This is a genomic window from Mesorhizobium sp. M0140 (genome assembly GCF_040322475.1).
Lineage (GTDB): Bacteria > Pseudomonadota > Alphaproteobacteria > Rhizobiales > Rhizobiaceae > Mesorhizobium.
Window position 1 is genome coordinate 1 of sequence record NZ_JAMYTM010000044.1, and the last position, 43,253, is coordinate 43,253.

Here is a 43,253-nt window from a genome sequence, read left to right on the forward strand (position 1 = left end):
GTTTGGCGCTTGTTTTGTGTTTTGTCCTCTAGCCCCCTTGGCGGGTCTGGGTTGCCGGGCGCGCGCGGCGCCCTTTGGGGGGGGGGGTGGGTTGGGTGGCGCCCCCCCCCCCCGCCCCGGCGGCCGCAGGTCTCTCAGTCAGGGAGGTAAACCTAATTCATCGGCCCCTTCTCTCCGGGTTTGCCGGGCAGTTCTTGCGGGAACAATTCGTATTTCGCCTGCTTGTCGGCCGCGACAAAGACCCGTTCGCGGATGATCGAATCCTCGGCCCAGTTGAACATGAAGATCGGCGTGCCCTGTGGGATGTTCGAGAAACGCTTGTTGACGATCAGCGCGCCGGGATACTCCGTCAGGCCGACATTGTAGACGTGCTCCGTCGAGATCTTCTGGAATTGTTTCATCAGGCTGGCGCGCTGGTCATTGTCCTGGGTGGAGACGAACTTGTTGACGATGTCGACGAGGTCCTTTTCGAACGGCATCACATCGACCTCGCCATTCTCCGGCGCACGATGGTCCCAGCTGGTGCGCGGGCCGATCGGGGCAAGCTGCACGGTGTTCTGCACCACCGACGTCAGTTCCTGTTCGTTGCGCCGGACCAGCCAATCGAAGCGGCCGGAATATTGCGAAGCGTCGCGCTGGGTGCCGTTGAGCCCGTTGAGGACGACCCGCAGCCCAAGCTTTTCCATCTGGGCGACGACGCCTTCGGCAAGGCTCTTGTCGGTCGTGTAGTCGTTGTTGACCAGCATCACGATCTCGACGTTCTTTCCGCCGGCGGTGCCGGAAGGGAAATTCACGAAGCCGTCGCCGTCCGTATCCTTGAGGCCGGCCTTGGCGAGTTCCGCCTTGGCGCCCTCGAGGTCGAAGGGGTAGTAGACCGTCGAAGCGCGGTCGTAGAAGCTGGTTCCTGACGACAGGCCGCCGGGATAGATGGCGGTGAACGGTCCCTTGACCAGCGAGTCGCCGAGCGCCTTGCGGTCGAGCGCCATGGTGACGGCCTTGCGGAAATCCTCGTTGCGGTTCAACTCGCGGATCGCCTGGCCGCGTTCGTCCGGATTGCCCCAGCCATTGGCAGAAAAATTAAAGCGCAGATTGTAGCCGATGAGCCGCGGGCCGAAAGCAAGACGGGCCGGCGCGTTCGCCTCTGCCGCACGCTTCAGCGAGGCGACGAAGTTTTCCGGCTGCTCCAAATTGGAAAAATCGGCCGCGCCGGCCACCGCCTGGACATCGCGGTCGGCCCAGGTCGACAGCTTGTAGTGCAGTTCGTTGAGATAGGGCAGTTGATTGCCCTTTTCGTCGACCTTCCAGTAATAGGGATTGCGGCGCATGACGATGATGTCGTCCGGCCGGTATTCGACCGGCACCCAGCCACCCATCACCGGCATGTTCATGAATTCCGGCGGGAAGGCATTTTTGAACTGATCATAGGTATTCTTCGAGTATTTCGGATGCTGCGGCTTCAGGATGTGCGCGGGGCCCGGACAGAAGGTGCCGTAGGCCATGGCGTACAGGTACTGCTTCGGGAAGGCATCCTTGAAGGTCCATTCGACGGTGTAGTCGTCGATCTTCTTCAGCGTCGTGCCGACGCCGAAGGTTTCCGGCGTCGCACCGTTCAGCGGCGAGACGTTAGGATCGACCACCTCGTCGTCCCAGTAGAACATGACGTCGTCGGCATTGAAGGGCACGCCGTCCGACCACTTCGCTCCTTCGATGAGGTGCATGGTCAGCCTGTGGCCATCGCTCGACCAATCCCAGTTCCTGGCCAGGTTCGGCAGCGGCTCGGTGTCCTTGGCCTCGACCTGGAACAGCGGGGCGGTGCGCGTCAGGCATTCGGAGAGGCCGATGTCGATGCCGCCCCAGCCTTGCGTCTGACCGGCGCCGTAGTTCCAGCCTTCCGGCCGCCCGCCGATGACGTGGCGCATCGTATCGCCATAGACGCCGATGCCGTCCTGCATGTTGCCCGTCTTGTAGACCAGCGGATCTTTCGGCAGCCTGTCTTTCACCGGCGGCAGCTTGCCGGTCTTGACGTATTTCTCGGTGACCCAGTCGGGCTCGTGATATTCGGGAAGCGCCTTGAACTCCAGGATCGAGTCTCGCGCGACATAGTTGATCTTGCCCTCGGCGGGAAACGGTGTCGGCGCCGGCGGAACCGTCGGCTCGGAAGCGTAAGCACTGAGTGCCGAGACCGAGACGCTCAGCGTCAGTCCGGCAGCAAGGCCGATATTGCGTAAATTCCTCACGGTCTCTCTCCCTCTTGTTTGTCCGGAGCGTTTGCACCCGCTCCGCCTCTCCTCGAATTCAAACGGCTTCGTGGCAATGAATCCGCCTCCCATGGATCCACCATCACCGCATGAATTTTCAGCCGGCCCGCCTCAGCCGGCTTGCTTCAGCGCGGCTTTTTCGGCGCGCAATTCCTCGATCGAGCGAACGCTGCGCCGTGCGGCGCCCGCCCACTCGCGGGTCTTCACCTGAGATGTCGACAGCCGCTCCCTGGCGGCCGGAACCGCATGGGCATATTGCGGCAGCCAGGCTGCCTGGGCGACGACCATTTCGTCGACCATCTGCCAGACCTCCTCCGGCGTCGAAACCGCGCCGACCAATGGGTCATGCAGCACGGCGAGCTTCAGAAGATCGATGTCGCCTGATATCGCGGCATGCACCGACATGCGCTGGACGTTGATCGAAGCGATGCAGGTGGCGGCGCAGGCTTCCGGCAACGTGATGCCGGCGGCCATGTTGATGCCAAAACGGTCGACGAAGCCCGGCGACTCGATGATGGCGTCCTGCGGCAGGTTGGTAATCACGCCATTGTTCTTGACGTTGAAGTGGCCGCGATAGACCCGGTTGGTCTCCAGCGCCTCCAATATGTGGCTGGCATGCTCGTTGGAGCGCTTCTCCCGGTCGATCGGCTTGGACGCCGCTTCGAGGAACTGCGGATATTCCGTCTCGAACCAGTTGCGGGTTTCGGTGGAGTAACGGAGATAGCCGCCAGTCTCGCCATGGATCCAGTCGGACATATCGATCCAGCGCGTGATCTCGTCGGGACGTTTGCGGTACCAGGGCAGATATTCGGAAAGATGGCCGTTGCTTTCGGTCGAATAGACGCCGAAGCGCTTCAGGACATCGATGCGCAGTTTCTCCTGCCTGGAATAGACGGGATGCGCCTCGAAGGCAGCCACCAGTTCGTCCTTGCCGATGGAGCGGCCGTTCAGGCGCAGGCCGATGAACCAGGTCTGGTGGTTGATGCCGGAACAGACATAGTCGAGCTCCTGCGTGGACTTGGCGCCAAGCACCTCGGCGATCTGCTCGGCGCCGTGCTGGACGCCGTGGCAGAGCCCAACAGTGTCGACCTTGCCGTATTCGATCGCCGCCCAGGTGTTCATCGCCATCGGGTTGGCGTAGTTCAGGAACTTGACGTTCGTCTCGGCGACCTCGCGCATGTCCTTGCAGAAATCCAGGATCACCGGGATGTTGCGCTGGCCATAGAGAATGCCGCCGGCACAGATCGTGTCGCCGACGCATTGGTCGATGCCATATTTCAGGGGAATGCGGATATCGTCGGCATAGGCTTCGAGACCGCCGACCCGCACGCAGCTGATGACGTAGCGAGCGCCTTCGAAAGCCTGGCGGCGGTCGGTCGTCGCCGTCACCCTGGTCGGCAATCGGTTCGCCTCGACGATCTTGTCGAGGATCGCCTTGATCATCTGAAGGTTGTGCTCGCTGACATCGGTCAGCGCGAATTCGATGTCCTCGAATTCGGGCACGCACAGGATGTCGGTGAACAATTTCTTGGTGAAGCCGACGCTGCCCGCGCCGATGATAGCGATTTTGAAACTCATCAGCCGCACCTCATTCCACTTCGAATTGCAGGCAAGGAATGACAATGGAAAGCTGTAGCCACATGCCGACATGTATGCAGGACAAGCCGGAATCGGGCTCGCCAACCTCCCCGTCCGCTCCTCGACTGCGGATCTCTCTCGCTTTTCGACGGGGATTATGCGCTTATTCGCGAGCGCGACCAGAGAAGGATTATGCTTTCGGGGGTAATTTTGTGCTGCAGGATTTGATACAAAACGGACAGTCCATGCGCACGATCTCGCTGCCGCGCGGCCGCCAGCGCCTGCATGCCATGCCGACGAGCACGGGCTATGAAGTGCGCGAGGACGAGATCTACGACTGGGATGGGCGAAAGCGCGGCCAGACGCCGTTCACCGTGCTCCAGCACACGATCAGCGGGACTGGCCGGCTGCGCTACGAGAACCGCAATTACCGCCTGCAGAAGAACGACACATTGCTGGTGCTGGTGCCGCACAACCACCGCTACTGGCTGGCTGAGGACGAGCGCTGGGAGTATTTCTGGATTTCGATGAACGGCGAGGAGGCGTTGCGCATTCACAAGTCGATCCTCAGCGTCTCGGGTCCTGTATTTCGGCTGCAGCCGGCGACGATCGATCATCTTGCCGATTGCAGCCTGCGCCTGATCAAAGGCGCCGCTTCGCCGGGCGCTGCTTCGGCGATAGCCTACGAGGCTGCGATGGCGCTCTATGACGATGTCTTCGGCTCCCATGCCTTTGCCGAAAAACAGAGCGTTATGCAGCCGGTCATCGATCACATCAACGCAAATCTCGACAAGCCGCTGCCGGTGGCGGATCTGGTGCAGATCAGCGGCCTCAGCCGGGCCCATTTCTCACGCTGTTTTGCTGAAAGCGAAGGCTTGCCGCCTGCCGAGTTCGTGCTGCAGCAGCGTCTGCAACGCGCGGCGAAGCTGCTGACCAAGGCGGATTTTCTGCCGGTGAAGGAGGTCGCTATCCTGTGCGGCTTCGAGGACGCGAACTATTTTTCAAAGGTCTTCCGCCGCTGCTACGGCATCACGCCGAGCCAATTCCGCACCACAGGCATGTACGCCAATTTGCGGACTCCGGCCAGGCGTGGCGTCAGGGCGCCTGATGACGAGACCTGACGCCGCGACCGTTAAGCCGGCAGCCAGCTAGGCAGCGCGCAGACTGCCGCCATCCAGCCATTCGAGATCGGCTTGCGAAAGCGTGATGTCGAGAGCGCGCAGGCTGTCGTCCAACTCATCCAGCGTGCGTGGCCCGATCAGCGGGATGGATGGGAAGGGCTGAGCGAGCACATAGGCCAGCGCAATTTGGATCGGGCTCTTGCCCAGTCTCGCGGCAAGTTCGATCGCCCGGTCGCGGCGGCCGAAATTCCGCTCGGAGTACCAGACCCGCACCAGTTCCTCATTGTCTTGCTTGTCCCGACCTGCGCGATCGGTGAAGAAGCCGCGCCCCTGACTCGACCAGGCGAAATTCGGCATCTGCCTGGATGTCAGCCAGGCCTTCCATGCATCCGTGGAGGACGTCACGCAGCCTGCCCAGATCGGCTCCAGCATTTCAGCCAGCGAGAAATTGTTGGACAGCGCGCCGGGCTTTTGCTTGCCGGTGCGTTCGGCATAGGCGATCGCCTCATCCATGCGTTCCATCGTCCAGTTCGAGCCGCCGAACGGGCCGCGGATGCGGCCGGCCTTGACCTCACGATCCATCGCATCGACGAATTCGCCGACCGGCACATCCGGATTGTCGCGGTGCATGAAGTAGACATCGACATGGTCGGTCTGCAGGCGTTCGAGCGACTGGTCGAGCTGCTTGCCGATCACATCGGGATAGCACAGCGGCGAGTGCGCGCCCTTGGCGATGACCACCGATTGCGCGCGTACGCCACGGTTTTTCAACCACTCGCCAAGCAGCTTCTCGGTATAGCCGCCGCCATAGACATAGCCGGTATCGAAAAGATTGCCGCCGGCCTCGAAAAAGGCATCGAGCAGGATCGAGCCTGAGGAAAACGTGCGGAAATCCTCAAAGCCGAGCGCCACCACCGACGCCGGCTTCGACAGGCCGGGAATAGTGCGCTTGGCGATCGCCGTGCCGCCGGACCGCAAAGGCCGGCCGGAGATGGTATTGATGCGTTGCTGGGCCTTCTCGATCCCGTATTCGAGGCCGGCGGCCGCCCGCCATTTGTCCAGTACACGCAAGGTGCCGAGGCTTTCCGCCCATGCCATGCCGGGCCAGGCGAATTCTTGACCGCCGGCGCGGATGGCCTCACCGGCTGCGTCGACCTCGAAGGAATAGACATGACGCTTCTCGTTGACGCTGATGGTCTCGCGCGTGCCATCGGATGCGATGACGTCGATCCGGCCGAGACCAACGTCGCGGTTGCCGCCGGCGAACCAGAAGTCCGGCACCTCGATGCGGCCTTTGGTGCCGAGGATGCGCAGAACATTGTCCTGGTTAAGCGAGATGCTGCAGGAGACTTCGGCGACAATGCCACCCGGGAAATGCAGCAGCGCCGAGGCCCATTCGTCGACGCCGGACTGGCCAAGATGGGCAGTACCGACCACCTTGTCAGGCTCGGCGAAGGGTTTTCCGGCCGCGGCGCCGGCAATCAACCGCACCATCGAGACGGGATAGCCGCCGACGTCAAGAATGCCGCCGCCGGCAAGATCGTTGGCGTAGAGCCGGTGCTCCGGCATGAAGCGCGGCATCGCGAAGCCAAAGCTCGACTTGATCATCCTAATCTCGCCGATGACGCCCGATCTGATCAGTTCCACCAGCTTCAGCGTCTGCGGATGCAGCCGGTACATGAAGGCCTCGCCGAGGAATGTGCCGGCCTTGCGCGCGGCATGCATCATGGCGTCGGCCTCGAAGGCGGTCAGCGCAAGCGGTTTTTCGCACAGCACATGCTTTCCGGCCTCGGCGGCCTTGATCGCCCATTGCGCATGACCTGGATGCGGTATCGAGATGTAGATGGCGTCGACTTCGGGATCGGCAAGCAGTGCGTCGTAGCCGTCGAGGATACGGGCACCGGGAAAACTCTCGGCGAGCCCCGGCTTGGCGGGATTGCGTGCGCCGATGGCGACCAGCTTTCCGGTGCGCGAGGCGGCCACGCCGCCGGCGAAGGACTGGGCGATGCTGCCCGGGCCGAGAATGCCCCAGCGAATGGGCGTGGTTGCGTTCATTGTCATTCTCTCCTTGAAGGCTGGAAAGGACGGCCGGTCAGCGCAGCCGCAGTCCTTTTTCGTCGAACAGGTAGGATTTGCGGATGGAAACGGTGATCTCTGATGTGTCGGGGACCTTTGTCGCGTCGCGCTGGATCACCACGTCGTCACCATTGGCCGTTCTTGCGTAGAGGAAACTTGTGCCGCCCAGGTGCTCGACCACGTCGATGGCAACCACAAGGTCGGCGTCGCCCTCTCCGGCATTGCCGAAATGTTCGGGCCGCACGCCGACAATGACCTTGCTGCCGATTTTTGGGCTGCCCATTTCGGGTGCAGCGCCGGTCAGCGGTTGCGTGATGCGGGTCTTCTCCTGACCCGCCAGATCGACCACGACGCCACCCGCATCGTGCCCGACAACCCGGCCCTTGATGAAGTTCATCTTCGGCGACCCGACAAAGCCCGCAACGAACTGATTGTCGGGGTTGTCATAGAGATCGAGCGGCCGGCCGATCTGCTCGATATGGCCGGCGCGCATCACGACGATCCTGTCGGCGAGCGTCATCGCCTCGGTCTGGTCGTGCGTGACATAGATCATTGTCGTGCCGAGTTCCTTGTGCAGCCGGGAGATCTCGACGCGCATCTGGACGCGCAATTCGGCGTCGAGGTTGGAGAGCGGCTCGTCGAACAGGAACACCTGCGGTTCGCGCACGATGGCGCGGCCGATGGCGACGCGCTGGCGCTGTCCGCCGGAGAGTTTTTTCGGGCGCCTGTCCATCAATTCGCTGATGCGCAGGATCTCGGCCGCCCGCTTCACCCGCCGTTCGGTGTCGGCCTTTGGATTGCCGGTCATGCGCAAGCCGAAAGAGAGGTTCTGTTCGACGCTCATATGCGGATAGAGCGCGTAGGACTGGAAGACCATGGCGATGCCGCGGTCGGCCGGCTCGACATCGTTGACCACCTTGCCGCCGATGGCGATCTCGCCGCCGCTAATGTCCTCGAGCCCGGCGATCATCCTGAGCAGCGTCGATTTTCCGCAGCCGGAGGGGCCGACGAAGACGACGAACTCGCCGTCCTTGATGTCGATGCTCGCGCCATGGACGACCTCGAAGACGCCGAAGCGCTTGACGACACTGTTAAGCGTGACCGTTGCCATGCTGCCCCTTACTTGACCGCGCCGGCGGCGATGCCGGCGATGAAATGGCGCTGCAGCAGCACGAAGACGACGAGCATCGGCACCGTCAGCATCACCGCACCCGCCATGATGCCGCCCCATGACACCTTGGTGAGGCCGATCAGCGTGCCGAGCGCTACGGGTGCTGTCATCGAACCCGGCTGGCTGTTGATCAAAAGCGGCCACAGATAATTGTTCCAGGAGGCGAGGAACAGGATGATGGCGAGTGCGGCCAGCATCGGCCGCGCCAAAGGCAGCGCGACGAAGAGGAAGATGCGCCATTCCTTGACGCCCTCGACGCGCGCCGCATCGAAGAGATCGTCCGGCATCATCGAAAAACTCTGCCGCATGAACAGCACGCCGAGCGAATTGAACAGCGGCGGGACGATCAGCGCCACCCAGGTGTTGGCGAGCTTGAAGTCGCGCGCCACCATGATGAATTGCGGGATCAGCACGACCGCATAGGGCAGCGTTATGGTGCCGAGGATGATGGCGACAACCACGCCCTTGCCGAAGAACTGGTAGCGGGCCAGCGCCCAGCCGGCCATCGACGTCAGCAGCACCGACAGGAATGTGTAGGTCACCGCCACCGAGACCGAAATGCCTATGGCGCCGACGAAGTTCGTGTCACGCTGCAGATTGTTGAAATTGTCGATGAAATTGCCGTGCGGCAAAAGCTCGATGCCGGGGCTGAAGATGCCGTTGTCCGGCATGGTCGAGAACACGACCATCATCCACAGCGGAAACAGCCAGATCAGCGCCAGCGGCGTCAGGAACAGATGCAGAGCGATGCTGCGTCCCAATCTGGCTGCGGAGCGCGAACTCATTTCGGTTCCCTCGTCAGCCACAGCTGCGCCAGCGTGATGGCGATCGCCAGCCCGGCCATGGTGTAGGCGACGGCCGAGGCGTAGCCGAAATTGAGCGACCGAAAGCCCTGGCGGTAAAGCAGCAGGCCAAGCGTCTCGGTGCCGCCGCCCGGCCCGCCGCGCTCGGTGATCAGGAAGGGCTCGGTGAACAGCTGCATGGTGCCGATGATCGACAGCACGAGGCAGAACACGATGACCGGCTTGAGCAACGGCAGGGTGATGTAGAAGAACTGCTTGAGCTTGCTGACGCGGTCGAGCGTCGCCGCCTCGTAGACATCTTCGGGAATGGACTGCATGCCGGCGAGCAGGATGATGGCGTTGTAACCGGCCCAGCGCCAGGTCACCGCGATCATGATCAGCGCCATCGCCGGAGTGACGTTGGAAAACCAGTCGACCTTGGGCAGGCCGATGCTGTTCAGGAGCTTGTTGATGATGCCGAAATCGAGGTTGAACATCAGCCGGAACACCGCCGAATAGGCAACTTCGCCGACCACCACGGGGGCGAAGAAGGCAAAGCGGTAGAGGCCGCGCGCCTTCAAGAGCGGCGAGTTCAAAAGCACCGCCATGACCAGCGCCAGCGAGATCATCACCGGCACCTGGATGACAAGGATGAGCAGCGTGTTCTTCAGGGCGTTGAAGAAGGCCGGATCGCCGATCAACCGGCCCCAGTTGAAGCCGGGCGCGAACCGCCACGGCACGGTACGCGTCGCCTGGAAGGAAATCATGAAGGAGCTGATGATCGGCCATACCCAGAAGATCGCGAAGATCAGCAGATAGGGCGTGAGGAAGCGATAGGCCGTGGCGTTGCGATTGCGCATCTTCCTCCTCCTTCATTTCGTTGCCGCTTCGGCCATGGCCCTCGCAGCAGCGGAGCCGGTTTGCCAGCAAATACAGGTCCCGTGGGAGAACCCCACAGGCCGCGACCAGGTCCGGGCGGCGCAAACGCCTGTCCCGGACCCGGCTTGGGAGGTTATGACTTGACGGGCAGTCCGGTTGCCGCCGCGATCTGGCTTGCGGCATCGTCGAGTGCCGTCTTGGCGTCGGGGTAGCCGCCGGCCAGATACTTGGTCTGCACGGCGCGGACGATGATTTCGGCGTCGCTCTGGAACTGCGTGCCGCGGCTCGGAACAACCTTCGGCAAGGTGCCGAGAATGTCCTTCCACACCGCCTGGCCGCCCCAATAAGGCAGGCCTTGCGCGACATAGGGATCGTCAAGCGCCGAGATCAGGGACGGCACCAGGCCGAACTCCTTCAGCATCGTGATCTGGCCTTCATTGGTTCCGAGCGTGTATTTCAGATAGGCGTAGGCGGCCTCCTTGTTCTTCGACGCCGAGGTGATAGCCAGTGAGGAACCGCCGAGATTGGCGGCGCGCGGCCCGTCGGCGGTGAGGCTCGGCATCAGATAGACGCCCCATTTGCCGTTTTCACCGGCAGATTCGGTGCGAATGGTGCCCTCATACCAGCCGCCATAGATCTGGGTGGCGACGGTGCCGGCGGTGTTGTTGGTGATCTTGGTGCCCCAGTCGGCCGACGAGATGATGCCGGCGTCCTTCATCTCCTTGACCTTGGTCATGGCATCGACGCATTTGGGCTGGTTGACCGTGATCGATTGTCCGTCCTCGGAGAAATAGGCGCAGCCCTGTTCGTTGGAGATCATGCGGAAGAATTCCGAGTCACCGTTGAAATCGGCATTGGTCATCGAGACGCCTGGGTTGGCGGCCTGGATTTTCTTGCCGGCGGCGATGAAATCATCCCAGGTCTTGATCGAAGTCGGATCGACGCCGGCCTTTTCGTAGAAGTCGCGGCGATAAAAGGCGGCCACCGGGCCGGAATCCCACGGCATTGCGTAGGCCTTGTCGCCCACTTCCAGCTCGGTGCGCTTGAAATCGGGGAACTTTTTCTGGTCGTCGGCTGTGTAGCCCAGCGTATGCAGGTCGACGAAGCAGTCGGGGAACTGGCTCCAGTAATTCTCGGCCTCACCGTTCTCGACGGTGACGATGTCGGGCAGGCCTACGCCGCCGGCGGCGCAGCCGGCGATCGACTTGTCGTAGGTTGGCTGGTTGCCGAGATCCTGGACCGTGACCTTGACGTCGGGAAATTGCTTGTTAAAGCCGGCAATGGTCGCCTTCAGCGATGAAGCCGCGACATTCCAGCTCCAGATGGTGATTTCGCCGGATTGCGCGAAGGCCGGGGCTGAGCCCAGGGCAAGCGCGAGCGCGGCGCAGGTCATTGTGATGCGCATTGAAATCCTCCCATTCATTTGCTCTCTCACTGTGAGCGTGGCTAGACTATGCAGTGGGCAAGGCCTGTCGCCGTCAAAGGGAATATGAAATTGGCGGAAAGTAAGATGCCTGAACGGCCGTTCTACCAGCCTGGGGCCAGCAGCGTGGAAGGCCTGCCGCTGCTCCTGCAGATGTTTCACACCAATCCGCTGGTGATGCTCAAGCCGCACTGGCACGCCCAGGTCGAGGTTAATTTCATCGTGCGCGGCAGCGTGCATTACCTCATGAACGACCACGAGATTTCGCTTTCGGCCGGCGAGATGTGCCTGTTCTGGGGTGGCCTGCCGCACCAGATGGACGATTTGTCCGACGACGCCATCTATGCCGGGGCGCATCTGCCACTGGTGCACTTCTTCCGGCTGCACCTGCCCACCGATATAAGGCACCGGCTGATGACCGGCGCGACACTGGTGACATCAGCCACCGACCAGTCCGACAACCATAATTTCGAGCGCTGGAACCGCTACGCCCGGTCCGGCGACCAGGCCAAGGCCGAACATGCCGTCAACGAATTGCTGCTGCGGCTGGAGCGGGTGCGGTTCGAGCCCTACCGGCTGGTATCCGCAACTCCGACCGACCAGGAAACAGGCAGCCCCTTCGACCAGCAATCGTCGCGCAATGTCGGACGCATGTGCGATTTCATCGCCGAAAACTTCCTCTACGACATCGATTGCGTGAACATCGCGGCGGCCGCCGACATCCATCCCAAATATGCCATGAGCCTGTTCAAGAAATCCACCGGCATGACGCTCAACGAGTATGTGAATCTGTTGCGGCTGAGCTATGCGCAGGCGCTTTTGATGCATCAGGACGCCAATGTGCTGCGCGTCGCCATGGATTCAGGCTTCGGCTCGCTCAGCGCCTTCAACAAGTCGTTCCGCAAGCTCGCCGGCATGTCGCCCTCCGATTTTCGCCGCGGCGTGACCGGCGTCAGATAGGCGGCGGCGACCAGTGGCGCGTCTGAGCCGCAAATGCATTGGTGCGCCTCGATCGCCGGCTAAAGGCAGTGCCACGGCATGTCAGCCGGCAATAGCGGCACGGACAGGGATGGCGAAGGCCGCATCGTGCCATGCCGTGCCCGATTCCGGCCTGCAAGCGGCATGGAAACCGGGGCACCGCACGGCATCGCTTTTCCTGCCCGAAATCGCCCACTAGGCGCTGGACAGGCCGAATTCCCGTGCTATAACCCACGCGCTTTCAAGGGGCGCCCACGGCGCCTCGATGAAATCCGGTCAACGCGTTTTCGTTTGCCGGAACAGGCCCAGATAGCTCAGTTGGTAGAGCAGCGGACTGAAAATCCGCGTGTCGGTGGTTCGAATCCGCCTCTGGGCACCATCCCCCCTTCTCCCGACACTCCCTTTCACCGAACCTTCTACGCTGCAGCTTCTGCAAGCGAATTGTTGATCTTTTTCAGTCGCATTGCGCAGTTAAGCGGGACAGGGAGCGCTTCAGGAGCATTTGGTCCAACGAGGCGGGGGGATGGTATTTCCGTTGGTATTCGACATCCTGATGGTATCCAAACAGCCAAGGGAGACCTGACGAATGCCCCTCTCCGACGTGAAATGTCGAAATGCCCGCCCTGCTTCCAAGCTCGTGAAATTATCTGATGGGGGCGGGCTGCAGCTATGGGTACAGCCCACGGGCTCTCGCCTCTGGCGGCTCGCCTACCGCTTTGACAGCAAGCAGAAACTGCTCGCGCTGGGCAGCTATCCCCTTATCTCTCTCGCCGAGGCACGGGAGGCGCGCGATGACGCTAAAAGGCTCCTGCTAGCTGGCGTCGACCCTGGAAAGGAACGCAGCTTGCGGAAGGCCGATTCGGCAAAGGACTCCTTTCGCTCAATCGCGGACGAATATGTCGACAAACTAAAGAAGGAGGGACGTGCCGACCGGACGATCAGCAAGGTCAAATGGCTGCTCGACTTTGCCTATCCGATAATTGGCGACAAGTGCATTCGGGAGATCGACCCGGCCACTATCCTTACCGCCCTCCGCCGCGTGGAGGTTCGCGGTCGATACGAGTCGGCCAGGCGACTTCGCTCCACGATCGGCAGCGTGTTTCGGTACGCAATCGCGACCGCACGCGCCGAGACAGATCCGACCTTCGCCCTCAGAGGCGCACTCATCAGTCCGACGGTAACGTCTCGCGCCGCGATTACCGATCCGAAGGCCTTGGGCGGTTTGCTGAGGGCGATCGATGCATTTGACGGACAGCCTACAACCTGGGCCGGTCTGATGCTGATAGCGCTGCTGTTTCCCCGCCCCGGGGAGCTTCGCGTCGCTGAATGGGAAGAGTTCGATTTTGAAAGCTCGGTGTGGACCATCCCTGAAGCACGCATGAAAATGCGACGGCCGCACCGCATACCCCTATCAAAGCAGGCGATCAGCGTCCTGACTTCACTCAGGGAAATTTCTGGTGGTGGATCGCTGCTGTTTCCTAGTGTTCGATCGGCTTCACGTCCGATTTCCGACAATACGCTAAACGCCGCACTGCGTCGTATGGGTTACGGCAAGGAAGAAGCTACCGCGCACGGCTTTCGAGCAACGGCATCAACTCTGCTGAACGAATGCGGCAAGTGGCATCCGGACGCCATAGAGCGGCAGCTGGCCCACATTGAGAACAACGACGTTCGGCGCGCCTATGCCCGGGCAGAGCACTGGGAGGAGCGCATCAACATGATACAGTGGTGGGCCGATTATCTGGATGAACTCAAGAGCAAAAACCCGCGGGCGAACTCAACCGAGGGACGCCGCAAGCCTGCTGTCCATACAATAACGCGACCTTCCATTTTGAACCCAACAGCGGCCGTTCATCAAACGCCGATACAAATCTCCAACCGCCGGAAATCATACTGACCGTCGAAAAACGCCGAAACTCGTCGCCAAGTCGTAGGCCCGGAGGGGTCAACTTTCTTTCCAGGACACTATTAGGGTTAGCCGATGATGACTGTTGGTTTGGGGCCGACCGCGGACGGGCAGCTTCGAGGCTTAGGACGTCAAAGCGGACATTTGGCGCCCCATGCATCGATGTGAATTGACCCCACGCCAAAGTCAGAGCGGCGCTTAATATCAATCCCTTAAGGCGTCGATTACCAGTTGAACAAGCTCGCGCTCGTGCGCTCTATCCTCTCCGCTTATATATTCATGTCCCCAATCAACGTCAGGCCAGTCCGGCTTGAGTTCGGACGCCAAGCGACATTGCGCCCGCGCATAATCGAGACGGCCAAGCTTAGCCAGGCACCCAGCCGCCCGAACGTGGATATAGTAGCCGGGTCTGCTAATTGCGGCGAAGGACTTGACAGCCTCTTCGTATCGCTGGGTAAGCATAAATGCCGTCCCCAGGGTGTCATGGAGAGTTGCAGGAAGAAATATCGGGTTGGCGCGGATCGTCGCAAGGCATCTTTCAATCGCCAGATCAGACTGTCCCGTGCAAACGAAGTAGTAAGCCATCCTTTCATTGAGATTAGCGTCATCAGGAGTTAACCTGAATGCGCGCTGGAACGCATCAAGCGCCGCGTCTTGGTTTATTATTATCTAGGAATACCCCTCGCAAACTCAGACATGTGCTGTCTTCGTTGTCCAGCCGCGCGGCCAGTGCCGTTTCTTTGTCTGCTAGTTGCAACAAATGCGGAGCCCCGGTCTGCCACCAGGCACGAAGGTATGTTTGACCCAACGAAGCGTGGGCGCGGGCAAAATTTGGATCCAGCTTGACCGCCGCTTTTAACTCCTCCCTAACCTCTGTGATGTGGCCTGCTGCCGGTTTCGTGGACACCGAGATAAGGTGTTTGGACTGCTCCTGGTGCGATAGACATGCCCGCCTATCCTTTGAGCATAGGAGGCAGCTTGTGAGTACGCAGAGGTTTACCCCGGAACAACTCGACGAGGCTCCCGTCGCCTGTGCGCTTGACGACGCGACCACGATGAACAGCGATGTGGGATCGATGAGATCGCTGCGCAACGCCCGCAGCCGTGCCAAGATGCGATCCTCATCCGCGCCGGCTAGCCGACTGTAGCCGACTGCATCCGAGACCAGGATCGCTGCTATTTTACGGGTCTCCCTCATGTCGTGTCCCCTCCATCCAGTCTGGCACTAGTGCCGAGCCAAAGGAAGATAGTTCCGAGCCATTGGTCGGATTGTCCGCGTAGCATCGACGCGGGTCGTTCGAGACAAATGTCAGGCACTTGCTGTGGCCTGCAAGGTAGCGACGTCCGCTTTTGGTCGGTATGCGAATGGCTGGGATGAGGCACAAACAGTAATCTCGCTCGGACTAACAAGCATCACTCGTCCACCTCAGGCAGATGAAAAGCGCTCGCGCTTTGAATCTGTTATGAGGATCGCTGATTGACATTCTCAGTAGCCACGTCCAACCGCCTGACTGGATTAACGCGGAGATTAGATGGAAAGCGAGGTTCTTGGCTCAGCGCCAAGGCTCAATCGGGCGGCGGCGCGAGTATTCCGTCCACGTCGACACATCCAAGATCAGTCGATACTTATCTCTAAGTCGCTCGAACATGAGCCGGTCGCGCGGTTCGGGTTTTCCCTCCGGCGCCGGAGCCGATCGAAGGTAACGCCCGAGGACACCAAGAAGGAAGTCGGGCGCGCTAATGCCGAGATTTGGCTTGGCTACAAACTCGATGCCGAACGCATCCGGCCGTCGGTCGTTCCTTGCCTTAAGGTCGTCAAAGGCAGACTGGACGCTGTCTGTTATCACTTGCCGAGAAACCTTGCTGTTCTCCTCGCAGTAAATAAATACGAACTGACTCTCTGCGGCCATCAGGCGGCGCGAGATTAGCGCGCCGAGCAAACGAAGGTAGCTTGACTCGTACCTGACTGAATCACCCTCAAGTGGTCCGAGAGCGACATATCCCTCGAAACGCATCGATGCTAGGCGAGTGACGTACTTAAGGCGCAGGTCCTCCGACGCGTCCGCGAAGTGTAGCCCTCGCTTCACCAGCGCGTCGTGGTCGCCGGCCAAAAAGAGGTCAGCCGCTGCCGATTCTAGCACCTCTCCGGCTTCAGCAACGAGTTGGCCGCCATGCTGAGTAACTGCCATACCAATTGCCAACTGTCGGCCGTACGGTGCATCGAACTCCGCCTCGTCGATGAAGATATAGAATGGTGCCCGGTGTCTTCCGCGAGGGGCGAAGCTCGGCTTCATCCCACTCGCGCGCATGATCCCCGACCATCCGGCCTTGAGCGCAGGGGCCATACGCGGCTCGTGATGGGCAACGAACTTCACCATCCCATCAAGACGGTTAATCTCTTGCTGGACGACCTTCGCGTCGTTGATGCCTCGGCGCCGGAAATGATCCTGGAGTCCGAACTTGGCGCCGAAGTAAAGTTCCTGCCTCAGTCGCCGTTTCTTCTCGCGAGGAACGTGCGGTTGATTGGGGTCGCTGATGCTAAGGCCTGTCACAAAGTGCGCCTGTCCGACCTTCGACCTTCGTGTCTTCGCCTCGGCGAGGGTGAAATCGTGGGTCGAGAGCACGAGCCGGACATCGTCAATGTCAGGCAGTTGGTCGTTGCCGGAGAAGCTGAGATCATCCGCGTAGCGCGTGTAAGTGCAGCCAGTTCGTCTTGCCATATCGGTGAGCGCTGTATCGATTGGAAGCGCGATAGCGTTGGAAAGCGTAGGACTTGTGGGAAGACCTAGTGGTAGGACATCTCCTATCGTGACGAAACGGCTGAGTAGTTCGGACACGTTTGGTACAACCCCAAGGTTCTCAAATAGCTGACCGATGCGCAAACGTGAGATGGAAGGGAAAAACTCTCTAACATCGACGGACAGGAGGCGGTGATGTCCAGAATGGGCGGCAGCGTTCTCCTTAATATTTCGCCCCGCGCGGTAACCATAGGCGCTGAGATGGGGGTATTCCGCTAGGCGGAGGCGAAAGAAAGACTCCAGCCGCCTCGCCAACGCTTTGTACTCAGATTTTGCTAGCGTTGGCTCCCAAACAGTCCGCATGCCGCGCACCGGATTGCGCTTCGGGATATCGTGGCGGATAAACATCGGGATTTCGAGCACCACGACCCCGTCTCCAGACGAAGCCTCAGGCTTAGGCGCGGGTGCCGCAGGAGGATCGAAGTCGAGGACGGCGTCGAATATGCTTGCGTCGATGCCGAGGGCCAGCATAAGCGACTCGCGGTTGGTGATCCGCCGAAAGTCATGGTGGAATGCCATCATCGACCTCTAGGCGGGGCGGCATCGCACACGAAGCAAGTGGTCCTGAAATCAGCAGACGCGACTCGCGCCTTAAACCTTGAAGCCATGCCGCCCTCCCTTCAGTGTATTGCAATCGTTCCAAAACGCCAAGACGCTTCAAGCAATCGAAGAGTTGGCACACTTATAGTTAGTACCCAAGCAGCCATGGATTGAGCCGGGAGGGTCTCTGTATCCGTCTGGTATGTGAGTAAGCGGGGTGCTATGATCCCCATTTGAGCCGATCAGCGAATTGAAAATGTGGCTCAAGTGGCCTTGCGCCCACCCGGCGGGATGGCGGCTCTGGCTGTTCTACATCGAGCAACCCAACTCCTCCAAACTATCATGTAATCGCGCAGCGGCGCGCGCTTGCTCGCCTTTTAAGTATCACCTCCGCTTCCTTACCTCTGCCGGCTCTAAGTGCTGTTTGCCACGGGTACTACTGATCGGCTATCTCCACGAGTGAATCATGGGGGCGGCTGGCATGCATTTGACGAATAATACGTTCGACACACTCGACACAACACTAGCTAAATTTTCGGAACACGCATCCCCAGCTCCGTTGGTGAGCAAGGTCCTTTCAGATGTGAAGACAGCACTTCGTGAGCTGTGCCCCCGTGCCAAATCTCTATCGGAAGCGGCGACTCTTTCGGAGCACGTACAAGCTGCAATTGAGAGCATTGAAGGGGTGCGGAGTGCGGCCCTTTTGTTGATCCGGTGCCTCGGAGTACCAGGCGCCCTTCCGGATGACGATCATCGGGGCGGTCCACATATTCAACGGAAGGTGATTGCGTTAGTTGAAAAAGGTACGCCCGATATCGCCAACATTATACGGATGGCAGAGAGGAAACTCACGTTTGAAAAGGTCGATGTACTTCGCAGTGTGCACACAAGGGTAGTCTCTTTACTTGAGCCACTGAGCAAGCTGCCGACGAACCCCTCGGAATTCGCATCGAGGAGGCAGGAGGTCATCAAGATTCTAAAAAATGATTTGCTAAAGGCTTACCTAAACCCATATGGTTTGGCTGAAGTGAGCAATGCGCTCAGAGAAGTGCAGAACTCGATTTGCCAGCTTTTAGATGTCACTGGTGCAAATTTTGGGCAAAAGCTTCAAGAGATCGTCGACACATTTGAGCGTGAGAAATTAAACTGCGGCGGCCGGTCTAATTTCCTATATAACGACGTCTTTGCAAAATTTCTTGACATTGTTCAGAGCGTAATAAGCAATATAGACCGCGACTCGGTAGGCCGCTTTGCCTGTGTTATTCGCCCAAAGAAAGCTACCCCGCAACTCTTAGAGAGGCGGTATCCACTACATGAGCCTGATCGCCTCGTGAGAGTGAAAATTCCTATAGTAAATGATGGGCCAGGAATTGCGGTAGAAACCGTGGCTCAGTTCGCTACTAACGGAAACGTCCTGCTCGGGTCGGAGAAGATTGACATTGGCACGGTGCCTCCGGGTGAAGTGTCCATCAATGTTGAAATGCTAGTCGGATCTCAAATCAAGCAACTGACTATCTACACAGAATTATCTTGGCGGAACGCGCGCAGCGCCGAACGACAGTCGATCTCTTTTGATACGGTCATCGCCGCTCAGAAAGTTGATATCGATTGGGATGAGCTAGAACTCAGTGACCCCTACAGTACCGAAGTGGCCCACGGGAACGAGTTTGTCGGCCGCCGGCGGAAGGTACTCGCGCTCGTTAATCGGTTCCGAAAGGCGCGTATGCAGTCCTCTTATGTCACCGGGCAGAAACGTGTTGGGAAAACTTCACTAGCATTCGCGGTACAGGACGTTCTCCAGGGTGAATCGGCGCGCGAGGAGGATATCTCCGTCATCTATCTGGAGTATGGAGATTACGCCCGAAAAGACGCGGATGGCACGGTGGAGGCGCTTGGTGATGCCATCGCTGAGCGGCTGCTGCGTGACATCCCTGGAGAGCAGCGCCCAGCGAACGTCAATTTCTCTGGCACGCTGGCGCCATTGAATCAGATAGCCCAGAAGCTTCTGAGTCTATACCCGGCGCGTAAGTATCTCGTTGTTCTTGATGAATTCGATGAGATCCATCCTGAGATGTACAGGTTTGGCGCTTTGGCTGAAGCATTTTTCTCCAATTTGAGAACGCTCAGCGCAAAGCCGAATATTGCTCTTATGCTAGTTGGCGGCGAGAACATGCCTTTCATCATTGGCGCGCAAGGTGATCAATTGAATAAGTTTGTTCACGAACCATTGGACTATTTTTCTAGATCCGAGGAATGGGACGATTTCTGTGAACTCGCAAAACTGAACCAACTCTCGCCGCTGACCTGGCACGAGTCTGCACTTGTGCAGCTTTTCAGTTATACAAATGGCCATCCATATTACACGAAGCTTATTTGCGCCCGCATATTTCAGAATGCGATCGCTGATCGCGACGCGGAGGTAACGGCCGATGAAGTCCAGCGAGCGTTGCCTGCGCTAATTACAAGCCTAGATACCAATGCATTCGCCCACTTCTGGAAAGATGGCATCGCCAGTGGGAGGGAAGAGGCCGAGGTGACAGCGCTAAAGAGGTGTAGGGTGCTTGTCGCTATAGCGCGTGCCCGTCGCCGAGGCCTAGCTCTTACTTCGGAGAATATTGTTGAATGTCGGGCGACCACCGCTCTTCCCAGCGGTGAAATCGTTCCACTCTTGACGGACTTCTGTCGGCGGGAAATCCTTAGAGAAAAGGGCCGAGAGTACGAGTTTGTGCTTCCTATCTTTGAGCAATGGCTCGTGGCAAACGGAATGAGCAAGCTTGTTACTGACACGCTCGGGGATGACATGGCAGACGCATTGCAGTCGGCTGAGGATCAGGCCTTTGTCTCGCCTCCCGAGATTGCCAAGCTTGTTGAAAGTTGGCCGACCTATCGTGGACGTCGCGTGACCAGCGAGGACGTGCGAGGCTGGATACAGCAAAGACATTCATTCCAAGAACAACGCCTCTTATTTAAGTTGCTACAAAATGTTCGATTTGTAAGCGAAGAGGAAATCCGCGAAAAATTGAGGACGGCTCATAGCCTAGTGAAGCGGCACACCTCGGCGTTCACTCCGGAAAGCCGGGCGCATCGCCGCTACGACATCGTGGTCAGCTACGTGGATGGATCGGCGAAAAGTGGAAGTCGCTACGCGGATCGGTATGCCGAAGAAAACCTGATTTCGACCACAAGTGTGTTCGGCTCAGAAGGTTTCAGCCAATGGATCTCCGAGTACGAGGAAAAGCGCGGGATCACAGTTAACGGAATAGTCGTCATTGATGACATCGCCGCCACCGGTGCTGGCCTTTCAGCGAACGTCGAAAAATTCGTGCATCTCAATGCGCAGTTTCTAAAAGATCGCAGCATCACGGTTGTTGTAGTAACACTCCTTGCCACACGCGAGGCTGACGGTCGCCTTAGGGAGAGTCTTTCAAAAATGCATGGAGTGGACATTGACTTTCGCACATGTGAGGTTCTCGAGGATAGGCATTTCGCGTTTCGTCCGAACAATGGAATTTGGGAGGATCAAACTGAAGCAGACAGGGCGAAGGACCTGGTAACTACGCTAGGTCGTGAAATTTATAAGAATGATCCCCTTGGGTTCGGTGATTTGGGTCTACTTGTGGTCTTCAACGATACCTGCCCGAACAACTCCCTCCCGATCCTTCATGCCGGTAAGACACCAACTTGGAACCCACTATTCGAGAGACCAAAGAACTGATGTGAATATTTGATCACTTGTGGGGGTGCGTTTCAGATGGCGTGGCCATGACGGTCGGCGTGGGATCAGGAGGCGTCCGTCTCTGGGCAGCAGGAGGCGGACTGGTTGTTATCCGGGTTTCGGAATGTGTCCGTGCCGTTTCTTTGTACAGCGTATGAGCGTCCGCTTTGAGAAACCGAAACGCCGCGACTGATGTCTGAGAAGCTGAAGGGTTTCGGGTGCCGTCAGGCGTACGAGCGGTTGGTCGAGAACAGGCGAATGGCGAACAGACGCGCCGTGAATTGGCCATCCTCTATGCGGGAGAACAGGACCAACTTGATGCAGTGACGTTCGATCTGTTGATCGACAGCCTCGAAGCGTGCGTGGAGCGGGAGGTAATGGGAGAAAGCGTGCAGCCCGGCGCGCATCACCATCTGCGCTCGATCGTTGCCTCAGCCGCATCGCCGGCGCTACTCGCACGACTCGCGGCGCGAAAGGATACCCGCTTCGAGACTGCTCGCACGCCATGCCATGTCGAGAACAGGACGAACCTCGACGCTGCGCGATCGTGACGGCGATGACTACCATCTCATCCTCGCGGCCATTAGCGGTAATGGCTACCATGAGCTCGTATTGGCCGAACTGGATCGCTCCAATTCGCTCGGGCGGACCGATGGCTTGACGGCCGCAGCCTGGACGCTCAATACCGACGTTAAGGCGCGGCTCGAATCGATCGCCTGCGATCCCGAGGACGACACCATCGTCGGGTGCAATTGATGCACGCGCTTGCCTCGCATCGTGCCGACGCAGGACTTCGGACTATGTTGCGAGGTGGATCGCCCGTCTATCTTCGCGCCGCCGAAGTGCGGGAGAGCGGCCCACCCTGGTCCGGCGAGGATTCTGCCGAGGTCGAGCGATCAGTGAACAGCTCTGAGGCCAACGAACGGCGTCACGGTGTCAATCTCTGCGTCTTTCTAGGGGATGCGATGGCCTTCGATCCTCGCGCCGATACTCGACGACATAGCATCAGGTGATGATGATGCCGATCTGATATGCAGCGTCTTGTCCCACTTGGGTGGATATCGATCGTCATTTCTCCCCCGGCTGCGAAAAGCGGCTGGGGAGTGGCGATCGGGGTCAGGAAGGCTGCTCCGGCCAAGAAACCTACCTCAACGCGTAAAGCGAAAGCCTGATCTCAAATTTTGCGAAGCGCTCGCCGGGACCGGCCGCAACGCGGTCAGGATCAACAACCTAGCGTGCGCCCAAACGACACCAAGCGCTACCCGTTGTCCAGCGTGGAAGATGATTGCCTTCGTGGTTTCTCCGACACGCCAGCGCCCGGCAGACCTTCCTTTCTGGCCTTGGCAAACGCCCGGTCGCCTTCCAGGAACCCGACCAGCATAAAGGGAATCAGTTCAGCCACGGTTTCGGACTCGCCATAGGTCTCACGGTAAAGTGCGGCATAGTCGTTGAGTGCTTGGCTCAAGTCGGCGCCAACGGTGATGGTGATCTTCGAAGGTGTCCGGTCCGGAAGTTTTCCGAGCTTCAGGTTAGCCATGAAGTCCTCCTGTTCACCCCGTGTATGGCCGCAACACGAGGTCCTTGTGCACGATGACGCGCAACGGCCAACCAGGGCGGACGGTGATCGTGGGCTGGACGTTCAGGTTCTTTTCAGTGATCCGTTGGCCCGCTTGACTGACGTTCTGCTGGGTGGATTCACGAATTGCCTTGACCAAGTCGCTTTCATTTTCCCCAAAGCTCAACTCGGTACCAACCCCCAGCAATGTGGCCACCGCGACGCCCTTGATCAACTGCCAAGTATGGAAATCCACCTTGTCCTCGAGCCCGGCATAGCCGGCCGCGTCGGTCACGGGAAGATTGTCGATTTCGGTAGATGAGCCGTCCGGCATCACGATGCGTTGCCACACCAACAGAGCGCGCCTTTGCCCAAAGGCTACAACGCTGTCGTAGGTGCCGATCAGCCGTGAGCCCTGCGGGATGAGCAGGACGCTGCCGGTGACGCTGTCGTGCACATTCTCAGTGATCTGGGCGACGACAAGGCCGGGCAAATCGGAATTGATGCCGGTGATCAGGCTTGCAGCGATCACGCTACCGGCCATGATCTGATAGGGCGAAGCCGGCGTCTGCAGTGCATGCGGGTTGTAGATCCCGCCGGTGTTCCGTTGATCGATGAAATCGAGCTTGCGCTGTTGATTGTTCTGGTCGCCCTCGGCCGGCGCGACGGAAGCTCGCTGGCTTTCGGTATCTGGCTGCGGAGACGCCGTCTCGAAAGGCGAACGTCCGCCCTGCCCATTGCCAAAAGCTTCCGTCTGCTGGGGCCGGTTTTCGATGCGGAAAAGGACTTGCGACTCGCGCGCCTCAATCGCTTGTTGTGCAAGCCGCTGCGCCTCGGCGGAAACGTCTTGCCCAGGTGCGATGCCAAGCTGGCGCTGGTGCTCGAGAATAGGACGGCCGAGATCCCCGGGCAGCGGCGGTCCAAGCACCGGAGCCTTCGGCTTGCTCCCGGAATAGTCCTTGGGCAGCGATTCAAGTCCCTCGGCGGTCGGCTTGCGGTCCGTGCTGTAGAGCTCTTCGGCCTGCTGTTTCAGGCGCAATGCGGATCCCTGCAGCGCCATCATCGTGACGCCAAAAACAGCGCCGGAACCAACAGCAGCGATCGCGACGATTATGCCGCGCCTGAACCGCACCGGTCGGCGGGGCGAGGCTCGCAGCTGCAGCTGTTCGGGATTGAGCTTCGGCGGAGCATTCGGATGGGAAGTATCGGTCATGAGCCTCCCCTCACCTGCCAAAACGCGAAAACAGCGAAACCCGCCGCGGCGGTTTCCGACCGTCGGTTCTCGTAATGCGCACCACCTGCTGCTGTTTGGTGCCCAGCCTTAGCTCGGCCGCAGCAAAGAGGCGATCGACGATGTAGTAGTTGCCGCGCATGCGATAGTTGACGAGCTGGTTGTCCCCGTCGGCTCCGACGATGAAGAGCGGCGGCGCCTCACCTTGGTCTATACGGCGCGGGAATTCGATATAGACCCTGCTGCCATCATCAAAGGCGCGCGTCGGTCTCCATGGTGGCGTGTCGCCGGCGATCGAATAGCGGAAGCGGATGTTTTCGAGTGCTACGTTCGAGGCCGCGGGCATTTTAGCCTCGGCCTGAGCGTTGCGCCGCCGAAGCGCCACGAGTTGGTCTTCGCTGTAAATCCAGGAGAGCGCCGCCATGGCAGTTTTCTCAGTGCTTTGAAGCTGCAGGTGATAGGATCGCCTGTCCGTCGTGATGACCAGATTGGTGGCAAGCCCCGGCGCGAATGGCTTCACCAGCACATGAGTGCGCTGGTCATCGCCTGAGCCACTAACGGTGTCACCGATCACCCAACGGACCGTATCGCCGGCTGAGACCGAGGTCAGCTTCTCGCCCCGCTGCAATGAGATATCGGTGACGCGCTCCGGCGCGGCGTAGAGCTGGTAGAGCGCGCCGTCGGCAAAGGGGTAAACCTGCACCGCATTGACATAGCCAAACTTGGTGGGTTGTTGCGTCGCCGCCTTGTTGGCATCGGCGACCTGTTCTTCCGGCGAGCGCTTATCTGGGGCGGGCTTGCCGGGTGCGGGCATCAACTGACCAGGCAACGGTAACGGTTTCGGCACTTCCACGACCTTGACCGGCTTCTCCGGCGCCTTCTCGATCGCGGCTGGTTTGAAGTCCTCGTGGTCATAGGAAATCTGAGGCGGCGGCACTGGCTTCGAGGCACAGGCCGAAAGAACCGCAACAGACGCCGACAGGATCAAGGCAGCACGAAGCAATGGGGCTCTATTTGTCATTGGCGGGCTCCTTAGGGGAAACGGGGGTTGGCGCGGCGCTGTCGAGCTCGCGCGACCAGTCGATGGCGTTGATGAAGACGCCGAGCGGGTTCTTGCGCAGCTGCTCGGTTGTCCTAGGCGGGCGGATGAGGATGGTGAGGATCCCGATCCAGCGCGTCGTGCTGGCGAGGCTGCCGCGCTCGAACACCTGCTCGGTCCATTTGACCTGGAACGAGCTGTCGGAAGCCCTGACCACGCTGGTCACCTGTACTGACACGCTGCGCGTGCCGATTTGGCCGAAAGGGTCGTTCGCCTTGGCATATTCGTTGAGGAAGAGCGCCGCTCGGTCGGTGGCAAAGTCGTAGGCCGACAGCCAATTCTGCCGCACCAGAACCGCATCGGTGGAAACCGAACGAACATTCTGGATGAAGCGGCTGAGATGCCAGGCGATCTGGGCATCGTCGGGCTGGTAGTTTTGGACTGCCGGCCCGACCGCGTGCGCCTCGCCAAAGCGGTCGACCTCGACGACATAAGGCACGACGCGGCCCTGCATCGACTGCCACAGAAGCCCACCGGAAAGCCCCGTCGTCAGAGCCAGGCAGCCAAAGGCCATGAAGCGCCAGTTCTTGGCCTGGACGCGCGCCGTGCCGATGCGCTCATCCCAGAGTTGGCTGGCCTTCTGGTAGGGTGTTACGGGTTCGGGCGTCTTTCCATAACGCTGAACGGGTCGCTTGAAGAGCATCTAGTCTTCCTTGTCATTGAGGGAGGGATTGGCGCCGCTTCCGCCCCGATCTCCATCGCGCACCGCCTGCGTGGCAGCATTGCGATGGGCGCGTGCGGTCTGTTCGGAACGCAGACGCCTTGCCCAGGCAGGCGCGGCCGCGGGAGCTACAACTGGAGAGCTTCCGCTCATCGAGCTGGTCGGCATGCCGCCGGTCATCCAGCCGGCATCGCGACCGGCGTCGGCACTACGGCGGAATGGTTCTGCTGCGGATCGCATTCCCCGCATCGCGGCGCCGCTAGCGGCACTCGCAACCCCCTGCAGCCCAGCAGCTACCCCGGACAGCCCGGACTCGGGCGATGTCGCGCGCCCCGTTTGCCAGGCGACGGTGGCAGCGGACCCCATGGCGGCGCCGGCACGGACTGCGGCGAGGCCGCCGCCTGTTGCCATGCGCGCGCCGGCAAACGCAGCGCCTCCGGCAACGAGCGTTGATCCAGCTGCGGCCGCCGTTGTTCCAAGTGCCGCGCCGGCGCCAAGCTGCGGCGCGCCGGAAACGAGACCCGAGGCAATCCCGGGGCCGAAAATGCCGAGCCCAAGCAGCGCCAGCGCACCCAGCACCTGAGACATGGCCGCCGCCAGGTCCGGCTCCTGGCCCTGCAGGGCGGAAGCGAACTCGCCAAAGAGCGTGGAGCCGATGCCGACGATGACGGCAAGCACCATCACCTTGATGCCCGACGAAATCACATTGCCGAGCACGCGCTCGGCCAGAAACGCCGAACGGTTCCAGAGCGCGAAGGGCACCAGGACGAAGCCGGCCAGCGTGGTGAGCTTGAACTCGAGGATGGTGATGAAGAGCTGGATGGAAAGAATGAAGAAGGCGATGAGGACCAGGAACCAGGCCAGAAGCAGCACGAAGATGGTGAGCGCGTTACCGAAGATCTCGGGGAAGCCTACTAGCTGGCTCGCTTGATTGAGGAGCGGCCAGGCGCCCTCGAAGCCGGCCGCGGCAATGCGGCCTGGCCGCAGGAGACTGTCGGCGGACAGGTTGCCGGCCGATGCGTTGATGCCGAGACCGGCAAAGGAGCGGTAAATTATGTCGGCGAGGTTCTTGAAATTGTTCAGGACGAAGGCGAAGGCGCCGACATAGAGCACTTTGCGAACAAGCCGGCCGAGAATGTTGGGCTCGCCGCCGAACGCCCAGACCAAGCCCGCGAGCGTGATGTCAATGCCGATCAGAATGGTGGTGAGAAAGGCGACGTCGCCCGAAAGCAGACCGAACCCACTGTCAATGTAGCGGGTAAAGGTCTCCATGAAGCGATCGATGACTCCGAGGTCGTTCATGTCGCCGCCTTCCTCGTTGTCTTGAAGAACTGCCGCTCAGTTGCCGGGATAAGCCGTGCCGGTGCCCAGGAAACGCTTCGTCGTCTCGCGAGCGGCTTCCTCAGACTGCGCTTTGCGCGCCGCATCCTCGGCTTCGGCCCGGAACTGGGTCGCAAGCAGCGTCTGGATCTGCATCTGCTGCTTGGTCGAAAGCGCGATCAGCTGATTGGTAGCCTGGCTTGCCTCGAGGGCACCTGCCGCGCCCTGACTCCGATTGACGAGATCGGTAAGCAGGTCGCCATCGGCCTGCACGTTCTCGACGATCTGCGACTGCGCGCTCATGGTCTGGCGGAACGCCTGCATGGCGCTCTGCCAGCGCTCGCGCGCGGCGCTCGCCACATCGCTGACCTTGATGGTGGCGTCGTAGCTTTCCGGATATTGCTGGCGCCACTGGTCCTGCAGCTTGTCGAGATCGAAGCTCAGGCCGCTCGCCTGGGTCATCAGACCGTCAATCCGTTGGAGCGAGCCGGTAAGCTGGCCCACGGAAGAGAAATCCAGGCGCTGAAGGTTGCGCGCCATGTTCTGCAGCATGGTCGCCTGGTTCTGAAGCGACTGGATTTGGTTGTTGATCTGCTCCAATGCGCGTGCTGCCGACAGCACATTCTGCGTATAGTTGGACGGGTCAAACACGATGAGCGCATAGGCCGGCTGGACGTAGTCAGCCATCGGTTTGGCAATCAGGGAAACGGTGACCAGGCTAGTAAAAAGGCGGCGTCCGATCATGACGATTGCTCCTTGTTAGGTTGAGGAAATTGCTGGAGAAGCTCGGCAGCCCAATCCAGGCCGCGCGCACTGAAGAAACGGGCGGCAAAGCTGCCCTGCCCTTCTTCGGAAAGAATATTGTCGATCAGGGTCTGCGCGGCCGGGTCGGAGGCGCCGCAAAGCGCAAGAGCGATCGGGCCTAGCCCGAGCTCGAAGAGGCGATTGCCGCGGCGCGACTGCAGATAGTAGTGGCGCTTCGGCGTGGCGCGGGCGACCAATTCGATCTGTCGCTCATTAAGACCGAAGCGCTCATAGGCTGCCCGTGCCTGCGGCTCCACCGCACGATCATTGGGGAGAAAAATGCGCTGCGGGCAGCTCTCGATGATTGCGGGTGCGATAGAAGAGCCGGCGATGTCGGCAAGCGACTGCGTCGCGAAGATGACGGAGACGTTTTTCTTACGCAGCACCTTAAGCCATTCGCGGATGCGGGCGGCAAAGAGCGGGTTGTCGAGATAGACCCAGGCCTCGTCGAGCATGAGCAGCGTCGGCCGCCCGTCAAACCGGTCCTCAAGACGATGGAACAGATAGGTGAGCACAGGCAGCACAGCGCCTTGGCTGTGCATCAGCTCCTGGGTTTCGAAACACTGCACATCCGAGATGGCCAGCCGGTCGTCATCGGCATCGAGCAGTCGGCCGAATGGTCCGTCGAGCGTGTAGGGCATCAATGCCGATTTGAGCGTATTGGACTGAAGCAGGACCGACAGGCCAGTCAGCGTGCGTTCCTGCGCCGGCGCGGTGGCGAGGCTGGTGAGCGCCGACCAGATTGCCTCCTTCACCTCCGGGGTGACGGTGACATTCTCGTGGGCAATGAGGCCGGCGATCCATTCGGCCGCCCAGCTCTGTGTGGCCGGGTCGTCGATGTGGCGCAGCGGCTGGAAACCAAGCGCACCATTCGCACCCAACGCATGGTGGTCGCCGCCCATGGCAAGCGCGGCGGCGCGGGCCGAATTGCCTTTGTCGAAGACATAGATTTGCGCGCCAGCGTAGCGCCGGAACTGCAAAGCGATCAGGGCAAGCAGAACCGACTTGCCGGCACCGGTCGGCCCGACAATCAGCATGTGGCCGACATCGCCGATATGGGTCGAAAGCCGAAACGGCGTCGAGCCGCTGGTTTCGGCGAAAAGAAGCGGCGGAGCGTGATCGCCGGTGACCTCGGCAAGGTGCTCGTTCTCCGCTGGACCTGCCCACACGGACGACAGCGGCACGAGATGGGCAAGGTTAAGCGTGTGAACGAGCGGCTGGCGAACGTTGGCGTAGACATGACCCGGCAATGAACCAAGCCACGCTTCGACGGCATTGATGCTTTCGCGAATGGTGGTGAAGCCGAGCCCGTTGACGATCCGCTCGACGGCGCGAAGCTTTTCCGCGGCGGCTTTACGGTTCTGATCCCACACCGTCACCGTTGTGGTGAGATAGCCGAAGCCGACATGATCGCCGCCCAATGCCTGCAGTGCTGCATCGGCATCGAGCGCCTTGTTGTCGGCGTCGCTGTCGACGAGAGGCACAGGTTCGTTGGTCACCACCTCGCGCAGAATAGCCGCGATCGATTTGCGCTTGGCAAACCACTGCCGGCGGAGCCGAGTCAGCGTCTTCGTGGCTTCCGCCTTGTCGAGTGGAATGAAGCGCGTCACCCAGCGATAGGCGAAATCCTGGTTATTGAGCGCATCAAGGATTCCTGGCCGGGTGACGTTCGGAAAACCGAGGATTGTGAGCGTGCGCAGATGCTGGTCACCCAGCATCGGCTCTAGGCCGCCGGTCAGCGGCGCGTCAACCAGGACGCCGTCGAGATACATTGGCGTTTCCGGCACGGCGACCGGATGACGGCGTGTCGAGATCGTGCCGTGCAGGTACGTCAGGGTCTCGGCATCGTCGAGCGCGCGCACCTCGGGCACGAAGCCCGAAAGAAGATCGAGAACACGGTCAGTCTCGTCTCGGAACCGGGCAAGCTCCTGGCGCCAGTCTCTTTCCCCTCCCAAGTCATGCGAGTCGACGAGAGCACTTTCCGCGCGCGCTTGGCCATCGGGCCCAGGCATGAAGACCAAGGTCAGATGATAGATGCTCTCGAAATGCGCGACCTTGCCCTCGAAGGCCGCGCGCCGTTCCTCATCGATCAGCCATGAGGCAGCATCGGGAAGCGCCGAGCTCGGATAGCCCAGCGCTTCGCTGCGCTCGGCCTCGAAGAATAATGCCCAGCCGGAGCCGAGCCTTCTCAGCGCATTGTTTGCCCGCGCGCATATGCCGATAAGTTCGGCCTCGGTCGCGCTTTCAAGGTCGGGGCCACGAAACCGCAATGTCCGCTGGGAGCTGCCATCCTTGTTGAGCACGATGCCGGGCGCGACGAGTGCTGCCCACGGCAGATGGTCGGCAAGCCGGTCGGCTTTGCCGCGGTATTCGGAAAGCTTCAGCATGCAAGCCAGCCCTTTTGACGAAGATGACGGACAAGCACGCTGGCAAAATCCGGATCACGCCGTGCGGCAAAGACCGCGAGCGTGTGGCCGGCGATCCAGAGGATCAGACCGGCAATCCACTGCTGCAGGCCTAGGCCGATGGCCGCGGCCACCGTGCCATTGAGGATCGCCACCGCCCGCGGCGCGCCGCCGAGCAGGATCGGCTCGGTGAGCGCCCGATGGACCAGAACCTCGAAGCCTTCGATATGCTGCTCTCCGGTGCTCATCAGACGACTGCCCCGCCGCCAAAGGAGAAGAAGGAAAGAAAGAAGCTCGAGGCCGCGAAGGCGATCGACAGGCCGAAGACGATCTGGATCAGCCGGCGGAAACCGCCCGCCGTGTCGCCGAAGGCAAGGGTCAGGCCGGTGGTGATGATGATGATCACCGCGATGATCTTGGCGACCGGCCCCTGCACCGATTCCAGAATCTGCTGCAGCGGCTGTTCCCACGGCATGCCGGAGCCGGCAGCGTGGGCCTGGGCCGTGAGAAGAAGCGCGACGGCGGCGAACGAAAGAAAGCGAAGCTTCTTGCGCATGAGGTGACCTTTCAGAGCTGCTGGAGTTGCGGAAGTGTGAGCGGGGTGACGGCGTAATCGCCGCTGCCGTCGAGACCCGTGACCTCGGCGATCGCGTCAACGCGGCGCGCGGGTCCTCTTCCGGCAATAAAGATGACCAAGTCGACGGCATCGGCGATCAGCCGGCGGGGAACGGTGACAACGGCTTCCTGGGCGAGCTGCTCAATACGATAGAGTGCGGAGCGTGCCGAATTGGCGTGAACCGTGGCAATGCCGCCGGGATGTCCGGTGTTCCATGCCTTCAGCATGTCGAGGGCTTCCGCGCCCCGCACTTCGCCGACGATGATGCGGTCGGGTCTAAGTCGCAGCGTCGAGCGCACGAGATCACCAAGCGTGACCGACCCCCGCCTCGTCCTCAAGGCAACACAGTCCTCGGCTGCGCATTGCAGCTCGCGGGTGTCCTCAATCAGGATCACCCGCTCATCGCATTCGGCGACTTCTGCCAACAGCGCATTCGCAAGCGTGGTCTTGCCCGACGACGTGCCGCCGGCGACCAGGATGTTGCGCCGCTCACGCACTGCCTTCCTCAGGGCATCAGCCTGCAGCGGGAGGATGATGCGATCGGCGACATAGTTGGCCAGCGTGTAGAGTTTTGCTGCCGGCTTGCGGATGGCAAAGCATGGCGCCAGCACGACCGGCGGTAGCAGACCCTCGAAGCGCTCGCCTGATGGCAATTCGGCACTGACAATCGGACTATCTGCATGCGCCTCGGCGCGTACATGGGAGGCGACGAGCCGGATGATGCGTTCCGCCTCGGAAGGATGCATATGCACGCCTGTATCGACCCGGCCTTCTCCCAACCGATCGAGCCTCAGCGCGCCGTCGGGATTGACCATCACCTCGATGACGGTCGAATCGGAAAGGGCCTCGGTGATCGCGGCGCCCATGGCTGTGCGCAGCATGGCTCGGCGGCGGTGGTCGGCTGCGGGATGAGAGCTCATCCTTCGCCTCCATTGCCATTGCCAAGCGAGCGCTTCCCGGAGGCGATCTGGCGACCGACCTGCTCGACGAATTTGTCAAAGCGCTCTTGGGCAATCGCCTGTGTCGCCCGATCCGGGACCGGCGTGTGGGAATGAAGCGTGATCGAAAAGCGTATGAAGAGTGCGAGGCTCTCCAGGATCACCTCGACATCGGTTCGGATATGGTCGAGGTCGCGGGAAAGACGGTCGAGCCGCATGCCATAACGATTGTCGAGTTCGTTCTCGCCACGCCGCTCGATGAAGGCCTCGACCGCTTTCGCGACGATCGCCGATTTTGTGGTCGACGGGTTGCGGCTGAGCGTTTCCAGCTTCTCGCTCAATTCGTGTTCGAGCAGAAACTGGTGGCGAATGCGATGGGGCTTCATGGGGCTCGTTCCGACTGGCCGGCGCTGATGCGCCGGCGGTGCGAACGAACATCGCCGATATCTGAAAAATCGCTTATGGGCGTTATCTACGCTGAGATACGCCTGAGCTGCGAAAGCGCTTAGAAGCCGGGGATGATGTCCTTGTCGTCGCCCCTTCCCTCGTTGATACCGTAGGCGCTGGCTGCGGTGGAAACCCGGTCCATGACGCGCTTGTCTGCGAGTGCCTCGGCGTCATCGTCCGCCAGATTGAAGAGGTCGTCTTGATCAGGCTCCTGAGAGACGACGACGTGTTCTTCAGGCAGGCCTGGATGACGCTGCTGTTGCACGCCGCCCTCTTCTTCGATTGCCTCGCCGGCGTTTTCGTCATCGGCAGCGAGACGGCGGTCAACACTGCGGACTTGTCCGCTCCAATCGTCGGGGCGCGACGCAGGACAGTCCGCGTACAGACCCTCCCGCAACACCGGCGCCGGCAGCACCCGTTCGGTGAAATTCGGATCCTGGTAATAGCGCAACTTCTGGGCGCGGATCGGCGGCAACCCGGAAACAAGGATTAATTCGTCAGCTTGCGGCAACTGCATCACTTCGCCAGGCGTCAGCAGCGGGCGAGCAGTCTCCTGGCGACTGACCATGACGTGCGAAAGCCAGGGAGCCAGCCGGTGGCCGGCGTAGTTGCGCATGGACCTGAGTTCCGTCGCCGTACCGAGCGCATCCGATATGCGTTTGGCCGTGCGCTCGTCGTTGGAGGAAAAGGCAATGCGCACATGGCAATTGTCGAGAATGGCGTTGTTCTCGCCATAGGCTTTGGAGATCTGGTTCAAGGATTGCGCGATCAGATAGGCGCGGATGCCGTAACCCGCCATGAAGGCGAGCGCGGTCTCGAAGAAGTCGAGGCGACCAAGAGCCGGAAATTCGTCTAGCATCATGAGCAGTTGGTACTTGCGGCTTTTCTTCGGGTCACCTTCCAGCCGCTCCGTCAGTCGCCTGCCGATCTGATTGAGCACCAGTCGCACCAGCGGCTTGGTGCGCGAGATATCCGATGGCGGCACCACTAGATAGAGCGACATCGGTCGTTCCGCATCCATGAGGTCGGCAATGCGCCAGTCGCAGGCCGATGTTGCCGAGGCAACCGTCGGATCACGATAGAGCCCGAGAAACGACATTGCTGTCGAGAGAACGCCAGAACGCTCGTTCTCTGACTTGTTCAGCACCTCGCGAGCCGCCGAGGCCACGACGGGATGGACCCGAGGTGTGTCCGCCGTGCCGAGGTGGTTGGTGGTCATCATCCGCAGCAGTGTCGCGGCAAACGAGCGTTGCGGATCCGACAGGAAAGTGGCGACGCGCGCGAGCGTCTTTTCTTCTTCCGCGTAGAGCACGTGCAAGATGGCCCCGACCAAGAGTGAATGACTAGTCTTCTCCCAATGATTCCGCCGCTCCAGCGCGCCTTCCGGATCGACGAGAATGTCCGCGATGTTCTGAACGTCGCGGACCTCATCTGAACCCCTGCGCACTTCCAGCAGCGGGTTATAGCGCGCCGATCTCGAGTCGGTCGGATTGAACAGGAGGCAGAAAGAGAACTTCGACCGCCAGCCGGAAGTCAGCTGCCAGTTCTCGCCTTTGATGTCGTGAATGACGGCCGAGCCGGTCCAGGAAAGAAGAGTTGGAACGACCAATCCCACGCCCTTGCCCGAACGTGTCGGCGCAAAGGCCATGACATGTTCCGGCCCGTCATGTCGCAGATAGTGATCCTTCAGTTTGCCAAGGAAAACGCCGGCCGGCTCAAACAGGCCTGCCTTCTCGGTTTCCCGAGCCGCGGCCCATCGTGAGGAACCGTAGGTGGTGACCAACCCCCTCTGCCGCGCGCGCCAGAGGGAGCCAGCTATTGCGGCCGCACACCCCAAGAATCCGCTGGCTCCGGCAAGCATGCCGGCCTTGTCGAAGACCTCAGGCGCATAGGCGTCGAAGTGAAACCACCATTCGAACAGTTTCCACGGCTTGTAGATCGGCCGGGCCGCCGCGGCAAACCATGGCGCGCCAAGCTGCGGCTGATAGTCCAGCATGTGGGCGCACCATTGCGTTGCCGCCCATACGCCAACGATGACGATGGCGAACACAACTACGATCTGGCCGACAAGGAGCTTCGTCGGTGTCACGGGCACAGCCTCCACTGTTTGGTAGTAGATGGAAGCAGCATGACGTGACGTTTCAGAATATCGAAGATACCCAATATACGCGCCCGTGCGATGCAGTGAACGTTGCAGACTTGGAAAACTGGGGCGCCAAGAAGTGTCATCGCGAAGGGCGACGAGCGAATGACTTGTATGGGGCCGTGTATGGACAGCTCTCCGTTGGCAAGGGATTTGTGAGCTTTTGCAGTTGCTGGTTGGTGCGGCCATGTATCCGACCTGTAGGTGCGGCCTTTCATGTGCCGCTGGCCATAATGCCATTCGCGCGTTTCAGGTCCCGATCGAAAGCTCGCACTTATAGTGCACGGCCCCAGTGGGTTTTCCTGATCCGGCGGTTTCAACCGGCTTTGTGCATTAGCTCCTGTCCGCCCTTTCCAACCTCGTTGGCGATCCCGCGCCTTGTTTCGTCTATGCGATGACCGGCTCCCTGTAGCGCTCGCCGCCGGTCATCAATGCCCAGACCATGCGGGCTGTCTTGTTAGCCAGCGCAACCGCCGCGACCTTGGTTGTTCGCCGCGCCATCAGTTGCACCAGCCATGGCCGCCTGGTCCCGTTCCGGTTCGGCATAGCGGATGACCGCCATGGCGCCGACCACGAGCAACTGTCGCAGGTAGCGATTGCCGGCCTTGGAGATGCTGCCGAGCTTCTCCTTGCCCCCGCTAAAGTTCTGCTTCGGCACGAGCCCGATCCAAGCCGAGAGGCATCGCCCCGACTTGAACGCGTGCGGATCGGCGACGGTCGCAACGAACGCACTCGCCAGCAGCGGGCCAACGCCCGGAATCTCCATCAACCTGCGACCCAGTTAGGTCTCTCGCGCACTCGCACGGACCCGGCGATCGTTTTCGAGGATCTGTTCCTTCACGACACGAAGCTGTGCTTCCAGCATCCTCAGGCAAAGCGGTGCGTCGGCCGGTATCCTGGCATCGTTCTCGTCGTTGATGACCACGAGAAGTTGCTCAATTCCATTACGCCCGATCGGCGCCACGACCCCGAACTCGGATAGGTGCGCCCGCAACGCGTTCGATATCTGTGTCCGCCGGCGGTTGAGCATCAATCGAACCCGGTGCAGCATCATCACACTCTGCTGCTCGGGCGACTTCACGGGCACGAAGCGCATCGTCGGTCTTGTCACGGCCTCGCAGATCGCCTCTGCATCTGCAGCATCATTCTTCTGCCGCTTCAGATAAGGCTTCACATACTGTGCCGGCAGCAGCCGCACATCATGGCCACGTGCAGTCAGTTCTCTCGCCCAATAATGCGACGAACTGCAGGCTTCGATTCCGACCAGGCAACGCGGCAGGCTCTCAAAGAACGGCAGCACACGCCCACGCGTCAACTTCCTGCGAACTGCAACCTCACCAGCCGCATCCACGCCGTGGACTTGAAACACGGACTTCGCAATATCCAGACCGATTGTCGTAACGTTGCTCATCATAGCGCTCCTCCAGCTCTAATCCCGCGATCATACCGCAGTAAGGGAGGAGAGCCGTCCACCGCATCAACTGCGGACTGTCCTCTTTGGCTGTGAATTCGCGAATAGCTGCCATTAGATGCGGGGACCACCGCTTTTTGACCCACGTCGAATGGACGTGATCCTGCTCGTGGTATTCCCGCCAAGCTGCGCCATTTGCTTGAGCATGTCTGAAGCTGGACTTCTGTCACCCTGCCGAAGGTATGCGACATTGGGTCTGGGCTGAGCGAATTAGCGCAACGCCTTGAGCTCGCGGTGGGCGGGGAATTCGTCCAGCGCCGCGTCGATCAGGCCCTGGCGCGAAATGCTGCCGCCGCCGCCCAGGGAGATAAGGCGGAGCGCGGCGAACCACTGCGCTCGTCCGTTGCCGCTCAGCCTGAGGCGCGAGACGTCGCCGCCCGCCCGCAGCCAGACGTCCTGGTCCGTCGGGCCGAGCGGGAAGAGGTCAGGCATGATCTGCTCAAGGTCTCTGTGGCGCTGATTGACGCCCGGAGAGACCGACTTGGTGCCTCCGAGCGCGAGTGCGACGGGGAAGTTCTCCTCAAGGTCGCTAGCCTTGAACACTGGGTGCTGTCTTCCGGGGACGGACTGCCTGACCGTTTCGGACACGTGGTTGAACAGGTCAAATACTCGAATGGTTCCGTCGCTGGCGGCGGTGGCGGCGCCCTTGAGGCCGGAGAGCATCGCGGTCGTGAACACGCTGTTCCGCTCGCGTCTGAGCACCAGAGACGTCTCGGTCGCTCGCGACGAAGCGAGCACAACCCGGCCGGTCCCCCGCGCCAGTTGCCGCAGCGACTTCTCGTCGAACCCTTCGCCGATCCCGTCCTCCCCATCCTCGCCCAGGCCGGACTTGAGCGTGGCGGTGCCGGCGGCATGGCACGCGTCGACGACGAGGATGACCCGCGGCGCCTTGATGGCGGCGATCGCGGCGGACAGCTCGGCCTCGCCGAGAGACGTTCCTGCGAGGTCCGTGAGCTTGCAATCGTAGGGGACGAGCGCGCTCGTCGCGTCGGCGCCACTGCCGATGCGCGCCCCGTGGCCCGAGAAGAAGATTGCGACGGTGTCGTCCACGGTCGCGGTCGCCGCGAGGTCGGCAAGCGATTTGCGGATGTTTTGGAGCGTAGACGCGTCGTCGGTGAGAACAGTGACGTTCGCCTCCGGATAGCCGCAGTACGCGGACGACTTGAGGGTCTCGGCGGTGTCGAGCGCGTCATTGAGCACGGCGGCGGGAAGACCCCCGACCGCCTCATAGTTGGCAACGCCAATAATTAGCGCTCGGCCTTGGTCGAATTTCATCAAGGACTCCATCGGGTGTCTTCCGCCGCCGACTCAGTTCCGGAACAGCGGGTCGTTGGCCATTAGCCTAAGGTTTGGATTCTCGGGGAAGTCAGCCCGCATCTGCTGGATCAGCCACGAGACGCGGGGTTGCCTTCCGTTTTGGATGTCGCGGATCGCACCACGCCAACGCTCCTTACCGGTACCGTGGTGACGAAGGTCGGCGTCCCGTCCGCCGGACCGCTCCCACAGCGCGTCCTGGTCTGGCCCGTTCGGAAAGAGCTCGGCGGCCAGCTCGGTAAGCACGTCCCACTTCTCACTGGCGCTGACGGGCGAGAGCCCGAGGAACCAGCGCTCGACGAGGCCTATCAGGCCGAGGCAGTGGCGGAGCACCGGTGCGACGTCGTTCCGGCCGGCCCGGTAGATCGAGATTAAGTCGTCGACGATGTCGCTTCGTCCGCGCGATGCGAGTGCCCGTCCGAGCAGGTCGGCATCGCGAGGGGTGATCGACCGAACCGCGCGGACCGCGGTCGAGACCCAATGCCGGAAGCGAGCGTGGTCGAGCCCGCCAAGTCCGTCGATCACGTGGAGACCTTCCGCGAGCGTCCCGGCTGCGAGGCGCGTAAGGAGCTGGTCGAGCCGCGGATCGCGGACGATCCGTTCAACCAGTTCAGGCTCGATCGTGGTGTTCTGCTGACCAGTTCCCGCGTTCGCGAACCAGGCGTCAGTCGTCGCCGCGAGTAAACGGTCCCGGGTGGTCGTCGGCACCTTATCCCAGATCTTGCTCCTCCGCGGGTAAGTCGTCAGGTCTGCAAGCGGCGATGCGGAAAGGAGGTGGAGGAGTTCCACCGGCGGCCTGACACCATCGATCTGCTCGTCGAGAAGCTGGTTGAACGCTTTCCGCGGGTCCTCAGGCCCCCGCCACGCTCCCATGTCAGCCTTGAGTGCTGCTAGCCAGATGCGCCGGTTAGGGGCGGTCGACATGTCCCGTGTTCCCAGGAGCGTCGGGTCCTTCGCCACCGCCTCGCCAGCGATCGTGAGCAACCGTGCGTCGGGAACGCTGTCCACCGCGTCGAGGATCTCGCCGGGCTTCGCGCGGCGCATCGCGAGCCGCATCGCGGTGACATCGGCACCCGGCTCCACGGCGCTCTGAGCGCTCGCCGCGTCCGTGGGCTTCATGCTCGCGCCGGCGGCGATGGCATGCAGCCGAAAGAGCTTATGCTTCGCTGCAGCAGCTATGATCGGCTTCGCGGTGGCGGTATCCAGGTCTGCAGGGGCCGCAGCCTCGAGCGCGTCCAGTCCCTTCCGGTCGCTCGCGATCAACGCGACGATCGGCGCGGAGACGCGGGGCTCGGACTTCGCCCAGCGCCAGAACCCAACGACAAACTGGCCACCCGTCGCAACGGCCGAGCGGTCCAGACCTCGCCTCGCGGCCTCGCGCCAGGGTAAAATGGCATCGTCGCCAATCAGCGCGTCGGCGACGATGGCCACTATGACGGCATCGTCTGAAGGAAGATAGTTGTTTTGTTCGAACCATAGCTCGAGCGCCTGCCAGACGACGACGCTCGTCTCGAGACCTGGGAGCGCGAGGTTGCGCAGCGTCAGGATCTCCGATGGCTGAGCCGTCGGGAGTACTTTGACGAGACGCTCGATGATTGCGCGTTTCTCGACCTGACCCTGCTTGGGATCCGGCGAGAGCCGCTCGATCAACCGGGCGGCGGAGACAAGCTGCGCGACGGTCTCGGGCGTCGCGGATGCGATGGCGTGCGCCTGCTCGAGCAGCTGGAGCTCCTGGAAATCGTCAAGGTTCGCGCCGATCCTGTCGCCGAACTCCCGCAGCTCGGCGCCGTCGGCCGAGCCGTCGATCATTCCAGCGGCCTGGGGCCGCTCGGCGCCGCTCCGGCCAACGATACGCTGCTGTTGCCACCGCCCGACGAGGGAGGCTGGCGTGCAGACGATCGTCGGCTCCGGCTTTTCCACCACGTCCTTCGGTCCGAAGCTCAGCCGGAAGTAGAGCTTGCGCCGTAGGGCGGGCCACAGGCATCCCCACAGCGCGACCATGAGCTTCTCGAAGCCGCTCGATCCGATGCGCACCACCGGGCCGGAGCCGCGGGTGACGAGCGCCTGCGCCGTGTCCGCAAGATCGGATGTCGCGGGCGGCATTCCCGGTACCGGAGTCACCTCAAGCGCCTCGACGGCTGCCGGTGCCGCGTCGAACGACGTGATAAGGTGCGCGAGCAGCGGGCGGAGGTCATCTAACGCGGCGATCTCATCCAGGTCGCAGATCAGCGCGTGGGTGACTACCATGCCCGACCGGCCAACCGACGGATCGCTGAACGTCCGAGCGACAACGTACCAGTCGCGAACGGGGAATCCCGACGTGACAGGCGACCAGTCGGCGCCTTGGGGCTCCGTGTCCGGCAGGTCTAGGCGCTGCGCCAGTTCGCCCGCGAGCTTGCGGTCGCCGCTCGCGTACCTGAGGGCGTGCCCAAGTCTGACGGTGCCGTAGATCGCTTGGTCAACGCGCATCCTCCGCTTCCCGTCCGCTCAGGCGCCAGCGTCGAGCAGGCGGTAGATAGGCAAGGCAAGGTCGCCGCTCTTCGTGCCGCTCGCCTCGACGACGTAGCCGAAGTGCTCGGGACCCTTACTGGCGTATTCCATGTCGCGAGTCGTGGGGCTGAGCGGGCGTTCGAGCGCGGAAAGGCCCATGATCAGCGGCTGCCGCCAGTTCGATTGCACGAACGCCGAGACGAGCGGCAGTCGCGCTTTCAGAGCCTCCGGAGGGGTCTGTGCGATCCCCGCCTCATCCCAGCAGGTGAGGAGCACGCCGAGGCGCGGGAGGCTGCGCGACCTGGACGTGGACCGATGGGAGAAGATGAGCATTTGGAGCAGCTCCACCAGCCTGGCCTGGTCGGAGGGATGGATCTCCCTGTTCTCGACCGAGACGCCCTTCAGACCGGCCAGTGGCTTGGAGAACATGTCGTCGCCGACACTCGTCTGCTGGAGCCGGATAAGCAGCAGCCACGCGTCGGCCTCGTCGATGCGCTTTTGCCAAGCGTCGGGGAGTCGCCGGTTCTCGATCACGGACTTGATCTGCTCGCCGCCATATTCAGGCCAGACCAGGTCGGCCTCGCGGCCGTTGGCATCAACTACCGGCCAGACGCTGTCGACGTTGACGGACCGTGCGGTGTGACCCGCGGCCCGTCCCTCATCGAGGCTCTCGAGCGCGGCCTCGAATGCCTCAAGGTTGGTGGCCGCGCCATTCATGCGCAGCGCTCCCGGGATCCGCATGAGGCGGCGGAGCAGCTGTGCCCCGTAGTGCGTCTTGCCGACGCCACTTTCGCCGACGAGGAGGATCGAGTTGGACGTCTGGCTCACGGCTTCCTATTCCCGTAGATGAACAGGGGGTCGTCGGATGTTGATGCCGGCGGCGGCAGCCGTACGCCGGGCCGTCTGACGCCAATCGCCCACTGGAGGAGCTCGACCAGCCCGGCGCCCTTATTCAGCAGCGGATCGCCGTCGGGCGCCCCAACCACGCTGACCGAGTGCTCGACCGCGTCGGACATCGCGTCGGTTACGGCACCGCGGACGGCCTCCTCCATCTCCGGAGAAATGTAGACGTCGGACTTGGTCCAGACGAGAGCGACGGGGCGGCCGTCTCGTTCCGCGCCAAGGCGCTTCGCGATGCGCTGCAGCGAGCCGCGCGCCGTGCCCATCGATTCGCCGGCGAGCGCATCGCGGTCGGCCACGATCATGAAGGCGTCGGCGTTATCCGACACCCAGCGCGCACCTGCCCCCTCGTCAGAATCCCTGTTGATAGCCCATCGCTGGAACCATTCGCCCGGCGCGTCCGTGAAGAGGTAGTCGATCGGCCGGTCGCCGTTCTCGTCGCGAAAGGTCACGTGCAGCAGTCCCGGCGCCCTTCCGCCGCGACTGGTCGTGTGGGCGGGAAAGCGCGGCGGCTGCCCCGGCGCCCACCGCATCGAACCCGCGACCGCCTCCCACCCGGAGAGCGTGTAGGATCCGGCGAACAGCTGGCCCTTGGTACCGGCCAGGCCTCGACCGAGCAGGAGGTACCATGCCGCGAGCAGGGTCGTCTTGCCAGCGTTCTGCGGCCCCACGACGCCGATGACGATGGGCTTGCCGCGCCCCGACACGAATCCTAGGTCCGCGAGGCCCAACGCGCTGCCGGACCACGGCATCAGCATCTCGCCCGAGAGGTCTTCGTCGGCTGTGTCGGTTACCTTGGCGCCATGCCAGATCGGGCACTTCGACAGGTTCGTGTGGCCAAGGTCGCAGCCGGTGTCGGGGACGAAGCACGTCGCCTGCGCGCACTTCTCCACGGGTCAGCCCTTCTTCGCGGAGCGACGCTTGGCAGGCGAGGCGTCTGTCGCCGCCTTCGAGGCCTGGAGCTCCCGGAAGAGCCATCCTGCCCACGCCACTGCGTCGAGCTCGGAACTGGCCGGGACGCCGGTGAGCCGCTGGAAGTCGTCCGCGTTCCGTGCGCCGGTGTGCGCAGGGTGGCCGATCAGGGCAAGCAGTGGCCCGCGCCCGTCCGGCGCCGCCGCGAGGTTACCGGCGGCGGCTCGGAGCGAGGCGAGTCCGTCGTGGTCCTGGGCCTCAGCGACGAGGTCCCTCACGGGCCGCCTCCCGCCATCCGCTGTACCCTTCAGGCGGAGGACCGTCTCGCCCAGGAACGCCGACACGCTCGCGGGCGAGAACAGCGGGACCGTTTCGAACAGGTCGAGCGCCATGAGCGCGGCGGCGACCGAGGGTGGGAGTTCACGGTAGCTCTTACCGGCCGAGGGCGAGTACAGCGCCTCGCGCCACCAGAGAAGATTGGTGCGCCGCTGGAGCCCGGCGGTGGCGGCGCTGATCAACTTTAGCGTGTCGTCAACGTAGCCGGAAACCGCTGTGGCCAACTTGCTGAAAGGCTCGGCCAAGTCCGGCTGGCTGACTTCAATCTCGGACACGGCGGCGTTGATCGCAGCGGCGATCGCCGTCCCGGACCGCTTCCCGAATTCATAGACCCACTGCTGTTGCTGTTGCGGGAAGTGCGGATTGCCACCTGTCGCGATGCCACCTTGCTGAGGGTGGTGATACGATGGGCCAGCGGCGGCGATCATTCCGTTCTGCAGGTCGGTCTGGGACGCCTCGCCGATCTTGACATCTGGTACGGTGAGGGTCGGTACAAGGTACTTCATAGGCTGGACAGAGATCGTCTCCGGCGTCGCCCACTCTTCTTCCGCCCGGGCATCGACGCGACGCTCGACCTGCTCGACGAGCCCGATCCAAATGTCGCGCTCGTTATCAACGGGCAAAAGCGGGAGCGCGTTGCGCGCCGACGCGATGAAGCACACGCCGACGCGGTCGTCCTCTGCGGCGGCATTGACCAGCGCGTCGAGCAGAATCGCGCGGATCACCGCGATCGGCGTCGCCGCGAAAGTGTTCCGGTAGGTTGTCCACCTGTTCTGGAGCGCCGCCAGCGCCTCTTGGACCACCGGATCGTCCTCGGGCGCATTAGGGTCGAACGCGATGAGGGAGTAGCTCAGCGCTTTTGCCGGGTTCTTTTTCAGCGCGTCGCCAAGGTCCTTTGCGGCCTGCGAGAGCTTCCCTAGCTTGGTATCATCCCCTCCTACGTCGATCAGCCCCTTGTTTAGGAACCCTTGAAGTGTGGCGTTGTCCACGCACTCATCCCCCTGTACCGATCTCACTTTCTTTTAGCGGACCGAGCGACCAAACCAATACGAAAATTATCTTCATTTCCAAACTAAAAGAGAGGAGCGACTCGTTCCGGGTCGCTTATTCGGATTAACGTCGTCTAGCATACTGCCAGCGTGGGCCGGTAGCGAAACGTCTACGGTGAAGTGACCAAATTAGTCGAGCATGAGCGAGTCAAGTCAACTCACAATCTATAGACTTGTTGAATCCGATATCACGAAATCATCTGAGCACGTGTTCGCGATCAATCACCCAATTGCCGACGGTCAAGCGTGACCTAGGCTCAGGACTCATTGATTGAGCCAGAAGATGACGGTGGCTGCGATGCAGATGGCAGACATGAAGGTGTGCGCACAGCGGTCA

At 61.3% G+C, this 43,253-nt stretch carries 32 protein-coding genes, 1 tRNA gene and 2 pseudogenes; 6 read left to right on the forward strand and 29 right to left on the reverse strand.

The window, feature by feature from the left end; all coding sequences use genetic code 11:
* Positions 1-152: 152 nt before the first annotated feature.
* Together NKJ37_RS28970 and NKJ37_RS28975 are read right to left on the reverse strand one after the other, a co-directional pair.
* On the reverse strand, positions 153-2,237 hold the full coding sequence (locus tag NKJ37_RS28970; RefSeq protein ID WP_352776080.1) for an ABC transporter substrate-binding protein: 2,085 nt from the start codon (positions 2,235-2,237) through the stop codon (positions 153-155).
* 132 nt (positions 2,238-2,369) lie between these two features.
* Positions 2,370-3,836: an alpha-glucosidase/alpha-galactosidase gene (locus tag NKJ37_RS28975; protein WP_352553762.1), complete on the reverse strand. Its 1,467-nt coding sequence runs from the start codon at positions 3,834-3,836 to the stop codon at positions 2,370-2,372.
* 212 nt (positions 3,837-4,048) lie between these two features.
* On the opposite strand from NKJ37_RS28975, the gene NKJ37_RS28980 reads away from it, so the two are divergent.
* Positions 4,049-4,957: an AraC family transcriptional regulator gene (locus NKJ37_RS28980; RefSeq protein WP_352441087.1), complete on the forward strand. Its 909-nt coding sequence runs from the start codon at positions 4,049-4,051 to the stop codon at positions 4,955-4,957.
* Positions 4,958-4,984: 27 nt separating this feature from the next.
* Here NKJ37_RS28980 and NKJ37_RS28985 read toward each other — a convergent pair whose 3' ends face one another.
* From NKJ37_RS28985 to NKJ37_RS29005, 5 genes are all read right to left on the reverse strand, one after another.
* Positions 4,985-7,012 carry an aldo/keto reductase gene (locus NKJ37_RS28985; protein WP_352776081.1) on the reverse strand — a complete coding sequence of 676 codons (2,028 nt, stop codon included), beginning with the start codon at positions 7,010-7,012 and terminating at the stop codon, positions 4,985-4,987.
* A gap of 37 nt (positions 7,013-7,049) precedes the next feature.
* Positions 7,050-8,144 carry an ABC transporter ATP-binding protein gene (locus NKJ37_RS28990; RefSeq protein WP_023809270.1) on the reverse strand — a complete coding sequence of 365 codons (1,095 nt, stop codon included), beginning with the start codon at positions 8,142-8,144 and terminating at the stop codon, positions 7,050-7,052.
* A gap of 8 nt (positions 8,145-8,152) precedes the next feature.
* Entirely contained in the window at positions 8,153-8,989 is an 837-nt protein-coding gene (locus tag NKJ37_RS28995) for a carbohydrate ABC transporter permease (protein WP_352553766.1), read from the reverse strand.
* Complete coding sequence (locus NKJ37_RS29000; protein ID WP_352441091.1) at positions 8,986-9,846, reverse strand: carbohydrate ABC transporter permease; 861 nt, start codon at positions 9,844-9,846, stop codon at positions 8,986-8,988. The genes NKJ37_RS28995 and NKJ37_RS29000 overlap by 4 nt, the downstream gene beginning before the upstream one ends.
* Positions 9,847-9,998: 152 nt before the next feature.
* Positions 9,999-11,270: an extracellular solute-binding protein gene (locus NKJ37_RS29005; RefSeq protein ID WP_023809274.1), complete on the reverse strand. Its 1,272-nt coding sequence runs from the start codon at positions 11,268-11,270 to the stop codon at positions 9,999-10,001.
* A gap of 84 nt (positions 11,271-11,354) precedes the next feature.
* On the opposite strand from NKJ37_RS29005, the gene NKJ37_RS29010 reads away from it, so the two are divergent.
* From NKJ37_RS29010 to NKJ37_RS29020, 3 genes are all read left to right on the forward strand, one after another.
* The gene (locus NKJ37_RS29010) at positions 11,355-12,248 is read left to right on the forward strand and encodes a helix-turn-helix domain-containing protein (RefSeq protein WP_196815295.1); all 894 of its coding nucleotides are present in this window, start codon (positions 11,355-11,357) and stop codon (positions 12,246-12,248) included.
* A gap of 321 nt (positions 12,249-12,569) precedes the next feature.
* Positions 12,570-12,645, forward strand: a tRNA-Phe gene (locus tag NKJ37_RS29015).
* A gap of 207 nt (positions 12,646-12,852) precedes the next feature.
* On the forward strand, positions 12,853-14,163 hold the full coding sequence (locus NKJ37_RS29020) for a tyrosine-type recombinase/integrase (RefSeq protein WP_352776083.1): 1,311 nt from the start codon (positions 12,853-12,855) through the stop codon (positions 14,161-14,163).
* Between the two features lie 213 nt (positions 14,164-14,376).
* On the opposite strand, the gene NKJ37_RS32025 is transcribed toward NKJ37_RS29020, so the two are convergent.
* The 3 genes and pseudogenes from NKJ37_RS32025 to NKJ37_RS29030 form a co-directional block, all read right to left on the reverse strand.
* A complete protein-coding gene (locus NKJ37_RS32025) occupies positions 14,377-14,841 on the reverse strand; it encodes a tetratricopeptide repeat protein (protein ID WP_502902028.1) in 465 nt (154 codons plus the stop codon).
* A gap of 341 nt (positions 14,842-15,182) precedes the next feature.
* Positions 15,183-15,370, reverse strand: a pseudogene (locus NKJ37_RS29025) (adenylate/guanylate cyclase domain-containing protein); the annotation flags it as partial.
* A 355-nt stretch (positions 15,371-15,725) separates the two neighbouring features.
* A complete protein-coding gene (locus tag NKJ37_RS29030; RefSeq protein WP_352776085.1) occupies positions 15,726-17,492 on the reverse strand; it encodes a reverse transcriptase family protein in 1,767 nt (588 codons plus the stop codon).
* Between the two features lie 499 nt (positions 17,493-17,991).
* Between NKJ37_RS29030 and NKJ37_RS29035 the strand changes: the two genes are divergently transcribed.
* A complete protein-coding gene (locus tag NKJ37_RS29035) occupies positions 17,992-21,225 on the forward strand; it encodes a phosphoribosyltransferase-like protein (protein WP_352776086.1) in 3,234 nt (1,077 codons plus the stop codon).
* A 224-nt stretch (positions 21,226-21,449) separates the two neighbouring features.
* Here the strand turns inward: NKJ37_RS29035 and NKJ37_RS29040 are convergent, their stop codons facing one another.
* A complete protein-coding gene (locus NKJ37_RS29040) occupies positions 21,450-21,638 on the reverse strand; it encodes a hypothetical protein (protein ID WP_352776088.1) in 189 nt (62 codons plus the stop codon).
* Positions 21,639-21,735: 97 nt separating this feature from the next.
* Between NKJ37_RS29040 and NKJ37_RS29045 the strand changes: the two genes are divergently transcribed.
* Positions 21,736-21,981 carry a hypothetical protein gene (locus tag NKJ37_RS29045; RefSeq protein ID WP_352776089.1) on the forward strand — a complete coding sequence of 82 codons (246 nt, stop codon included), beginning with the start codon at positions 21,736-21,738 and terminating at the stop codon, positions 21,979-21,981.
* Positions 21,982-22,483: 502 nt separating this feature from the next.
* On the opposite strand, the gene NKJ37_RS29050 is transcribed toward NKJ37_RS29045, so the two are convergent.
* From NKJ37_RS29050 to NKJ37_RS29135, 18 genes and pseudogenes are all read right to left on the reverse strand, one after another.
* The gene (locus NKJ37_RS29050) at positions 22,484-22,762 is read right to left on the reverse strand and encodes a DUF2274 domain-containing protein (RefSeq protein ID WP_352544004.1); all 279 of its coding nucleotides are present in this window, start codon (positions 22,760-22,762) and stop codon (positions 22,484-22,486) included.
* Between the two features lie 13 nt (positions 22,763-22,775).
* Positions 22,776-23,993, reverse strand: coding sequence for a TraB/TrbI/VirB10 family type IV secretion system protein (locus NKJ37_RS29055; protein ID WP_352776090.1), 1,218 nt, complete (start codon positions 23,991-23,993; stop codon positions 22,776-22,778).
* 10 nt (positions 23,994-24,003) lie between these two features.
* The gene (trbG, locus tag NKJ37_RS29060; protein ID WP_352776091.1) at positions 24,004-25,032 is read right to left on the reverse strand and encodes a P-type conjugative transfer protein TrbG; all 1,029 of its coding nucleotides are present in this window, start codon (positions 25,030-25,032) and stop codon (positions 24,004-24,006) included.
* Positions 25,022-25,753 carry a conjugal transfer protein TrbF gene (gene trbF, locus NKJ37_RS29065; RefSeq protein WP_023685994.1) on the reverse strand — a complete coding sequence of 244 codons (732 nt, stop codon included), beginning with the start codon at positions 25,751-25,753 and terminating at the stop codon, positions 25,022-25,024. Before trbF ends, trbG begins: the two co-directional genes overlap by 11 nt.
* On the reverse strand, positions 25,754-27,073 hold the full coding sequence (trbL, locus tag NKJ37_RS29070; RefSeq protein ID WP_023689359.1) for a P-type conjugative transfer protein TrbL: 1,320 nt from the start codon (positions 27,071-27,073) through the stop codon (positions 25,754-25,756). It lies immediately after the preceding gene.
* 36 nt (positions 27,074-27,109) lie between these two features.
* On the reverse strand, positions 27,110-27,835 hold the full coding sequence (gene trbJ / locus NKJ37_RS29075; protein WP_023669263.1) for a P-type conjugative transfer protein TrbJ: 726 nt from the start codon (positions 27,833-27,835) through the stop codon (positions 27,110-27,112).
* Positions 27,832-30,282 (reverse strand): conjugal transfer protein TrbE, encoded by a 2,451-nt coding sequence (gene trbE, locus NKJ37_RS29080; RefSeq protein WP_352776093.1) that lies wholly within the window; start codon positions 30,280-30,282, stop codon positions 27,832-27,834. The genes trbJ and trbE overlap by 4 nt, the downstream gene beginning before the upstream one ends.
* Positions 30,276-30,548, reverse strand: a complete 273-nt coding sequence (locus tag NKJ37_RS29085; RefSeq protein ID WP_023689361.1) for a VirB3 family type IV secretion system protein — start codon at positions 30,546-30,548, stop codon at positions 30,276-30,278. Before NKJ37_RS29085 ends, trbE begins: the two co-directional genes overlap by 7 nt.
* Positions 30,548-30,856, reverse strand: coding sequence for a TrbC/VirB2 family type IV secretion system protein (locus tag NKJ37_RS29090; protein ID WP_023689362.1), 309 nt, complete (start codon positions 30,854-30,856; stop codon positions 30,548-30,550). Before NKJ37_RS29090 ends, NKJ37_RS29085 begins: the two co-directional genes overlap by 1 nt.
* A gap of 11 nt (positions 30,857-30,867) precedes the next feature.
* Positions 30,868-31,836, reverse strand: coding sequence for a P-type conjugative transfer ATPase TrbB (trbB, locus tag NKJ37_RS29095; RefSeq protein WP_023692455.1), 969 nt, complete (start codon positions 31,834-31,836; stop codon positions 30,868-30,870).
* A complete protein-coding gene (locus NKJ37_RS29100; protein WP_352776094.1) occupies positions 31,833-32,240 on the reverse strand; it encodes a CopG family transcriptional regulator in 408 nt (135 codons plus the stop codon). Before NKJ37_RS29100 ends, trbB begins: the two co-directional genes overlap by 4 nt.
* A 119-nt stretch (positions 32,241-32,359) precedes the next feature.
* Positions 32,360-34,390: a conjugal transfer protein TraG gene (locus tag NKJ37_RS29105; protein WP_352776099.1), complete on the reverse strand. Its 2,031-nt coding sequence runs from the start codon at positions 34,388-34,390 to the stop codon at positions 32,360-32,362.
* Positions 34,391-34,831: 441 nt separating this feature from the next.
* Positions 34,832-35,855, reverse strand: a pseudogene (locus NKJ37_RS29110) (IS110 family RNA-guided transposase).
* Between the two features lie 270 nt (positions 35,856-36,125).
* Positions 36,126-37,190: a caspase family protein gene (locus NKJ37_RS29115; protein WP_352576263.1), complete on the reverse strand. Its 1,065-nt coding sequence runs from the start codon at positions 37,188-37,190 to the stop codon at positions 36,126-36,128.
* Between the two features lie 33 nt (positions 37,191-37,223).
* On the reverse strand, positions 37,224-39,698 hold the full coding sequence (locus NKJ37_RS29120) for a GAP1-N1 domain-containing protein (RefSeq protein ID WP_352776096.1): 2,475 nt from the start codon (positions 39,696-39,698) through the stop codon (positions 37,224-37,226).
* A gap of 18 nt (positions 39,699-39,716) precedes the next feature.
* On the reverse strand, positions 39,717-40,547 hold the full coding sequence (locus NKJ37_RS29125; RefSeq protein WP_352576259.1) for a TRAFAC clade GTPase domain-containing protein: 831 nt from the start codon (positions 40,545-40,547) through the stop codon (positions 39,717-39,719).
* Positions 40,544-41,512, reverse strand: coding sequence for a TRAFAC clade GTPase domain-containing protein (locus tag NKJ37_RS29130; protein WP_352576257.1), 969 nt, complete (start codon positions 41,510-41,512; stop codon positions 40,544-40,546). Before NKJ37_RS29130 ends, NKJ37_RS29125 begins: the two co-directional genes overlap by 4 nt.
* Positions 41,513-41,515: 3 nt before the next feature.
* Complete coding sequence (locus tag NKJ37_RS29135) at positions 41,516-42,856, reverse strand: GTPase-associated system all-helical protein GASH (RefSeq protein WP_352576256.1); 1,341 nt, start codon at positions 42,854-42,856, stop codon at positions 41,516-41,518.
* Positions 42,857-43,253: the final 397 nt, after the last annotated feature.

Coding starts and splice junctions, on each gene's coding strand:
- trbJ (WP_023669263.1), bottom strand. CDS start 27,835: ATGATCGGACGCCGCCTTTTTACTAGCCTGGTCACCGTTTCCCTGATT.
- trbF (WP_023685994.1), bottom strand. CDS start 25,753: ATGCTCTTCAAGCGACCCGTTCAGCGTTATGGAAAGACGCCCGAACCC.
- NKJ37_RS29090 (WP_023689362.1), bottom strand. CDS start 30,856: ATGCGCAAGAAGCTTCGCTTTCTTTCGTTCGCCGCCGTCGCGCTTCTT.
- NKJ37_RS29035 (WP_352776086.1), top strand. CDS start 17,992: ATGCATTTGACGAATAATACGTTCGACACACTCGACACAACACTAGCT.
- NKJ37_RS28985 (WP_352776081.1), bottom strand. CDS start 7,012: ATGAACGCAACCACGCCCATTCGCTGGGGCATTCTCGGCCCGGGCAGC.
- NKJ37_RS29115 (WP_352576263.1), bottom strand. CDS start 37,190: ATGAAATTCGACCAAGGCCGAGCGCTAATTATTGGCGTTGCCAACTAT.
- NKJ37_RS29000 (WP_352441091.1), bottom strand. CDS start 9,846: ATGCGCAATCGCAACGCCACGGCCTATCGCTTCCTCACGCCCTATCTG.
- NKJ37_RS29085 (WP_023689361.1), bottom strand. CDS start 30,548: ATGAGCACCGGAGAGCAGCATATCGAAGGCTTCGAGGTTCTGGTCCAT.
- NKJ37_RS29010 (WP_196815295.1), top strand. CDS start 11,355: ATGAAATTGGCGGAAAGTAAGATGCCTGAACGGCCGTTCTACCAGCCT.
- NKJ37_RS29120 (WP_352776096.1), bottom strand. CDS start 39,698: ATGCGCGTTGACCAAGCGATCTACGGCACCGTCAGACTTGGGCACGCC.
- NKJ37_RS29045 (WP_352776089.1), top strand. CDS start 21,736: ATGTCGAGAACAGGACGAACCTCGACGCTGCGCGATCGTGACGGCGAT.
- trbL (WP_023689359.1), bottom strand. CDS start 27,073: ATGAACGACCTCGGAGTCATCGATCGCTTCATGGAGACCTTTACCCGC.
- NKJ37_RS29005 (WP_023809274.1), bottom strand. CDS start 11,270: ATGCGCATCACAATGACCTGCGCCGCGCTCGCGCTTGCCCTGGGCTCA.
- NKJ37_RS29030 (WP_352776085.1), bottom strand. CDS start 17,492: ATGATGGCATTCCACCATGACTTTCGGCGGATCACCAACCGCGAGTCG.
- NKJ37_RS29100 (WP_352776094.1), bottom strand. CDS start 32,240: ATGAAGCCCCATCGCATTCGCCACCAGTTTCTGCTCGAACACGAATTG.
- NKJ37_RS28990 (WP_023809270.1), bottom strand. CDS start 8,144: ATGGCAACGGTCACGCTTAACAGTGTCGTCAAGCGCTTCGGCGTCTTC.
- NKJ37_RS29020 (WP_352776083.1), top strand. CDS start 12,853: ATGCCCCTCTCCGACGTGAAATGTCGAAATGCCCGCCCTGCTTCCAAG.
- NKJ37_RS28995 (WP_352553766.1), bottom strand. CDS start 8,989: ATGAGTTCGCGCTCCGCAGCCAGATTGGGACGCAGCATCGCTCTGCAT.
- NKJ37_RS28975 (WP_352553762.1), bottom strand. CDS start 3,836: ATGAGTTTCAAAATCGCTATCATCGGCGCGGGCAGCGTCGGCTTCACC.
- NKJ37_RS29055 (WP_352776090.1), bottom strand. CDS start 23,993: ATGACCGATACTTCCCATCCGAATGCTCCGCCGAAGCTCAATCCCGAA.
- trbG (WP_352776091.1), bottom strand. CDS start 25,032: ATGACAAATAGAGCCCCATTGCTTCGTGCTGCCTTGATCCTGTCGGCG.
- NKJ37_RS29040 (WP_352776088.1), bottom strand. CDS start 21,638: ATGGTGATGCGCGCCGGGCTGCACGCTTTCTCCCATTACCTCCCGCTC.
- trbB (WP_023692455.1), bottom strand. CDS start 31,836: ATGAGCTCTCATCCCGCAGCCGACCACCGCCGCCGAGCCATGCTGCGC.
- trbE (WP_352776093.1), bottom strand. CDS start 30,282: ATGCTGAAGCTTTCCGAATACCGCGGCAAAGCCGACCGGCTTGCCGAC.
- NKJ37_RS29050 (WP_352544004.1), bottom strand. CDS start 22,762: ATGGCTAACCTGAAGCTCGGAAAACTTCCGGACCGGACACCTTCGAAG.